The organism is Citricoccus alkalitolerans (assembly GCF_039528175.1).
Classification (GTDB): domain Bacteria; phylum Actinomycetota; class Actinomycetes; order Actinomycetales; family Micrococcaceae; genus Citricoccus; species Citricoccus alkalitolerans.
In genome coordinates this window covers 1116499-1172504 of sequence record NZ_BAAALH010000001.1, presented here as the reverse complement: position 1 = coordinate 1172504, position 56006 = coordinate 1116499, and the positions used below count along the sequence as shown (strand labels likewise).

At 65.7% G+C, this 56006-nt stretch carries 58 protein-coding genes (1 of these 58 running past the window's edge); 35 read left to right on the top strand and 23 right to left on the bottom strand.

What is annotated here, in order from left to right; all coding sequences use genetic code 11:
- Positions 1 to 398: the 5' portion of a VOC family protein gene (locus tag ABD134_RS05275; protein ID WP_344227310.1), read on the bottom strand. Its footprint begins 40 nt before the window's first position; only the first 398 of its 438 coding nucleotides appear in the window; the start codon lies at positions 396 to 398; its stop codon lies off the left edge, out of view.
- Between the two features lie 239 nt (positions 399 to 637).
- On the opposite strand from ABD134_RS05275, the gene ABD134_RS05270 reads away from it, so the two are divergent.
- The gene (locus ABD134_RS05270) at positions 638 to 892 is read left to right on the top strand and encodes a DUF6458 family protein (protein ID WP_344227309.1); all 255 of its coding nucleotides are present in this window, start codon (positions 638 to 640) and stop codon (positions 890 to 892) included.
- Here the strand turns inward: ABD134_RS05270 and ABD134_RS05265 are convergent.
- Positions 886 to 1659, bottom strand: a complete 774-nt coding sequence (locus tag ABD134_RS05265) for a DUF899 domain-containing protein (RefSeq protein ID WP_344227307.1) — start codon at positions 1657 to 1659, stop codon at positions 886 to 888. The genes ABD134_RS05270 and ABD134_RS05265 overlap by 7 nt on opposite strands.
- Positions 1660 to 2027: 368 nt before the next feature.
- Here ABD134_RS05265 and ABD134_RS05260 point away from each other — a divergent pair, with 368 nt between their 5' ends.
- Positions 2028 to 2453 carry a potassium channel family protein gene (locus ABD134_RS05260; RefSeq protein WP_344227305.1) on the top strand — a complete coding sequence of 142 codons (426 nt, stop codon included), beginning with the start codon at positions 2028 to 2030 and terminating at the stop codon, positions 2451 to 2453.
- Between the two features lie 104 nt (positions 2454 to 2557).
- Here ABD134_RS05260 and ABD134_RS05255 read toward each other — a convergent pair whose 3' ends face one another.
- The 3 genes from ABD134_RS05255 to ABD134_RS05245 all read right to left on the bottom strand — a co-directional run bounded on the left by ABD134_RS05255 (position 2558) and on the right by ABD134_RS05245 (position 5200).
- Entirely contained in the window at positions 2558 to 3733 is a 1176-nt protein-coding gene (locus ABD134_RS05255) for a M14 family zinc carboxypeptidase (RefSeq protein WP_344227303.1), read from the bottom strand.
- Between the two features lie 256 nt (positions 3734 to 3989).
- Complete coding sequence (locus ABD134_RS05250) at positions 3990 to 4409, bottom strand: GntR family transcriptional regulator (protein ID WP_344227717.1); 420 nt, start codon at positions 4407 to 4409, stop codon at positions 3990 to 3992.
- Positions 4409 to 5200, bottom strand: a complete 792-nt coding sequence (locus tag ABD134_RS05245) for a hypothetical protein (protein ID WP_344227301.1) — start codon at positions 5198 to 5200, stop codon at positions 4409 to 4411. The genes ABD134_RS05250 and ABD134_RS05245 overlap by 1 nt, the downstream gene beginning before the upstream one ends.
- Positions 5201 to 5521: 321 nt before the next feature.
- On the opposite strand from ABD134_RS05245, the gene ABD134_RS05240 reads away from it, so the two are divergent.
- Together ABD134_RS05240 and ABD134_RS05235 are read left to right on the top strand one after the other, a co-directional pair.
- Positions 5522 to 5938: a hypothetical protein gene (locus ABD134_RS05240; RefSeq protein ID WP_344227299.1), complete on the top strand. Its 417-nt coding sequence runs from the start codon at positions 5522 to 5524 to the stop codon at positions 5936 to 5938.
- Between the two features lie 455 nt (positions 5939 to 6393).
- Positions 6394 to 6768, top strand: a complete 375-nt coding sequence (locus ABD134_RS05235) for a hypothetical protein (RefSeq protein WP_344227297.1) — start codon at positions 6394 to 6396, stop codon at positions 6766 to 6768.
- Positions 6769 to 6999: 231 nt separating this feature from the next.
- Here ABD134_RS05235 and ABD134_RS05230 read toward each other — a convergent pair whose 3' ends face one another.
- The 3 genes from ABD134_RS05230 to ABD134_RS05220 form a co-directional block, all read right to left on the bottom strand.
- Positions 7000 to 7518, bottom strand: coding sequence for a hypothetical protein (locus tag ABD134_RS05230; RefSeq protein ID WP_344227295.1), 519 nt, complete (start codon positions 7516 to 7518; stop codon positions 7000 to 7002).
- Between the two features lie 163 nt (positions 7519 to 7681).
- Positions 7682 to 8290 carry a recombinase family protein gene (locus tag ABD134_RS05225; RefSeq protein WP_344227293.1) on the bottom strand — a complete coding sequence of 203 codons (609 nt, stop codon included), beginning with the start codon at positions 8288 to 8290 and terminating at the stop codon, positions 7682 to 7684.
- A 526-nt stretch (positions 8291 to 8816) separates the two neighbouring features.
- Complete coding sequence (locus tag ABD134_RS05220) at positions 8817 to 9737, bottom strand: DMT family transporter (protein WP_344227715.1); 921 nt, start codon at positions 9735 to 9737, stop codon at positions 8817 to 8819.
- On the opposite strand from ABD134_RS05220, the gene ABD134_RS05215 reads away from it, so the two are divergent.
- The gene (locus ABD134_RS05215; RefSeq protein WP_344227291.1) at positions 9736 to 11142 is read left to right on the top strand and encodes an aminotransferase-like domain-containing protein; all 1407 of its coding nucleotides are present in this window, start codon (positions 9736 to 9738) and stop codon (positions 11140 to 11142) included. The two genes, ABD134_RS05220 and ABD134_RS05215, sit on opposite strands and share 2 nt — an antisense overlap.
- Before the next feature lie 190 nt (positions 11143 to 11332).
- Here the strand turns inward: ABD134_RS05215 and ABD134_RS05210 are convergent, their stop codons facing one another.
- The 6 genes from ABD134_RS05210 to ABD134_RS05185 all read right to left on the bottom strand — a co-directional run bounded on the left by ABD134_RS05210 (position 11333) and on the right by ABD134_RS05185 (position 18728).
- Positions 11333 to 11779: a hypothetical protein gene (locus ABD134_RS05210; protein WP_344227289.1), complete on the bottom strand. Its 447-nt coding sequence runs from the start codon at positions 11777 to 11779 to the stop codon at positions 11333 to 11335.
- Between the two features lie 136 nt (positions 11780 to 11915).
- Entirely contained in the window at positions 11916 to 12599 is a 684-nt protein-coding gene (locus ABD134_RS05205; RefSeq protein WP_344227287.1) for a leucine-rich repeat domain-containing protein, read from the bottom strand.
- 38 nt (positions 12600 to 12637) lie between these two features.
- Complete coding sequence (locus tag ABD134_RS05200; protein ID WP_344227285.1) at positions 12638 to 13027, bottom strand: hypothetical protein; 390 nt, start codon at positions 13025 to 13027, stop codon at positions 12638 to 12640.
- 491 nt (positions 13028 to 13518) lie between these two features.
- Positions 13519 to 17055, bottom strand: coding sequence for a 2Fe-2S iron-sulfur cluster-binding protein (locus tag ABD134_RS05195; protein ID WP_344227283.1), 3537 nt, complete (start codon positions 17053 to 17055; stop codon positions 13519 to 13521).
- On the bottom strand, positions 17052 to 17333 hold the full coding sequence (locus ABD134_RS05190) for a sarcosine oxidase subunit delta (protein WP_344227281.1): 282 nt from the start codon (positions 17331 to 17333) through the stop codon (positions 17052 to 17054). The genes ABD134_RS05195 and ABD134_RS05190 overlap by 4 nt, the downstream gene beginning before the upstream one ends.
- A gap of 102 nt (positions 17334 to 17435) precedes the next feature.
- Positions 17436 to 18728 carry an FAD-dependent oxidoreductase gene (locus ABD134_RS05185; RefSeq protein WP_344227280.1) on the bottom strand — a complete coding sequence of 431 codons (1293 nt, stop codon included), beginning with the start codon at positions 18726 to 18728 and terminating at the stop codon, positions 17436 to 17438.
- Positions 18729 to 19046: 318 nt separating this feature from the next.
- Between ABD134_RS05185 and glnT the strand changes: the two genes are divergently transcribed.
- From glnT to ABD134_RS05160, 5 genes are read left to right on the top strand one after another with little or no spacing between them, the layout of a single operon-like run.
- Positions 19047 to 20444: a type III glutamate--ammonia ligase gene (gene glnT / locus ABD134_RS05180; RefSeq protein ID WP_344227278.1), complete on the top strand. Its 1398-nt coding sequence runs from the start codon at positions 19047 to 19049 to the stop codon at positions 20442 to 20444.
- Positions 20413 to 21540, top strand: a complete 1128-nt coding sequence (locus ABD134_RS05175) for an ammonium transporter family protein (RefSeq protein ID WP_344227277.1) — start codon at positions 20413 to 20415, stop codon at positions 21538 to 21540. Before glnT ends, ABD134_RS05175 begins: the two co-directional genes overlap by 32 nt.
- Before the next feature lie 57 nt (positions 21541 to 21597).
- The gene (locus ABD134_RS05170) at positions 21598 to 22527 is read left to right on the top strand and encodes a class II glutamine amidotransferase domain-containing protein (protein ID WP_344227276.1); all 930 of its coding nucleotides are present in this window, start codon (positions 21598 to 21600) and stop codon (positions 22525 to 22527) included.
- An 11-nt stretch (positions 22528 to 22538) separates the two neighbouring features.
- On the top strand, positions 22539 to 23276 hold the full coding sequence (locus ABD134_RS05165; RefSeq protein ID WP_344227274.1) for a GltB/FmdC/FwdC-like GXGXG domain-containing protein: 738 nt from the start codon (positions 22539 to 22541) through the stop codon (positions 23274 to 23276).
- Positions 23276 to 24610 carry an FMN-binding glutamate synthase family protein gene (locus ABD134_RS05160; protein WP_344227272.1) on the top strand — a complete coding sequence of 445 codons (1335 nt, stop codon included), beginning with the start codon at positions 23276 to 23278 and terminating at the stop codon, positions 24608 to 24610. Before ABD134_RS05165 ends, ABD134_RS05160 begins: the two co-directional genes overlap by 1 nt.
- Before the next feature lie 21 nt (positions 24611 to 24631).
- Here ABD134_RS05160 and ABD134_RS05155 read toward each other — a convergent pair whose 3' ends face one another.
- Positions 24632 to 24781 (bottom strand): hypothetical protein, encoded by a 150-nt coding sequence (locus ABD134_RS05155; RefSeq protein WP_344227270.1) that lies wholly within the window; start codon positions 24779 to 24781, stop codon positions 24632 to 24634.
- Between the two features lie 851 nt (positions 24782 to 25632).
- Positions 25633 to 25827, bottom strand: coding sequence for a hypothetical protein (locus tag ABD134_RS05150; protein ID WP_344227269.1), 195 nt, complete (start codon positions 25825 to 25827; stop codon positions 25633 to 25635).
- A 1060-nt stretch (positions 25828 to 26887) separates the two neighbouring features.
- On the opposite strand from ABD134_RS05150, the gene ABD134_RS05145 reads away from it, so the two are divergent.
- The 4 genes from ABD134_RS05145 (at position 26888) to ABD134_RS05130 (ending at position 29202) form a co-directional block, all read left to right on the top strand.
- Positions 26888 to 27286, top strand: a complete 399-nt coding sequence (locus ABD134_RS05145) for a hypothetical protein (protein ID WP_344227267.1) — start codon at positions 26888 to 26890, stop codon at positions 27284 to 27286.
- Between the two features lie 233 nt (positions 27287 to 27519).
- A complete protein-coding gene (locus ABD134_RS05140; protein WP_344227265.1) occupies positions 27520 to 28230 on the top strand; it encodes a hypothetical protein in 711 nt (236 codons plus the stop codon).
- A 176-nt stretch (positions 28231 to 28406) separates the two neighbouring features.
- Positions 28407 to 28883 carry a hypothetical protein gene (locus ABD134_RS05135; protein ID WP_344227263.1) on the top strand — a complete coding sequence of 159 codons (477 nt, stop codon included), beginning with the start codon at positions 28407 to 28409 and terminating at the stop codon, positions 28881 to 28883.
- The gene (locus ABD134_RS05130; RefSeq protein ID WP_344227261.1) at positions 28873 to 29202 is read left to right on the top strand and encodes a transcriptional regulator; all 330 of its coding nucleotides are present in this window, start codon (positions 28873 to 28875) and stop codon (positions 29200 to 29202) included. Before ABD134_RS05135 ends, ABD134_RS05130 begins: the two co-directional genes overlap by 11 nt.
- Before the next feature lie 249 nt (positions 29203 to 29451).
- Here the strand turns inward: ABD134_RS05130 and ABD134_RS05125 are convergent, their stop codons facing one another.
- Positions 29452 to 29664, bottom strand: coding sequence for a glycine zipper domain-containing protein (locus ABD134_RS05125; protein WP_344227259.1), 213 nt, complete (start codon positions 29662 to 29664; stop codon positions 29452 to 29454).
- 278 nt (positions 29665 to 29942) lie between these two features.
- Here ABD134_RS05125 and ABD134_RS05120 point away from each other — a divergent pair, with 278 nt between their 5' ends.
- Together ABD134_RS05120 and ABD134_RS05115 are read left to right on the top strand one after the other, a co-directional pair.
- The gene (locus ABD134_RS05120; protein ID WP_344227257.1) at positions 29943 to 30239 is read left to right on the top strand and encodes a hypothetical protein; all 297 of its coding nucleotides are present in this window, start codon (positions 29943 to 29945) and stop codon (positions 30237 to 30239) included.
- 298 nt (positions 30240 to 30537) lie between these two features.
- Positions 30538 to 30915: a hypothetical protein gene (locus ABD134_RS05115; RefSeq protein ID WP_344227255.1), complete on the top strand. Its 378-nt coding sequence runs from the start codon at positions 30538 to 30540 to the stop codon at positions 30913 to 30915.
- Positions 30916 to 31154: 239 nt separating this feature from the next.
- Here the strand turns inward: ABD134_RS05115 and ABD134_RS05110 are convergent, their stop codons facing one another.
- Positions 31155 to 31877, bottom strand: a complete 723-nt coding sequence (locus ABD134_RS05110; RefSeq protein WP_344227713.1) for a CPBP family intramembrane glutamic endopeptidase — start codon at positions 31875 to 31877, stop codon at positions 31155 to 31157.
- Positions 31878 to 31944: 67 nt separating this feature from the next.
- On the opposite strand from ABD134_RS05110, the gene ABD134_RS05105 reads away from it, so the two are divergent.
- The 3 genes from ABD134_RS05105 (at position 31945) to ABD134_RS05095 (ending at position 35152) form a co-directional block, all read left to right on the top strand.
- Positions 31945 to 32586 (top strand): TetR/AcrR family transcriptional regulator, encoded by a 642-nt coding sequence (locus tag ABD134_RS05105; RefSeq protein WP_344227253.1) that lies wholly within the window; start codon positions 31945 to 31947, stop codon positions 32584 to 32586.
- A gap of 416 nt (positions 32587 to 33002) precedes the next feature.
- Complete coding sequence (locus tag ABD134_RS05100) at positions 33003 to 33209, top strand: hypothetical protein (RefSeq protein ID WP_344227251.1); 207 nt, start codon at positions 33003 to 33005, stop codon at positions 33207 to 33209.
- 986 nt (positions 33210 to 34195) lie between these two features.
- The gene (locus ABD134_RS05095; RefSeq protein ID WP_344227249.1) at positions 34196 to 35152 is read left to right on the top strand and encodes an alpha/beta hydrolase; all 957 of its coding nucleotides are present in this window, start codon (positions 34196 to 34198) and stop codon (positions 35150 to 35152) included.
- 269 nt (positions 35153 to 35421) lie between these two features.
- On the opposite strand, the gene ABD134_RS05090 is transcribed toward ABD134_RS05095, so the two are convergent.
- Both ABD134_RS05090 and ABD134_RS05085 read right to left on the bottom strand, forming a co-directional pair.
- Positions 35422 to 35619, bottom strand: coding sequence for a hypothetical protein (locus tag ABD134_RS05090; protein WP_344227247.1), 198 nt, complete (start codon positions 35617 to 35619; stop codon positions 35422 to 35424).
- Between the two features lie 176 nt (positions 35620 to 35795).
- Positions 35796 to 36122: a hypothetical protein gene (locus ABD134_RS05085; RefSeq protein WP_344227246.1), complete on the bottom strand. Its 327-nt coding sequence runs from the start codon at positions 36120 to 36122 to the stop codon at positions 35796 to 35798.
- Between the two features lie 764 nt (positions 36123 to 36886).
- Between ABD134_RS05085 and ABD134_RS05080 the strand changes: the two genes are divergently transcribed.
- From ABD134_RS05080 to ABD134_RS05055, 6 genes are all read left to right on the top strand, one after another.
- On the top strand, positions 36887 to 37264 hold the full coding sequence (locus ABD134_RS05080) for a TM2 domain-containing protein (protein ID WP_344227244.1): 378 nt from the start codon (positions 36887 to 36889) through the stop codon (positions 37262 to 37264).
- A 1-nt stretch (position 37265) separates the two neighbouring features.
- Positions 37266 to 37658 (top strand): hypothetical protein, encoded by a 393-nt coding sequence (locus ABD134_RS05075; protein ID WP_344227242.1) that lies wholly within the window; start codon positions 37266 to 37268, stop codon positions 37656 to 37658.
- Between the two features lie 208 nt (positions 37659 to 37866).
- Positions 37867 to 38151: an RNA polymerase sigma factor gene (locus ABD134_RS05070; protein WP_344227240.1), complete on the top strand. Its 285-nt coding sequence runs from the start codon at positions 37867 to 37869 to the stop codon at positions 38149 to 38151.
- Entirely contained in the window at positions 38148 to 39311 is a 1164-nt protein-coding gene (locus ABD134_RS05065) for a hypothetical protein (protein WP_344227238.1), read from the top strand. The genes ABD134_RS05070 and ABD134_RS05065 overlap by 4 nt, the downstream gene beginning before the upstream one ends.
- A 262-nt stretch (positions 39312 to 39573) precedes the next feature.
- Positions 39574 to 40083 carry a hypothetical protein gene (locus ABD134_RS05060; protein WP_344227237.1) on the top strand — a complete coding sequence of 170 codons (510 nt, stop codon included), beginning with the start codon at positions 39574 to 39576 and terminating at the stop codon, positions 40081 to 40083.
- A 274-nt stretch (positions 40084 to 40357) separates the two neighbouring features.
- Entirely contained in the window at positions 40358 to 41110 is a 753-nt protein-coding gene (locus ABD134_RS05055; RefSeq protein WP_344227236.1) for a hypothetical protein, read from the top strand.
- A 176-nt stretch (positions 41111 to 41286) separates the two neighbouring features.
- On the opposite strand, the gene ABD134_RS05050 is transcribed toward ABD134_RS05055, so the two are convergent.
- Entirely contained in the window at positions 41287 to 41574 is a 288-nt protein-coding gene (locus tag ABD134_RS05050) for a hypothetical protein (RefSeq protein WP_344227235.1), read from the bottom strand.
- A 1525-nt stretch (positions 41575 to 43099) separates the two neighbouring features.
- Positions 43100 to 44380, bottom strand: a complete 1281-nt coding sequence (locus ABD134_RS05045) for an APC family permease (RefSeq protein ID WP_344227233.1) — start codon at positions 44378 to 44380, stop codon at positions 43100 to 43102.
- Positions 44381 to 44512: 132 nt separating this feature from the next.
- On the opposite strand from ABD134_RS05045, the gene aspS reads away from it, so the two are divergent.
- Positions 44513 to 46363 (top strand): aspartate--tRNA ligase, encoded by a 1851-nt coding sequence (gene aspS, locus ABD134_RS05040; RefSeq protein ID WP_344227231.1) that lies wholly within the window; start codon positions 44513 to 44515, stop codon positions 46361 to 46363.
- 1 nt (position 46364) lies between these two features.
- Complete coding sequence (locus ABD134_RS05035) at positions 46365 to 46577, top strand: hypothetical protein (RefSeq protein ID WP_344227229.1); 213 nt, start codon at positions 46365 to 46367, stop codon at positions 46575 to 46577.
- A gap of 39 nt (positions 46578 to 46616) precedes the next feature.
- Here the strand turns inward: ABD134_RS05035 and dtd are convergent, their stop codons facing one another.
- The gene (gene dtd / locus ABD134_RS05030) at positions 46617 to 47069 is read right to left on the bottom strand and encodes a D-aminoacyl-tRNA deacylase (RefSeq protein WP_344227228.1); all 453 of its coding nucleotides are present in this window, start codon (positions 47067 to 47069) and stop codon (positions 46617 to 46619) included.
- 61 nt (positions 47070 to 47130) lie between these two features.
- Between dtd and ABD134_RS05025 the strand changes: the two genes are divergently transcribed.
- From ABD134_RS05025 to ABD134_RS04990, 8 genes are all read left to right on the top strand, one after another.
- Complete coding sequence (locus tag ABD134_RS05025; protein WP_344227227.1) at positions 47131 to 48639, top strand: replication-associated recombination protein A; 1509 nt, start codon at positions 47131 to 47133, stop codon at positions 48637 to 48639.
- Between the two features lie 102 nt (positions 48640 to 48741).
- Positions 48742 to 49257 (top strand): general stress protein, encoded by a 516-nt coding sequence (locus tag ABD134_RS05020; protein WP_344227226.1) that lies wholly within the window; start codon positions 48742 to 48744, stop codon positions 49255 to 49257.
- A gap of 356 nt (positions 49258 to 49613) precedes the next feature.
- Entirely contained in the window at positions 49614 to 50240 is a 627-nt protein-coding gene (gene rpsD, locus ABD134_RS05015) for a 30S ribosomal protein S4 (RefSeq protein WP_115931360.1), read from the top strand.
- A 200-nt stretch (positions 50241 to 50440) separates the two neighbouring features.
- Positions 50441 to 50848 (top strand): hypothetical protein, encoded by a 408-nt coding sequence (locus ABD134_RS05010; protein WP_344227224.1) that lies wholly within the window; start codon positions 50441 to 50443, stop codon positions 50846 to 50848.
- A gap of 7 nt (positions 50849 to 50855) precedes the next feature.
- The gene (alaS, locus tag ABD134_RS05005; RefSeq protein ID WP_344227222.1) at positions 50856 to 53615 is read left to right on the top strand and encodes an alanine--tRNA ligase; all 2760 of its coding nucleotides are present in this window, start codon (positions 50856 to 50858) and stop codon (positions 53613 to 53615) included.
- Positions 53612 to 54151 carry a Holliday junction resolvase RuvX gene (ruvX, locus tag ABD134_RS05000; RefSeq protein ID WP_344227220.1) on the top strand — a complete coding sequence of 180 codons (540 nt, stop codon included), beginning with the start codon at positions 53612 to 53614 and terminating at the stop codon, positions 54149 to 54151. Before alaS ends, ruvX begins: the two co-directional genes overlap by 4 nt.
- Positions 54132 to 55622 carry an endolytic transglycosylase MltG gene (gene mltG / locus ABD134_RS04995; protein WP_344227218.1) on the top strand — a complete coding sequence of 497 codons (1491 nt, stop codon included), beginning with the start codon at positions 54132 to 54134 and terminating at the stop codon, positions 55620 to 55622. The genes ruvX and mltG overlap by 20 nt, the downstream gene beginning before the upstream one ends.
- Positions 55615 to 56006, top strand: a 392-nt coding sequence (locus ABD134_RS04990) for a shikimate dehydrogenase family protein (RefSeq protein ID WP_425549739.1), incomplete at its 3' end; no start/stop codon positions are given. The genes mltG and ABD134_RS04990, both read left to right, overlap by 8 nt.

Genomic DNA, 56006 nt, shown 5'->3' with positions numbered 1-56006 from the left:
CCGCTGGGGCCTCGGACGTACGTGAGCCTGTACACGTCCTCGTAGGTCGCCACGCCGCGGAGCGGGTGGCAACCGTGCCGCGCGGCGATCTCGAGGGCCTCGTCGAGGTCGTCCACGGAGAAGGCGACGCGGTGCATCCCGATCTCGTGCGGCTGGGTGGGTTCGGTCTCGATGGCTTCGGGGTGGAGGTACTCGAAGAGTTCGAGGCGGCCGTTGCCGTCCGGCGTCTGGAGCATGGCGATGCTGGCATGGTTGCCGTCGAGGCCCACCGCGGTGTCCGCCCACTGACCACTGACCGTGTCCCGTCCCAGGACGGTCAGTCCCAGGTCGGCGAAGAAGGCGATCGTCGCCTCCAGGTCCCGCACGGCGATGCCGACGTTCTCGAATCTGATGGACATGCGTTGAATCCTGGAGTTGAAGGGACGGTGAGCCGGTTCTGAACCGTCATGGTCTCACCCGCAGTCGCCCACGTACAGGCGTGAGCAGGTTCCGGGACGCGGCGTCAGGCCATCTGGATCCCGCGGGCCCAAAGAGCCTTGAGAGCGTGCGACTCTGCCCGTAGGGTGGCGCGGACGACGGCCGTGACGACCTGCCGAGACGGCCGGAAGAACTGCCGAGACCGGCGAGAAGGAGACCCATGAAATTCGGTTCTGCCATTGTCCTCATGGCCTTGGGGGCCATCCTGAGCTTCGCGGTCCAGGATGCCATCGCCGGGTTCGACCTGACGGTGGCCGGTTACATCCTCATGGCCGCCGGTGCCCTGTTGTTCATCGTGTCCCTGATTCAGATGGGGGTCGCCAGCTCGGCGAACCGCCGAATCAGCGAGTCCAGAACCGTACAGGACCCGCACACCGGAGAGTCGATTCGCCGGGACGAGACGCGCGACTATTGAGATGTCGTTATGTCTCGCCCTGAGGGCATCGGTGGGGTTTGATCTGCGGTGTGGTGCTGGCAAGCGGTGCTGGTCGAGTTCTCGTAGCGGTCACTCAGGCGCATCCATGAATAGGTCGGTTCCTGGGGCCAGCCGGGCGGGGAGTTCTCCCACGTCTCCTGCCGTCCGAACGGGGTGAGGTCGAGTAGATCGAACACCACCATGAAGGGTTCCTCACCACGGTCGTAGGTTGACCAGGTATGGAAGATGCGGCCGTCGGTGCGGAAGAAGACGCTGACGGCTTGGTGCTCTTCGCCGTCGGAGGTGGCACCGAAGTCCTCGTTGAAGGAGCTCCCCCTCGTGGAGTACCAAGGCAACTGCCACCCCATGCGCGTCTGGAACGACTGAAGTTTCGCCAGGGGAGCCCTCGAAGTCAACGCGAAGGATGTCCGGCGGGCGTGCAGGTGCGACAGTGGGCCGATGTGCTCAGCCATCATCGAGCACCCGTCACAGCCCTCATCCCAGTCGGGGCCGAACATGAAGTGTTGCACGATCAACTGTGGCCGGCCCTCGAACAGATCGAGCAGACCGACGCGGCCCTGAAGTCCTTCGAAGGCATAGTCGGAGTGCACCTCCACCATGGGCATCCTGCGACGTGCCGCGCTGACCGCATCCTTCATCCGGGTCAACGCCTTTTCCTGATGGAGCAACACCGCTCTCGCGTCTGTCCAGGTGGCGCGGTCGACGATCTGGGGCATCGGCTCCGCGGCCGTCTTGGCATCCGTCATGCCCGGTCACCGTCCTCGCTGTCAGGTCTAACGGTAGGGAGCCGAGCCCCTCCGGGAAGACTCCTATCCTGCTCTGCTGCCCGTCCTCGCATCCCCATTGAGCCTTGGAAGCGGACATCCGCAGGGGAGGTCCAATCCGTTCGCCATCATCGGGGGACTGGTTCCATGGTCGAGTCCGCTGGCCTCGAAGGAGTCTTGCGAGCGGCATTCCTGGAACACGTGACGCACGTTTCGAATCTCTCGCTAGTCAACACGGTTCGAGCAGGAGTAGCTTGTTCCCTCGTAACCTTGCCCCAGTCCCGGCCCCGGCGGAATCTTCTCCGTGCGGCACGTCGGCCGGCCTTTCGGCTAGTGCCTCGCCGGCCGCATTGGAAGCCGGCCCAGGTGATAGTCCTGGGGTTTCTGGCCGCGATCGCTTCGGCATCGAGAACATCTGGGCCAAGGCCAACGACGATGCTCACGAGACGATCCTGCGTCAGCTCGGTATCCAGCACGTCGTCCATCCCGAACGGGACATGGGCCGCCGACTGGCCCACCTGGTCCGGATATCCATGGAGGACTACGTGGAGGTCGAGCCGGGCTTCTCTATCGTCCGCACCGGCGTCCCACAGCGCTATGTCGGTCGTGAACTGGCAGAGTTCCGGCTCCGAGCCGAACGGGGCGTCTCCGTCGTCGCCGTGAAGGACCAGGGCGAATGGATCTATCCGGACCGTGACTACATCCTCCAAGCCGACGACACTCTCCTGGTGGCCGGGCCGACCCGCAAAGCCGAGGCTTTCGCCCAGTTAGGTTGAACGCCGCCCGCGCAGCGGAGGACATGTGCGCCTTCGCGGCAGGGAAGGGAACACCAGGGCAGGGGTCCTCCTGCCGCATGACAGGAGGACCCCCGGTGTTTCCCCTACTGGGCCGGGATGACCCCGGCGTAGTCCGTCTGGTATCCGGTCACTGGCTGGTGCGGGATGTCCTCCCACCGTTCCGGATCCTCTTGCTGTACCTCTCCCGTGGCCATCCCGAGCAGGAGCTCCTTCAGTGCCAACTCGTTCTGTCGGACTGACTTTCCGCGGGCCTTCTGGCCCAGGCTGCCATCGGAGGTGTTTCCACTCGTCTCAAAGAACACGACCGGGTTGCTGTGGCCTTCCGGGTTCAGCCCTTGATAGTTCAGGCCCAGCATCATGGCTGAGACGACGCCGCCCTTGATGTCGATCTCCAGTCCGTCGCCTACCTGATACCGATCTATGTTGATGGATCCGTACTTCGATAGTTCGTCGTAGACATGCACGAGCATCTGACGGGTCAACACGTCATAGGCGCCGTCTTCAAGACCGGGCAAGGTGGGCCCACCAGGTGCCAAGGAAATGCCGAGAGACAACGTCACATCGTCACCTGTTCCCCATTCCTTCTTCAGGCCCTGGTGGTGGATGTCCACCCCGAAGTCCGGATCCACCATGGTCCAGTACTCGTAAAAGGCCAAGGATTCCTTGGCTGCGAAGCCGTTCTCTGTCCAGTCCCGGTTGAGATCGATGCGCTGTTCACCTCCGTTCCCACCGAGCTGAGGGGTTCCGGTCACGTCGTCCCACAGGATCGTGTGGCGGATGTTCTCCTCGGCACCGTCTGGGTTGTACATCGGGATGATGTGGAAGGTGTACTTCTCACGCAGCAGGTCGTAATCCGATGATCCGTTCGTCCCCAGGTCCTTGAGCAGGGTCAGTAGAGAATCCGTGCCATAGGGTTCGTTGCCGTGGATTCGTCCTTGAAGCCAGACGTCCTCCGGCCCTGTCCCAACGGTGGCTACGTAGAGGTCACGGCCCTGTTCTGAAGTACTCACCGATGTGCCGGCCTCGGCGAGGGTGAAGACGTCGACGTTGAAGCGAGAGGTCTTCTCCAGCTTCTTCAGTTCCTTCTCCACGTCGGCATAGGTCAGGATACTGGAGATGTTGGTCTGGCCGTTGGGGGACGGGAAGTTCGCGTCCGCCATGGCGGGTGCGACCCCAGCCGGAACGGCGAGCATCAGTGAAGCGGCGGTCACGACGGCTGCGAGGCGCCGACGCCGGTTGGTCGATGTGGTGGACTTCATGATTCTCCTGGAGGTTCTCCCGTGTTGCCACGGCGGCATAGGTGCTGGTGGAAACCCCAATCGTCGGTGACCGAGGCCTCCCCGAAGTCTAAATGTGATGTACGACACTTCAAGGCAACGGCTTAAACGATGGACAAACTGCTCGGCAAACTACAGAAACGGTCGAGGTGGTCCATCTCGGCAAATGCACACCTGATGACCCATCCTTCATCGGGATGCTATTTGTGGGGCCGAGCATCGCTAATTCTGCAGGGCTTCAGATGAGGTTGTCTGGTCTGTGGTCAGTCACCGAGTCGGCGTGCGTGTTTGGCTCTTCTGAGTTTGTGCGTGGTGGGGGCCAGATGGCGCGGAGGATGCGGACGGCGTCGTCCAGGCTGGTGCCGGCTTGGGTGCTGGTGTCGGCGAGCTGCCGGGCGGCGGCCAGGACTGGTCGCGGTGTTGTGGTGGCGCTGCGGCTGACTCGGGTGCCTTCGCTGGTGCGGGTGGTGAGGAATCCTTCGCTCTCGAGTGCTTTGTAGGCCTTGGCCACGGTGCCGGCGGCAACGTCGAGGTCTTTGGCGAGCTGGCGGACGGAGGGGAGTCGTTGATCGGCTGCCAGCTGCCCCGAGACAATCAGCCCGCGGATCTGGTCTCGGATTTGCTCCGTGGGTGGGGTGGCCCCTGACAGGGTGATCATCACGACGTGACCGTGGACTTTGCTGGTTGCCGCATCGGGATCGCGGATAGGAGCACGGTGGCCCAATAAGCGACTCCGAGGGCCAGCAGCGCGAAACTTGCGCCGTGGAGCACCGGTTCCAGTGCAGCGAAGGTGGTCCACGAGTTCACCGTTCCGCCTGCTGCGGTGAACTGGCCCCGCATCGACGCGGTCCCGGCGAGGGGCTGGAGGATGAAGGCGAAATGCACCAGGAGCGCACCGGTTGCCACGGCGAGAATATTGCGAGTGCGGGCAGTCCTGATAAGCGCGTCTCGAGCATAGTCGTGGTCCAGGGCTGGCCGGGAGATGAGGAAAAGGTCGAGGTAGGTAGCCGCGAGCATGAGAACCAGCAGGAACAGGCAGGGCACGGAGTAAAACCACCCGTAGATGCTGGCGCCCATGCTGTATTCCCCACCGATGTCGACGTTGTACATCATGTAGCGGCCCGTGGTCGGATCGGGACTCGAAGGAGATCCGGCGAGGACCGTCACCAGGAGGATGAGTGCGACCAGCACGGTGGGGGTGGCGAACCAACGCCGACGCCCGAAGCTGATCGGCGTCCTGGGTGAGAGTGCTGCCGCGCCTTGACCGGCCCGAGGATGTGCCGGGAACGCCAAGACGACCAGAGCGAGTATCCCGACGAGCAGGGGGAAGGCGAACCAGTAGTGGGCATGCCAGCCCGTGAGCACCATCGGGACATCGAAGGACAAGACCAAAGGCACCCCGGCCAACCGTTCGAAGGCCACAGCGAGGAGCAGAACCAGGCCAACCACCCCCGGGATCGACCGAACCGAACCGTCTGGCAGACCCGCCCTGCGGCCACGCAACAGCCACCAGACCAGAGCGAGAACAAGACCTGTAAGCACAGGGCCCCAGACTAGGAACATCAACCACGCCATGCCCACACCCTTCGTTGTTGTGTCATTTCGACACTACACGTTTGTTTCATCCGAGTGGTACGGTCGATATGAAGCAGGTCACCACTGGCCATTCGGTTCCCGATGCTGTGAACCGGTCGAGTTGGCATGAAGGTGAAGTGGCTCTGTAGCCCCTGGGGCGATTGAAGATCCCAACGACCATGGTCAGGAGCTCCGATGCAGCGCAAGGGTCTCGTACTAGCCGGAGCGTTTTCGCTTCTTCTGTTTTCAGGATGCAGCCAAGGCAGCGGCGGTGTCGGTCTCCTGGACGAACCGGCGACCGCAGACCAGACCTTGCCTGCGGACCTTTACGGGGGCGATGTGGAGCCGGACAGTGCCCGGTGGGTCGCCAAGCATGAGGGCATATCTTACTTTCTCGCGAAGCCAGCTGAACCTGGCCTGGCCCATGGCGTGTGCCTTGTGGCCATGGAGGCCGAATCGATTGCCTGCGGTGGCCCCTCGAGTAACGCAACCCAGCTGGTGTCGCTCGACACCGCCGGAACTGAAGCCAGGGTGGTCCGCGACGGGACCGACACCACCGAACTCACCGACGAGGGGTGGACGCAGATCCACGAGAACTTGCTCGTGCGGTGACTCGGGCGAAGGACTTCAATGGGGTGCACACCATGGTAGAGATCGCCGAATATCTAGGCCATGGCCTCAGCAACGGTAGTGCCGAACTAGGCAGAGTGTACGTTTGCCGATTCTCCGGGGTGGGCGCAGGTTCGGTGCTTCGTTGACCAGATGACGGTTTGGCTGCGAGCCCTCGAACTGCAGGCCCTTGCGAATCAATGTTCTTGTTGCGGCCGGTCCCGGCAAGACGCGTGCGCCAGTAGTGTGAAGGAACCTGACGGCGAGCGAAGGGGTTCCGAATCTTGGTGAAGTTGCAGTCGTTTCCGGCCGTTGGCGCAGTGGTGGTTTTGACGGCTGGAATCGTCCTGACGGGATGTGGCAGCGAGGCGGAACAAAGTACGACTGAGACTCCGCCTCCGGCCACCACTCCGAGTGAGACGACGTCGCCCAACCCCGAATCGACGCAACCCTCCGCGATGGCCGATTCCGTGGGCAGTCTGGACGAGCTGTTCGAGGCAGTCGACGAGCGTTTCGACTGCCCGGGACCCTCGGACGGCTTCTTCGGGGAGGACCACTTTTTCATGATCGAGGACGGTCAACAACTCGTGGGGCGGAAGTGCGGAGAGACCATCGTCCTGGCGTGGTCCGAGGACGAATCACTGATCCAGGGCGCCCGCGAGCTGCTGAATTCAGCCATCGCACCCGTACCCGTGGTGGGCACGGCGGGGTGGTTCGTCGCCGACGTTGCCGAGGCCGGTGAGGGCGGTACAGGTGCGCCGGAACACCAGGCGACGGCTAAGGACTTGGACAGGCTCGCTACCGAGCTGGGCGCCGATATAACCGAAGGCTGAGCAGTCCGGCCTCCCGCGGCCAAGTCGCGCATATCCAGCAGCTGGCTGCGATGAGCGACATCAAGATTTCGGTGGCCAACTCCAGATGGGGATCGCGCACCGGGCGCCCAATTGGGTCGACGGTCGATCAAGTAGCTAAGGCGCAGGACGGGCGGTCGGCCTTCCCGCAGAACCATCAGTTGATCGGGTGGTCAGCCCAGAAGGCCATGCGCTCTGGCCGATGCTGGGAAGTCAGGTCCACACCGTCCGTCCGACATCACCGTGGAGTGTGATGAACAGGTCCCGCACGGTGTACAGCCAATCCAGGTACTGCAGTTCGACGGCGACGTGGTTCTCCAGATCAATGATGGCCTGGCCGCTTCCGATGGAGCCGGCGAACTCTAGCCGGACGCTGTCCCCGTCGGACCAGGCATCCACGACCTCGTAATTGTGGTTGTAATCCCAGATCGGAAGGTCGAGGGGGCTGAACATGGCTAGCACCGGAAAGGCCAAAGGAAACTCGTCTCGAGTTATTCGCAACGGCGGGTCGTTCGCCGGCTCGAAGACCAGCTCATGAGTGTGAGGGTTGTAGCTGACGGACTCGTCGTCGGTGGTGCTGCGGTACTCGCCGGTGGGGGATCTGGCGATCACCTGGTGAATGCGGGTGGATTTTCCGTCTGTGGCCTGGACGGTGGCCTCGATCTGTTCAGGAGCGGAGAGCCTGCTCTTGGACGTGATCAGAGCCGAGAGGCTCGTGGCGGCATCATTCATGGTTACTCCATTCTGGGGGCGTTCCATCATGCCCCCCAGATGCCCATGCTTGCGGGGGATCCCATCAAGGGAATCCATAGGAGGGTTCGCACTGATGCATAGTGTCAGGGCGCCGGCGCCCTTCAGAAGGTTCGAATCGGGGTAGCCGGGGCCCTGACGTCGTTCAGTGTTTAGTTTCCACGAGGCCGGCTCTGGTTTCGACTCGTTGCCGTTCGATAGCGCGGTAGACCGTCGATCGACCAACACCGAAGAGCTCGGCGACCTCGGAAGTGCTGTACTCACCGCTGTGCACCAGTGACACGAGGTGAGCTTCCTGACGACGGTTGAGCTTGGGCTGCTTGCCACGCAGACGGCCCTTGGCTTTGGCCACCTTCATCCCCTCCCGGGTACGGAGCCGGATCAGGTCGGATTCGAACTCCGCAACCATGGCCAAGACGTTGAATAGTAGTCGGCCAACCGCGTCGGTGGGGTCATAGACAGACCCGCCCAAACTCAAGCTGATCTGACGGGCTGTGAGTTCGTCAGCGATTGCTCGGGCATCGGGAAGTGACCTGGCCAGGCGATCGAGCTTGGTGACCACCAAGGTGTCCCCGGCCCGACAGGCGGCGAGTGCCTCTCGCAAACCAGGTCGCTCACGATTGGTCCCGGTCAGGCCATGATCAACATAGATCCGATCAGCCTCGACGCCCATGCCGAGCAGGGCGTCGCGTTGGGCGGTCAGGTCTTGCTGATCGGTGGAGCATCGGGCGTACCCGACAAGCAGCGCGCTCATGGCGCACCTCCAGAAGCTAGGCCCGTCCCGACTGCGGGATGCGGCCGACTCGAGCATCGGGGAACGCCCGACTCCAACAGTAAGACGCTCCCCACGACCGACTGCAAGAAACAAGTCGGCCCCTCGGCCGCTTTTCCTGCGACGCGACCCTCCCTATAGAACTCGCCCGAGCCTGTCGAACGGGTGCCACAAACCCTTCCCTCTCCGGACACTCTGATGGTTGTTGTGACTGCTGAACTATTTCTTAGCAGCACCGCTCACTGCGACCGCCGCATCCTCCGAAAGGGCGGAAGGTTCTTCAACCATCTGACGAGGTCCCATGGGGCCCGGGATTCTCTGAAGACGGACCCGGGTAGGGTCGCACCATGTGGGAACTCAATGTGCTGGTGTTGTATGTAGTCTTCACCGCTATCTTCTTCTACCTTCTCTACGGAGTCATTCGCGCGGGCGTCCGTGATGGGATTCGAGCTGCAGACAAGCGTCGGGCTTCAGAAGCTGCGCGAGATTCCACGTCACGCACAGCTCGCTAGGAGTTGCGGGCCCTGACGGCCAGGAGTGTGCAACCGATGACGGCGACGCTGCCGAGGACCGTGGGCCAGGCGATGTCCTCGTGGAGGAACAGACCGGCCCAGCAGATGCTCATCACCGGCTGGGTGAGCTGCACCTGGCTTACCTTTGCCATCGGGCCGATTGCGAGGCCGTGATACCAAGCGAAGAAGCCCAGGAACATGCTGACCACGGCGAGGTAGGCGAAAGCGCCCCACTCGATCAGGGCCCCTGTCGGCGGTTGCTGCGCCACGGTGATGCCGGTGAGCACGATCGTCAGCGGAGAGGCCAACACGAGCGCCCAGGAGATGGTCTGCCACGACCCCAGCTCGCGGGAGAGCAGGCCGCCCTCGGCGTAGCCGATGGCGCAGACGACGACGGCGGCGAACAGCAGCAGGTCCGACCGGTGCAGCCCGGCGAGGCCGCCGCCCTGGATCGCGGCAAACACCACGGCAGCGATCGCGCCGATCACCGCGGCGACCCAGAACGCACGCCCGGGCCGCTCGTGGCCACGGATCACGGCCATGATAGCGGTCCCGGCAGGCAACAGGCCGATCACGACAGCCCCGTGGCTCGCGGGAGCGGTGGTGAGCGCGAAGGAGGTGAGCAGCGGGAAGCCGATGACCGCGCCACCGGCAACGACAGCGACCTGCACCCATTGCTTGCCTCGCGGCAGGTTCTGCCGGGTCAGCCACAGCGCAGCAGCCGCGAGCAGCGCCGCGATGACTGCGCGGCCCGAACCGACGAACAGCGGCGACATTTGCCCGTTCTCGACCGTGACACTGGTGAACGGCACGGTGAACGAGAACGCGGTGACACCGAGCAGTCCCCACCACAGACCGGCCTGAGACTTTGGTAGCGGTTTCGCAGGGATCAGAGTAGCGCTATTATGTGGCTTCATGTCCAATAGTAGCAGTGACCGAATTGTTGGCGCGCTGCGTGAATGGGTGGCGTCGGCTCCCGCCGGTGCGCGGCTTCCGTCCACGCGCACCCTCGTCGCGCAGTTCGAGGCAAGTCCGGTGACTGTGCAGAAGGCGCTGCGAACGTTGATCGGGCAGGGAGTCATCGAATCGCGGCCAGGGGTCGGCACGTTCGTGCGGACGATTCGCGCGGTCCGGCCGAAAGATCACGGGTGGCAGACCGCCGCGCTCGGTTCGCCGCAGCATCGGATACCGCCTGTGTCGGCCGCGCTGCGTACGACGCCGAATGACGTGATCGCGCTGCACTCGGGGTACCCGGACAAGGAGCTGTTGCCCGAACGCCTCGTGAGGGCGGCGTTCACACGCACTGCACGCAGCGAGGCGACTGTCAGCCGCCCGCCGACCACGGGACTGCCGGAGCTGCAGTCGTGGTTCGCGGCCGAACTCGGTGCCGTCACCGCCGCAGGGCTCACGCCCCCGGCCGCAAGTGACGTGGTGGTCCTCCCCGGTAGTCAGAGCGGCCTGAGCACCCTCTTTCGCACGCTGGTAGGCGCGGGGCGGCCGCTGCTGATCGAGTCACCGACCTACTGGGGTGCGATCCTCGCGGCAGCGCAGGTCGGCGTGCAGCTCATCCCGATCCCGAGCGGGCCGCACGGCCCCAACCCTGACGACCTTGACCGCGCGTTCGCGCAGACCGGCGCACGCGCGTTCTACGCGCAACCGAACTTCGCCAATCCCACCGGCGGGCAGTGGTCGGCCGATCTCGCTGACCAGGTACTCAGCGTCGTGAGGGAGCGGGGCGCATTCCTGATCGAAGACGATTGGGCGCACGACTTCGGCATCACGACCGAGTCGGCACCCCTCGCCGCCCGTGACGACAGCGGCCACGTCGTTTACCTCCGCTCAATCACCAAGAGTGTTTCCCCATCCGTTCGGGTGGCCGGACTGATCGCACGCGGCCCCGTTCGTGACCGCATCCTCGCCGATACCCAGGCGCACACGATGTACGTCAGCGGGGCGCTGCAAACGGTTGCGCTCGATGTAGTCACCCAACCGGCTTGGCACACGCATCTCCGCGCGCTCCGCGGGGAACTCGCTGCCCGCCGGGATCTCCTCATCGAGGCGATGCGCGAACACGCTCCGGGCGCACACCTCGAAGCGGTGCCCCGCGGCGGACTGAACCTTTGGCTCCGCCTGGCAGACGAAACGGATCTGACTCATCTCTCCCGCGACTGCGAAGCACAAGGCGTCACCATCGCCGCCGGCGACGACTGGTTCCCAGCAGAACCACCCGGCCGCTATCTGCGCCTAAACTACTCCGGCCCCAACCCCGGAGCATTCCCCGACGCGGCACGCATCATCGGACGAGCAATAGCCACCCCGTAGGCTAAACGGCGCGATACCTAACCACCGGAGACCTCCGTCTGGAATCCAGTGCAGACGATGTGGGCACCCACCGCGGGGTCCGTCCGCTTGCGGATCCACCTGTGGGACACTCGGCGTTGCTCCATTGGAGTGGCTGTCGCGACAGCATTCGTTGTCCTCAGTGGCATTCCGGTGGCAGTTCACTGCTCGATCACGCTTGCAGGGAGCTAGCTGAAAAGAATACGGCGAGGAACGCTACGGGCAGGGCGGCCACCCACCAAGCGAAGTACCGGCGGAAGGGGCGGCCCCGGGCCACCAACTGGAGGAACTCGGTGCGATCTTCACCGCGTCGGAATAACGTCCGGCGAGCCGCTACCGCTTCGAGCCAACGACTCAGCAGGTGCGGGCGCCCCCAGGTCGCCAGCTCGATGACGCCAACCGCGCAGGGAACCCACGCGAATGCCGCTGTCCAAAAACTGACTGCACCGTCCGCGGCCAGGGCCAGGGACACGAAGAAGCCGGGCAGAACGACGCAGAACCCGAGCAGCTCAACGACCCCTACTCGGTCTTCCTCGCCCAGCCCGCGTTCGGCACGGGTGACTTGGCGGGCCATGAAGACCACGGCCGCTATGGCTACCAGCGCGTACAACACCGTCATGACTTCAAAGTCCCGTCCTGCGGAATCTCAGTTGTCCAGTACCGATCACGCGTGGAGGGTCTGGCCGGGGCGACGCCACTGGTCGAACGATCCTGTCCGATTATGCGCGCGTCCCAACAGCGGATTTCCTCTGAGGTTAGAACTCGTTCCAGCCGAGGACCTGTGCGGCGAGTTCGCGGACCGGCGGGAGCATGCCGCGGCATTCCATGGCCCAGGCGTCGGTGAGGTTCGGCAGGGACATCATCGGGGTGTAGTTCTTGCTGTCCACGATGAGGCAGCCCAGGAACAGCCGCTCCAGCTGTGGCAGCCCGGTCAGGAAGTCGAGGGAGTCGATGTGGGCGATGCGGATCGAGTTCATGTCCCCGCCCAATGACAGGTCCCGCAAGGCGGGCAGGGTGCCCAACGCGGTCATGTCGCGTGCGTCGTGCAACCCGTGCAGCTGCAGGATGTGAAGGGAGGGGTGGCTCGCCAGGGGGTCCACGCTCGTAACCGATGGTATGGACTGGAACTTGAGGGTGTGCAGACGGGGCATGGCTGCGATGGGCGACAGGTCGTTGTAGTCGCCCCACTTAACCTCGAGCTGCTCGAGCTGGGTCTGATGGGCCAAGGTTTCGAAGAGGCGACGGGGCGTCCGGGTGAGGAACTCCAGGCTCGTGAACGGTTGCGGTCCACTGGCGAAGAACTCCATCCACTCGGCCACGAGCTTGCGGGCCTGTGTGGCCGTCAGGTCGTCATTCTGGGTCGCAGCGACACGGATGGCCTCTTCATCCTGATAGTCCGTGGGTCGCTCAAGATCGCCCGGCCCAGCCCAGTAGTTCATGGCCCCATCATGGCCCATCGCGGCCGGCAGTATGCAGATCAGGCCTGGGCGCCACTGGAGGAGTAATCGGCGGAGTCGCCGTCGAACCAGGCTCGACCGTGGCGGTAACGGACGGCCTCGCCGGCCAGCCCAGCCGGGCGCAGGTCGATGCGATCGAGCACGCCCTTGGTGGGCCACCGTGGAACGTCCCAATCCGTGTCCTCGGCCTCCTGGTCGGCGCTAGTTTCTTCCTCGAGGAGGAAGCCGCCGGCAGGATCGAGTTCGACGTGGTCATGCTTGAAGCGTGAGGGAAACCCTAGGTGGCCGTGCCCCGTAAAGCCCACCAAAAACGTCCGGTTCTCCTCGGGTAGGGCTCGGGTCCCTGGAGTCTGGATCCCATAACCACGGCTCTGCGGCTCGGGCTGGGAAGTGCTCCGGGGAGAGAGCATTGATCTGGTCGATCCCGTGGACGGGGCAGTATTCGGCTACCGGCACGCCGTAGTCCTCCATGGACTCCTTGTCCGCGTCGGGGTCGGTACGGCGCCAGTCCTCGACGCAGCTGCACCCGGGGGTGGATCGTGCTTCCTCGAATGCGAGCATCCCCACCTGCCCTTCCCGTGGTGAGGGCAACCCCCAAACCGGTCCCGGGCCAGCGGGGACCTGCCAGATCACCTTCCCCACGACGGCGTGGGCGATCACCCGCCACGCACAGCGAACCCATTGACCAATGGACAGGATGGCGGCTGCCGCGGCGCCGGTAGCCAACACATCCGAGACCGACGCATCCCCCACCACGTTCGTCAGGGCTGCGCCTATTCTCCTGGATGCAACACCGGGAGAGGGGTTGAGATTTCAGTGCAGACCCTAGCCAAACGGCATTGACGCTAGATCCGCCCCGCTCCCGGTGTCCATGTCCGAAACGCGCCGTCATGGCGGTCCGTCACACGGTGTACCCGCCCGCCGGTGCGCCGGCATCCACCAGGCCGGCGCCACGGCCGGTGTCCATCAGCGTCTGGTGTAGGTAGACCCCGCTCGACCGCTCACAGTGCAGCAGGTAACTGGGCTCGTCGTCCTGGTCCACGCGAACCAGATCCGTGACCAGTCCGGCCACTGTGGTCCGCAGGGCGGCGCCGTCCGGGACCAGGTCGCCGGAGAGGTCCAGGGCGCACAGGCTCACCAACAGGCTCGCCGCCCCCCGTCCGGTCAGTCGGAGCATCGCCCGCCCGTGGGTGAGGTCCACCACCGAGGCATGCTCGTCGGCCTCGGCGGTGAGTCGATCCAGGTCCCCGATCATGCCGGGCTGGCTGCCGGGCGCGCCCAGGACTAGCCACTCACCCGGTCCTGATCCGATCACGAGGGTGCCGTCACCCCGGTGCACCCGGCTGAACCGGGCCTGCAGGGCCTGCGCGACGGGGCCCGCCGGCCCCGCGCGCACGCCAATCTTCGCGAGGGGCGAGTAGTCGGTCAGCGTCAGCGCGGCCGCCCGCCGTTCGGCCGGGACGTGCCAGCCATCCACCTCAACCGCGGGGCAGGTGATCGGCACCGGTCCGCGGGCGGACGGCGTGGAGTACTGGCCGGGGCCCTCTGGCACGGAATCGTTGTCCAGGAGGGTTCCCTCGGGATCGAGGTGGGCCAATCGGCTCATGACGGTGGCCTCGACGGTGCGGCCATCCGGCAGGCGGACTGCCACGATCGTCCCGGGCCGGGCCAGCGCCGGCTCGAGCTGGCCGAGGCAGATCGACCGGCCCAGGGTGGGGGAGTGCCGACTGGAGGTGATGCGGCCGGCAATCCGGCCACCGGGACGCAGGACCTGACTGGCCTCCGCCGGCACGATTTCCGGATCAACGGGCTGGAGGGCCACCAGCCGGGTCCCGGTTCGGCCCGCTCGTTGCCAGGCCAATTCGGCCTTGCCGGCAAAGTCGGGCTTGTCATCCTTGATCGCCCAGTCCAGTCCCGCGCTGTAGGCCTGGGTCAGCCCGTCGGTGTCCTGTCCCACGATCAGGTGACCCTTCTCCAGGCGCAGCACGCGCTGGGCCTCGACCCCGAACGGGGCGACGCTCAGGTCCTGGCCGGCCTCGAGTAGGGCCTCCCACACGTGCAGGCCGTAGGAGGCCGGAACGTGCAGTTCGTAGGAGAGCTCGCCGGTGAAGCCAATCCGCCAGAGGATGCAGTCCTCCACGCCGGCCACCCGTCCGGTCCGGACATGCATGTACCCGAATGCCTCGGCCGAGAGATCGACACCCTCGGCCAGGCGGGACACCAGCCGGCGGGCCTGCGGGCCGGCCACGTTGATGGACGTGTACGCGGTGGTCATCGGGGTGACGTGCACCTGCCATTCGGGGTGTTCCGTCTGCAGCCAGGTCTCGAGCCACTCCCAGACCGCCGCCGCGCCCGAGGAAGTGGTGCTCATCAGGTAGTGGTCCTCGCCCAGACGGGCGGTGACACCGTCGTCGAAGACGACCCCGTCCTCGCGGCACATTGCGCCGTACCGGACCCGGCCGACGTCAAGCTTGGACCACTTGTTGGTGTACACCAACTCGAGCAACCTGGTCACGTCCGGGCCGCGCAGGTCCAACTTGCCGATCGGCGAGACGTCGATGATCCCCACGCCCTCCCGCACCCCGCGGACCTCGGCCTCGGGGTCACCGTAGTGCTCGGGCCGGATCCACTGGCCGGCGACGAGCGGCACCGCCCCGTGGGCCTCATGCCAGGGCTGGATCGACGAATAGCGCACCGGATCATGGGCCGGGCCGGCGAGTGCGCCCAGGGTCACCGGCGCATACATCGGCCGCCACGTGGTGGTGCCGGTCTCGGCGATCGTCCTGCCCGTGGCATCGGCGATCACGGCGATCGCGTTCATCAACTCGTGCTTGCCCTGGGTAGGACCCATCGTGACCGTGGTGAAGCGCTTAGCCAGCTCCACGGAGTCATAGCCCTCGGCCACCGCCGAGTACAGGTCCTTCGAGGAGACATCCTCGGAGAAGTCGACCATCCCGTGCGTCGAGGAGCGGAACAGCTCGGGATGATCTTGGATCCCCAGCTCGGGCACGGCCGCCAGGGTCCCGGCCTCCTCATCAGAACCCGAGCCGTCCGGGACGCCCGCCGTGGTCGGCACGGCCCGCGAATGCGCGCGGCGGGTGCCCAGCGCGTGGGCGGCGGCACGGGCCCCGGTGGCTTCCCCGTGGTCCATCAGCTGGTTCGCCGTCCCGTCCCCGGTGAGGCCGCCGGTAGCGTAGACACCGTCGCTAGCCTGCCCTCCCGGCAGGAAGCGCGCGGCGCGTGGTTCGTAGACCGGCACGTCACCGGCCATGTTCAACAATGACGTCGGCGCGGTCCAGCCGGTCGCGGTGACCAGCAGGTCGGCCTCGAGGCGCGTCCCGTCTGCCAGCTCCACGGATTCCACCGAGGCGCGGCCGCGCACCCGGACCACGTCCTCACCGGCCCGCGCATCGACCACCCGCGCGACCTCCACGCCGGCCCGCTGAAGGTCCGCGGCGGCCGCATCGCCCTCGGGATTGGCGGAGAAGACCACGGCGCGCTCGCCCGGGGCCACTCCGTAGAGGTTCACCAGGCTGCGGGCGGCGGAGGAGAGCAGGACGCCGGGTGTGTCGTTGCCGTCGAAGACATAGGGGCGCTCCAGCAAGCCCGTGGCCACCACCAGGCTGTGGGCGCGGGTCTTGTGCAGGCGCTCGGCGACGCCGGGCTCGGGGTGTCGTTCCACCACCGCGCACCAGTTGTCGTCGTACCGGGCGGCCACGGTGGCATTGGTCAACACCTGGATGCGCTCGCTGGCCCGTACCCGGTCCACGAGTATGGCCGCCGCCGTCGGGTCGGCCCAGCGCAGGTGACCACCGAGCTGGTGCCCCTCCTCGACGAGCATGACCCGGGCTCCGCGCTCCGCTGCGGCCAACGCGGCGGTGACGCCGGAGGGCCCGCCGCCGGCCACCAGCACGTCCGCGTGGGCGTACCGCTTGTCATAGACCTCGGGACCGGGGGCACTGTTGATCTTCCCGCCGTGGGCGAATTGGCGCAGCACGGTCTCGTAGACCGGCCATAAGCGCTGGGGCTTCATGAACGTCTTGTAGTAAAAGCCCGGTCCGAGGACGCGGCCGGCCAACTGGTTGATCCCGCGCACGTCCACCTCGAGCGAGGGCCACGTGTTCTGGGAGCGGACCGTCATGCCATCCTCGATCAAGCGGTGCGCCCCGCGGACGTTCGGATCCCCATCCACCTGGACCATGCACCCGGGATCGTGCAGGGTGGCCGAGAGCAGTCCGCGGGGCCGGTGGTACTTCATGCTCCGCGAGTACACGCGGATGCCGGCGGCGGACAGTGCGGAGACGATCGTGTCTCCACGGAAGCCCACGTGAGGCCTGCCGTTCCAGGTGAAACTGACCGGTGCGGAGCGGTCGATTACCTCGCCGGGCTGGAGAGCGATGCGGCGATCCAAGGTGGTGCGGGTCCTGGACAGGTTCATCGGTGTTCTCCCTCAGTGGTGCCGACGTCGGCGGCGTCACCGACGTCGATGATGGTGTTCGTGCGGGTATCTCGGTGTACCAGGAGGAACGTCCGGCACCCGGCGGAGTGGTACCAGCGCTCCTGGACCACACCGTCGGGGTTGTCCCGGACGTAGAGGTAGTTCCGCCACTCCTCCACGGTGGTGTCCACCGGGTCCGGGCGGCGGTGCAGGGGACCGAAGTGGTGGAACTCGCTGACATTGCGGGGGCCGCACCACGGGCAGCTCAGCTGCATCATGTGAACCATCCTCCTGGAGTGGGTTTATGGGGTGTCGTGACGATTGAGGCGGGTCGGACATCGGCCGGCCGGGGTGAAGATATGGATGGCACTGGCACGGGATCAGTGGCCGACCGCCGCCGCGCCCTTCTCACCCACGAGCCGCCCCGAGGCAAACCGATCCAGGCCGAAGTCGGCGATGATCTCCGGCATCTTCCCGGTCGCCACGCACTCGGCCATCGCCTCGCCGGCCACCGGGCCGGCCTTGAAACCATAGGTGCCCCAGCCGACGTCGACCAGGAACCCCTCCACGGGTGTGGTGCCCATGATCGGTGAGTAGTCCGGAGTCATGTCACAGAGCCCGGCCCACTGGCGCAGCAGGCGCATCCCGGACAGGGCGGGCATCAACCTCAGGACGTTGCCGGCCAGCCCCTCGGCGAAGGCGAGGGATCCGCGCGTGGAGTAGGAGGTGAACGGGTCCACGCTGGCGCCGAACACCAGCTCGCCGCGGTCGGTCTGACTGACGTAGACGTGTAGCGTGCCCGAGACCACCACGGTGTGCAGGAATGGCTTGACCGGCTCGGTCACGGCGGCCTGCAGCGGTGAGGTAGTCACCGGCATGAATACCCCGGCCATCTCGGAGATGGTCGTGGACCACCCGGCCGTGCAGTTGATGACGGTTCCGGCGGAGATGTCGCCGCGGTGGGTGCGCACCCCGGTGACCCGGCCGTTGTCCACGTCGATCCCGGTCACCTCCGTGTGCTGATGAATTTGAACGCCGAGGTGGTCCGCGGCGCGGGCATAACCCCAGACCACCGCGTCGTGGCGGATGGTGCCCCCGGGTGGGTGGTAGAGGGCGCCCAGGATCGGGTACCGGGTATCGGTGGAGGTGTCGAGGTGGGGCACAAGCTCCTTGACTTGCCTCGGGTCGATCACCTCGGAGTCCACGCCCTGCACCTTGTTGACCTCCGCGCGCCACCGCATGGTTCGGAGGGCGGAGTCGTTGTGGGCCAGCGTGAGGTGTCCCTGCCGGGAGAACATCACGTTGTAGTTCAGCTCGTTGGCGAGGCCCTCGTAGAGCTTCAGGGACCGGTCGTAGAACCGCACGCCCTCCGGGGTCAGGTAGTTCGAGCGCAGGATGGCGGTGTTGCGGCCCGAGCCACCACCACCCATGTAGCCCTTGTCCAGAACGGCCACGTTGGTGATCCCGTGGTTCGCTGCCAGGTAGTAGGCGGTGGCCAGGCCGTGCAGGCCCCCGCCGATGATGACCACGTCATAGTGACGCTTCAGGTCGTGGTCCCGCCACGAACGGGGCCAGCCACGCTGGGTGAAGCCCCGGACAGCGAGGTGCGCTGCCGAGAAACGATGTTGTAGGGGAGGGCGGAAAGAGGAGGGCGAGGGGTCTGGACGAGTCAATTATTCCTCCATCGGCTGCATCGCAGAACGGAATTGGCCGACTGCTTCAGAAGGGGAAACACCCACCGTATATACACTGCAAATGTGAGTGTTCTCACAGAATAGTGTGATCGAATCACGGATACATAGGGGTGTCAATGGACCCGTGGAAGATAGCGGAGCGGATGTCATGGGCAGCTTGATGGCCCGGCCATGAAGGATTGACAGAGGAGGTTGTGACACACCTAACATCTCAACAGACAAAGGATTTGCTGGAGGGTCAAAAAGGAAATCACCCATTTTCCGAGTTCCCCCGCGGAGAAGAAGAGAGACACCCGAATGGTAGAGATCCCGAAAACAGCCGACGATGTCCGCAGGATCGCCGAAGAGAACAATATTGAATTCATCTTCGCGTCTTTCACAGAAGTCAGAGGGAAATCGAGCGCCAAGCTGATCCCGGTCTCCGAGCTGGACTCCCTGTTCGAGAACGGTGCGGGCTTCGCCGGCTTTGCGGCCGGGGAGATCGGCCAGGGGCCGCACAGCCCGGACATCGGGGTGATCCCGGACCCCTCCACTCTGAGGATTGTGCCCTTCCAGCCCGGACTGGCCCACCTGATCGGTGATGCCCGGGTCGAGGGTGAGGTATGGCCGTTCTGCCCGCGGACCATCCTGAGGCGTCAGCTCGAGCGAGCACGGGAGATGGGTTATGTCTTCAAGATCGGCTTCGAGGCAGAGTTCATGCTGGTTGACTTCGACGACGACGGCCAGCTCGTAGTCTCGGATCGACAGGATAATTGGCCGAAGCCCTGCTACGACGTCAAGGGCCTGACAAGGAAATATGACTTCGTCACGGAGATGTCCAAGTCCATCTCCCAGCTCGGCTGGGAGAACTACGCCGTGGACCACGAGGACGCCAACGGTCAGTTCGAGTGCAACGTGACGTTCGCCGACGCCATGGAGACCGCAGACCGGGCGGTTTTCTTCCGGTACATGACCGAGACGGTAGCCCAGCAGCACGGGGCGATCGCCACGTTCATGCCCAAGCCGTTCACGGACAACACCGGCAACGGCTTCCACTACACGATGAGCCTCTGGGACGCCGAGAAGGACGAGAACCTGTTCGAGGACGTCGACGATCCGCGGGGCCTGGGCTTGTCCGAGGTCGGCTATCAGTTTGCGGCCGGCATTTTGGACCACGCCCGCGGGTACATGGCCCTGGTGGCGCCCACCGTCAACTCGTACAAGCGGATGAAGGCCGGCACGGAGTCGGTGCGTACCTGGGTCCCGGCGGCCATCACCTACGGTGGCAACAACCGTACTCAGATGCTTCGGGTCGCCCGGGTGGGCGCCATCGAGGACCGCACGCCGGACTTTTCCGGCAGCCCCTACCTGGGTTTCGCGGCCGCCCTGGCCGCCGGACTGGACGGAATCGAGCGGAAGTTGGATCCGGGTGAGGCGAACCAGAGCAACCTCTATGACATGTCCACCCGGGAGATGCACCAGCGGGGAATTCACACCCTGCCGCACTCCCTGCTCGAGTCGATCCACTACCTGGGACGTGACGACGTGCTCCGCAAGGCGTTCGGCAAGGTCCCTCAGGAGGGTCAGTATGGAGAGCCGTCCGACGAGACCGAGGACTTCGTCGACTACTACACCCGGCTCAAGCTGGATGAATACCACGAGACCACGGACAGGGTGACGGACTATGAGGTTCAGCACTATCTCCAGTTCCCCTGAGTTGATCGCTGCGGCTGCAGAGCCCACCGGGGTCAGCGGGGAGACCGCGCAGTTGTTCCAGTTCCACCGTGGACAAGATGTTTTCTTCATGCTCATGCTTGTCGCGTTTCTGATGATGTTCATCAGGCGCTTTGAGTGGGGCGTGGCCCTGACCACGCTGCTGGTCCTGGCTGTCAGCTGGCCGCTCTATCTCATCGGTTACACCGAAATCCTGGGCAACGAACTGGACATCGACGCGGTGATCTTGGGAGTCTTTGCCTCGATCACCCTGGTGATCGCAATCGGCGTGTTCCTCGGCCACCTCTCCACAATCCACTTCATTTTGGCCTCCGTCCTGTTTGTCCCGGCGTACATGGCCAATGAGTGGTTCCTCTTCGGATTCCTGGACGGGGTGCTTGACTCGGGCGGGTCGATCCTGGTGCATATGTTCGCCGCGTACTGGGGCTGGGGGGTCATCCTGGGTCTGCGGAACCGGCGGGTATCCGAGGTCCCACAGGCCACGAGCGTGCACAGCGTCTCTTTCGTGTGGCTGGCCAGCATGCTGCTGTTCGTGCTCTGGCCGTCCTTCGTCACCGCGCTGCTGCCGCCGGAGGCCATCATCCCGGGGATGATCAACACCTACCTGGCGCTCACGGCTTCGGTGCTCATCACCTACGTGTTGCTGTGGGCGCTGAAGCGGACCATCGACCCGCTCGTGTACACCTATGCGATCCTCGCAGGCGGCGTGGCCATCGGTGCGTCCGTGGACCTGGCCTCGCCCCTACAATCCTGGATAATCGGCCTGTTGGGCGGGGCAGCCTCCACGCTGTGCTTCGTCTACGTCCACGACTGGCTCTGCCGGAAGACCGGCGTCCTGGACACCATGGGCGTGCACAACCTGCACGGCGTCCCTGGCATCCTCGGCGGGTTGGTCCCACTCGTGCTCTTCGGGGCGCCCCTGGACCAGCTATGGGCCGTCCTGGGCACCCTGGTCATCGGGCTCGTCACCGGAGTGGTGGCCGGACTGATCTTGCGTCTGTTCCCGAAGCCAGACAGGATGCTGGACGATGCCGAGTCCTTCCCGCTCGATGACGTGCGCGCGACCGAGGTGCCATGACCGTCCAAGACACACGGCACCACATCGTCCACCTCCAGAAGTGAAAGGGCAAGGCCCATGTGCGGAATCATCGGTCTCCACCTAAGGGACCCGGAACTGCAGGACCAGCTGGGGTCACTCATGACGGTGATGTTGCAGGGGATCATCGTCCGCGGACCTGACTCGGCCGGCGTCGCCCTCTACGGCGACACCCAGCGGGTGCCGGACGGGTACGCCGCCGTTTCCATGCTCCACGCCCCGGAGGGCCTGGCCGAGGCGGTGGCCGGCCAGGCGCCGGACCTGACGGACCTGACGGTCGAGCAGGCGGGCGAGACCACGGTGGTCGCCGCGGCCACGGACCCGGATCAGCTGGCCAAGGCCGTCGAGGCGGCGGCACCCGGGGCGATGGTCATCGGGCAGGGGGATGACAGCGTGGTCTACAAGGGAGTTGGCCACCCGCTGGAGCTGGCCAAGGACTTCCGCTTGGAGGAGGCCACCGGGTGGCAGGGCGTAGCGCACACCCGCATGGCGACCGAGTCCGCCATCAACGCCGAGGGTTCACACCCCTATGCGGTGGGCACCGGGCTGAGCCTGGTGCACAACGGATCCTTCTCCAACCACGCCTCCATCCGACGGGAGCTGCAGTTAGATGGCGCAACCTTCGACTCGCAGAACGACACCGAGGTGGCCGCCCGGTTCGTCTCCGCGCGACTGGACGCCGGGGACGACCTGGAGGACGCGCTGGTGGCACTGGGCAAGCGGTTCGATGGTTTCTACACCTTGCTCGTCGCCACGAATAAGGGCTTCGCCGTGGTCCGGGACGAGATCGCCTGCAAGCCTGCGATCATCGCCGAACACCCCCGCTACGTGGCCATGGCCTCGGAGTTCCAGGCGCTAGCTTACCTGCCCGGCATCGACGAGGCTCGCGTGTTCGAGCCAGAGCCGGGCAGGGTCTACGCGTGGAGACGCGAGGGCGCGTTGACGGGTGCGTCTGAATGCCGGACATAACGGGAGAGTTCATGAACAGCACGGCGGACAAGACAACGGAAGCGACGACTGACACCGAGCCCCGTATCTTCGACCTGGCGGACAGTGATGTGCGGGAGCTCAACAGCGAGCTGCACGCCCCCACGTCGAACAGCTATGTGGTGCGCAACCCCCGCGGTGCCCACGCCGTGGCAGCCGGAGTGCACGACGACATCGAGGTGCGGATCGAGGACGACGTCGGCTACTTCTGCGCAGGTATGAACCAGCGGGCCCATATCAGGGTCGAGGGCTCGGCCGGGCCCGGCGTGGCCGAGAACATGATGTCCGGCTCCGTATGGGTCACCGACGACGCCTCTCAGTCCGCCGGTGCCACCGCGCACGGTGGGCTGCTGGTGATCGAGGGCAACGCCTCCACCCGGTGTGGGATTTCGCTCAAGGGAGCGGACATCGTGGTGCACGGGAACATCGGAGCCATGAGCGCGTTCATGGCTCAGGCCGGCCGGATCGTGGTCTGCGGCAACGCCGCCGATGGGCTCGGCGACTCGATCTACGAGGCACGGATCTACATCCGCGGCACCGTGGGCGAACTCGGCGCGGACTGCATCGAGAAGGAGATGCGCTCGGAGCACCGGGACGAACTGGCCGAACTGCTGCGCCAGTCGGGCAAGGCGGACGAGGCGGGGGACGAGGCGTACTTGAGCGGCTTCCGGCGCTACGGTTCGGGCCGGACCCTGTACCACTTCAATAGCGACCAGTCGGGGAGTTACTGATGCGCAGCCCAGAGGACCGTGGCCTCCGTGAATCCGCCACGTACGACCGTTTCCACATCGCGGCGATCCAACACGCCGCTGAGACCGGGGTCTACGACATTCGCGGCTGGGGAGCAAAGCGGAAGGTCCCGCACTTCGACGACCTACTCTTCCTCGGTTCGTCGATGTCCCGCTACCCGCTGGAGGGCTACCGCGAGCGGTGCGACACGGACGTGCCCCTGGGCGGGCACCACGGGGCGAAGCCTGTGCACCTGTCCACCCCCATCACGATCGCAGGGATGAGCTTCGGCGCACTGTCCGGCCAGGCCAAGGAGGCCCTGGGCCGTGGGGCCAGCGAGGTCGGCACCTCCACCACCACCGGTGACGGCGGAATGACGGAGGAGGAGCGCGGCCACTCGGACAAGCTCGTCTACCAGCTGCTGCCGAGCCGGTATGGGGTCAACCCGGACCACCTGCGTTCGGCGGACGCAGTCGAGGTGGTCCTGGGCCAGGGCGCCAAGCCGGGCGGCGGGGGCATGCTGCTGGGCCAGAAGATCTCCGAGCGGGTGGCCGGCATGCGTACCCTTCCGGCGGGCATCGACCAGCGCAGTGCATGCCGTCATCCGGACTGGACCGGCCCAGATGACCTGACCATCAAAATCCACGAGCTGCGAGAGATCACGGACTGGAAGGTACCGGTCTACGTCAAGATCGGCGCCTCGCGGCCGTACTACGACACCAAGCTGGCGGTGGCTGCCGGCGCGGACGTGATCGTCCTGGACGGCATGCAGGGCGGGACCGCCGCCACGCAGGAGGTGTTCATTGAGCACGTCGGCATCCCGATCCTCGCCGCCCTGCCCCAAGCGGTGCAGGCGCTGCAAGAACTCGGGCTGCACCGGAAGGTGCAACTGACGGCCTCGGGCGGCATCCGCAACGGAGCGGACGTGGCCAAGGCGCTGGCCCTAGGTGCGGACGCCGTGTCGATCGGCACTGCGGCCCTGATCGCCCTGGGGGACAACGACCCGAAGTATGCCGACGAATACGAGGAGATCGGCTCCGCCGCCGGCTACTACGATGATTTCCAGGACGGACGTGACCCCACCGGCATCAGCACGCAGGACCCGAAGCTGTCCGCGCGGCTGGATCCCGTGGCGGCGGGCAAGCGGCTGGCGAACTACTTGCGCGTGCTCACGCTCGAGGCTCAGACCCTCGCGCGTGCCTGCGGCAAGTCGCACCTGCTGCACCTAGAGCCGGAAGACATGGTGGCACTGACCATCGAGGCCTCGGCGATGTCCCGGATCCCGCTGGCAGGCACGTCCTGGGTGCCCGGGGCCGGGAACCACCAGTTCGACTGAAGTCACAGGCGGCCGAGCAGGTCAGGCGATCAGGTCCGCCACAAGGTCGTCCGAACGGCGCTGCCCGGCCACATTTCTTATGCCGCCGGTGGCCAGCAACTCGTCCGCGCCGGTGAAGCGGGGCGCGGACCTCCGCGGGCGCGCGGTGGACCGACTGGGCCAGGTTCTCATCCACTCGCTGCCGGTCGCGCCCGGTCGCATCCGCTCTGTTCAGGCGCGTCTCGACGGCGTCTGCGGCCAGCAGGTGTTGGAACTTGCCCTGGGGGCGGGGCAGGGCCCAAGCCTCGAGCGGCAGTAGCCATCGGACCTCGGCGCGTGTCCGCCGCGGCCACAGTGTTCGAGGCGACCACGTAGAGCTCGTCGTACTAGTCCAAGGACACGAAGTCTGACCGGTAACGGCTAGGCCCGGGTGGGCATCGTTCCCTTCCCGGTCGAACAGGGAGGGTCCTCCCACGACGACGGCCCGCCCGGCCCGCGCGGCCGTGACTAATCACTGCCCGGCCGCCAGGACGAAGAGCGGCGTGGCGGCGTGGTTGCGAGGCCGGCCGGTGAACGGGGCACTGCCGCGCAGGATGTCCGTCAGTTGGGCCAGGTCGTCGGGGGAGCGCTGGGCAGCGCCCTGGTCGGTGCGCAGTGCCTGGCGGACGCCCGACTTGACTCATTCCTACTGCCCGGATTTTCGGGCAAGGTTCTGATGATTTCCTTGGCTTCGGCTGCGGAGATGATGGCGATGGGGCCGCTGATCTCGACCAACCCCTTCCGGAGAGGGTGGAGCGTCTTGATGATCCGCCACAGGCTCCCGGTGGCCAGTTGGAGGTGCCGGGCCACGGACATTGATTTGCGACCTGCTCAGGCGCCCAACCTCGCGCGTCAATACCTGGCGTCGACAGATGCTTGTTCTCGGCCCGCGCGTAGACCTGAACTCGGTCATCACGCCCGCGTCGAGCGCGACGCTGGCGTATCTCAGAACCCCTGACCAAGGCGTCGTCCGGGCAGCAACGATCTGAGCGGGGACGGAACGATCAGGATGGACGGCGAAGGCCGCCGAGGAGCAGATCGGCAGCAGAGTGCAGCGCGGCCGGCGGCACGCCGTCGAGCAGATGCGTGGAGACTCCGAGAACGAAGGAGTGCACCAGAACTGCCGACACCGCGGGGTCGAGGTCCGCGCGAAGGGCGCCGGCGTCCACACCTCGACGGATGCATGCCTCGACGCCCACCCGGTCCTGCGCACGACGTGCCGAGACGACGCGACGGGCGGCGATGTCATCGTCACCGCCCGCGCCGACGGTCCCGCCCGGGCGCCCCGGTTGGTGCCGTCCCCGAAGCTCAACAGCAATTCGTCCCTAGCCAGGCAGACCATGGCAAGCTGGGATTCGCTCCCGTCGGCGGGCCGGAAGTCGGCATCGGCAAACACCGGGTCATCGGCCTCGGTGGATCGATAGGTCTCCACGACAGTTGCCTCCCCGCCCAGGCCGGAGCGGAGGCGCTCAAGGAAGGACTCCCAGGGGACGACCAGATTATCCACGGCACACCCCAGAGTGCCCTCTGGCCATCGTCTTGCTGTTCATGAGGTCCCGTTACCTTTACGGGTTCCCTGCACATTTCCTGCAGTCGAGGGTCCGCCGTGTCGACTCAGGCGCCAACCCATGCCGCGCGCTTGCTTCACAAGGACGCGACCGCTTGTCTCCGCTCTCAGGCCCAGCGGGCGACGGCGCGATGTCAGGAGTGGCCTGCAGGGAACATGGTGACAGCAGCCCTGTCCGTGAGGGGCCCCCTTGCGGCAGGCATCAGCAACTGGCTGGCGCTTCCTCGTCATGCCACCCACTCGCGTCTCGCATGACTGGTCCGTCCCCAGGAACCGATTGATTCTCAGTAGTCAGCGTGCGGCGGGTCGTCCCGAGTATTCCGTTCGTTCGTGAACAACAGGGCCCCCAGGCATACTGCCGCGATGGCTGCCAGAAGGATGAGTAACCAATCCTGAACGGCCAAGGCGAAGATCAACATCCCCAACACCCCGGCAGCGCCAAGGCTGCAGACCAGGCGGGATCTTTCCCGCACCGTCATGTCCTAAATCTTCTTCATCCTGCACATCGTCCCATACGAGTAGTCCCACCCACAGGACGCGACCGGGCAGATCGCAGCATGAGCCCGAGCCCGTCCGCGAGGGGATCCACTTGCAGACGGCCCCAGCGCAGCGTGCTCATCCTCTCTTGTGTATCTGTGCATCAGGAGGGATGTGGGACACGCTTCCCAGTACGGTGCTGGCAGAATCGGCTCATGCCGTGGAACCCTCCTGCGATGTCCGAGGCCGAAGAAGTTCCGCACCCGCACCTAGGCCCGTATCGCCGTCGGGCGGGGCGCATTACGGCCCCCGATGGATCCACCGGGCTGATCTATATCAATGTCAGTGTGATCTGCACCCGGCTCGGCGGCCACCTGTGGTGGCGACGCTGGTCGGCACCCCAGGAGTTCGTGATGCTCTTCGTGGACTGCCCCGACGGACTGTTCGATGATGCCTGGCTGGATGGGGAAGATCTGATGTCGGAGATCGACACGTGGCAGCGCGGGGAGTTCCACGGGCACCCCTACCGAGATGACGAGCCGACGTGGTACCGGCTGGAATGGCTCAACGACGAGGAGTCGGCCCGTGTTCGCGCCGAATTCGACAGTGAATGAGCCGGAGCTGCTTGGGCACAGCGCGACTCCTTGCTCGACAGGGTGGGCCGCCACCTAGCTTCAGAGGAATATGGCCGTTCGCGCCCGGGCGTGTCCGTTTGGTTATCCGCACTAGCACAGGGCAGGGCGCCCGGTGGTTGACTAACTCGGCCCCAAACCGACCTGACCAAGAAGCAGTTATGCCAGTCTTGGGGTGAGCCCCCCGATCAAGGAGTCCGAGGATGTTTGAGGGTATGAGCGCGTTTCCTCTCACCCCCTTTGTCGCACGTCATGTTGGTACGGCACTGGCCGGCGCGGCAGGTCTGGTCCTGGGCGTCGGTCTCGGGGCGATCGGTGCCGTACGTCGAAACCGTCCCGTGCATTCGGTGGGCGCGGTCGTCCCCGGCGCCCTCGTCATCAACACCCCTGGCACCACCGGCTCCGACCTCTTCGACACCGCGGCGCACACACCCCTGATCGCCCGGCTGTCCCGGTCCGCGTCCTGGCCCGTGGCGCTGCCCGACGTCATCGGGCTCGCGCTGCGGATCCCCGGCGGCGGATCTAGTGGGAGGCCGGCAGATCTGCTGTTCTCCTCCACCGGCACTGGCCGGCATACGCGGTACGTCTTACGGTTCCACACCGCCGCGACCGACGGCCCGTTGACCACCATGTTCCCCCTGACCGGACCCGCAGGGAACATCGTCTTCCGACTGGATCCCGAGGCGGGGGACTGCTACCGACTGTCCTACTCCCGAAACTCGGGACCATGGCAGGGCCTGGGCCGAGTATCGCTGGAGTCACCTCCCGAGCCACCCCAACGCTCGAGCCACCCTGCCGGCGCCGACGACCCCGGGCTGAGATTCCGGCCCATCGCACACCCACCGATCGGACTGGCCATGCCCACATGGCAACGTGCGGCCCGCGCCCCCGCCTACAGCATCGCCCGATACGTCTGGCACTCCTGATTCGAGTCCAGCGGCCGGGCGCCGTAAGCCGTTCCCTTATCGGGAGATTTCGGCTGAGCCTCGATCCGCGCGAGCCAGGGCAGTAGCCCGATCGGGCCCAGCCTGGGCCTAGGAGCCGCGCCGTACCCACACCCCGTCATTGACTTTCCAGTATGGTAACTGATTCACTTGTTGCTATGGAAAATGACTTTGACTCCGGACCAGCTGTTCGACCCTCCAGCACGCAGGCGCAACAGCTCCTACGTGACCTGGAGTCCGACCGGGCGGCCTTGGCCGAGCGGCTCACAGCTCCCGGGTGGCTCTACCCGCTCTTCGCACTGATCGTCGCCGGCTACGTGGCCACACCCGCCCTTCGATCCAGCGAGCCACGCAATGCGGTCGTGGGAATCCTCATCGCCGGCACCATCGTCTTGCTGCTCGCCTATCATCGACTGTCCGGAGTGCGCGTTCGACGAATAGGTGTCCGGGGTGGCGCGCTCCTCGCAGGCCTGCTCGTGATGACTCTCTTGTTGCTGAGCACGTCCTACGGCCTGGTGGCGTCACTTAGTGCGTGGTGGGTGCTGGCGCCAGCGGCAGTGTGTTTCGTGGTGGTGCTGATCGGCGGCCGATGGTTCGACCGCCTGTACCGAGAGGACCTAGGTCATGGTCGCTGAGGCTGCCTTCGACGACACCATTCATGCCCCCCTCCGGCTACGCATCTGCGGGGTTCTTCGCCACCTCGACGAGATCGACTTCGCGGTACTGCGCGACACCCTCGGCGCCACCGACGCCACTTTGTCCAAGCACCTGAGAGTGCTCCTCGACGCCGGTTACATAGCGATGACCAAGAGCCCGTCACCGACCCGCCCCGATGCGCGCCGACTCACCTGGATCAGACAGACACGGACCGGCAGGCAAGCCTTCGACGCTCACATGGAAGAACTCCGGCGCATCGCGGTCGGGCTTTCCGATACATCAGCCGACCCCCAGTGAAGCCGGCCTGCCGTCTGGAGATGGCCCGGGCAAGGAAGGGACAGCCCGTTAGGAACCTGCCGGCTGGTGAACTCGACCGCGGCAGGCGCACCGGGTTTCTGCGCGAGAGCCGCGTCCGGTCCTGCCTGGCTACGCAGAGTTGATCCTCACCTCAACGACAACGCGTATATCGATGATTCATCGGCTACTGGGACACCAGCTACGGCGCGCCGATAGCCGACCCTCAAGCGGTATGGAGCGGATGCATCGTCACTCGTCGCCACCCTCAATGCTGCGGAAGTGGAAGATGATTGCGCCAACAGCGGCTCCGAATGGGAGCCCGATGCCGATACCCAGCCCGATGTTGTCCAGCAGAAGAAGCCCCACAACGATACCGGCCAAGAGCCCGAAGGGTATCCCGAGAGCCACGCTCGCCGCCAAACGGCTGTCCGCCGATTCGTCGTTCTCCTCGTCTCTGCCCACCTGGCAGAGGTTATCTGCGAGCAGCCACGGACATGAAATTACGTGCCGCAGGGCCTCGGCTGTGCCAGCAGCGTTACTCCACCCACCGCTGAAGGCGACATCCCCGCCGTTCCGGTTGAGGGTCCTGCAGCGGGACGCGTCAGCCAGCCGCCGGCCCTTGCGAATACCCGCGTCAACGCAAAGGTCAACCCATCTCTTGCCATCGGTGGCACCTCGAATCCAGCAACGGTCGAATCGTGCCCACGATGGGAACGACATCCCGCATCTAATCTTGTTGGATGGACGACCTGAAGTTCTCGATCGATGACGAGCTGTTCCGCGTGAGTCAGAGGCGGCAACCCACCGGAATGATGAGCTATGAATTCGCTTGGCTGAACGGACCGGACAACGGCAATTACTGCTTCACCGTGGGCTTCTCGGTCGCTTGGTCGGACCCCAGGGCACAAAGGACACCGGAGCAGCTGATGGATTCAGCACGTGGTTTTATCGAAGGGTTCTATGTACCTGGTGGCATCGGGGAGGAGGACTTTCCCGACCACATTCCAGCTCGCACCCGCGGGATGGGCGATAAATAGACGATCCCCCTACGAGCCGTGGGGCACTGTTCCGTTGACTGCACCTTGTGTTGGTCCGCGTGAGGCACTGGAGCGGCGGCGGTAAACTCCGGTCATGGGGGACGCTCGAGTATCTGAAGCACATCACCGACGCCCGTCTGGAACACCGCGCGTGGTCGGAGAGATGCGGCGTTGGCATGCTTGCCTGCTGCTGACCTGTTCGGCGGTGGGGTGCCTGGCCGGGGTTCTGTCCCCCACGCTGTGGGTCAACTGGTCGGGCGTGCCTTGGGCAGTCGTAGCGGCCTTTCCAGTTGTGACCTTGGCGGGTTCGGTGATCCTGGCCAGCCTGACCGGTCAGCTTGGTTCCGGCCTGCTACTCCTGGTCGGAGCCGTTGGGGTGAGCGTGCCGTTGCTGATGCTGAGTTGGTTCACCGTGGGGCCCAGCGCCCTGGTGGGGTTGTGGCTGCTCGGGGCCAGCCTATTGCCCTGGTCCGATCGGCGATCGCGCGCTGCGGTGGTGCGATCCGGTGCTCTCGTTCTGGTCGCCGGCTTGGGCCAGATAGCGGCGTGGTGGTTCGTCCCCGCCGCCCCGGAAACCGCAGCGGTCGTCCTCAACGTCCTGATTGTCGGCTTCCTCGTGTGGCAGGCCCTGCGCTGGGCCCCGGGGGCTGGGACGGCAGCTCACCACAGCATCTAGCCGATCCATACCCAGCTCACCGAGTCAAAGCCGTTCACGAGTCCGAGGTGTGAGCGTCAATCCGCGTCGCGCAGAACGATCCCTGCGGCACGCCAGTCCATGGAAGAACGAAGGACCGCTGGCGTCACCGGATGTCGCTCGTCTTGCGGGAGGGGTGAATATACCCCTCGACGTACGCCGTCGAGAAGCGATCCGGCACCGTCCGACGATGACGTTGCGCCCTGTCTCCGGGAGGCCTCTCAGGGTGCCTGGTTGAGGATGAAAAGGAGAATCGGGAGGTCCAGCATGAAGTGAATCGTGAACGCCCAAAAGAACCCTCTAGTTTCCAGGATGGACTTCGAGAGGACGAACCCCAGGATCGTCGACATGATGGCGCCCAAGAGCCCGTTCGGTGCAGCTCCCCAGTAGTGGACTACGCCGAACACCAACGACCCCATAACCAGCCCGTAGACGCAGGAGTTCGTCTCGTTGGCACCCATCGTGACGTAGGGAAGCCTGAAGATCGCCTCCTCCGTGAACGCGTTCATCGCCGCGAACGGGATGACCAGCAGCACGTGAATCCACGTGAAGGTGAACCCGCCCGGGAGGAACTGGAATAAGGTCACCAGCCCGACGATCGCGACCATGATGAGCCCGAGGAACCACCCGTCGGACTCCCACCTTCCTCCCGCCGAGTTCGCGAAGAAGGGGCGCATCGCACCGGTGCGATTCATATTGAGGTAACGGAGGCGTACATTCTGGGCGAACACGAAGGTGAGCAACAGGGCTAGGCCGGCCACGAGGAGGGCGCTGAGCTGATAGTTCAGCATCCCGTTCACAAAGGCGCTCTCGAACAGGCTGAACCCGAACAGCGGCGTGTCCACAACGGCGGACAGCAGGGCGATGGGGGCGAACATGGCGATGGAGAAGACGGTCAGCTTCACGACTTGCTTGATCCGACCGGCAGGCTCCTGCTCCTGCATGGCTTCCACCGCATCCTCCGCTCCGGCGCGCTCTCTTCGACTGAGTCGAACGTACTAGAATCAGTACATGCGTACAAACCACCAGCTCGATGGCAGACGACCAGAAACCCTCGGAGGCCGCGCCAGGCGCGAACAGATCGAGCACGCAGCCGCCGAAGTCCTCGCCGACGTCGGCTACGCCGCCGCGACCGTCGCGCAGATCGCGCAACGGGCCGGGGTGAGCAAAGGAGTCATCACCTACCACTTCGCGAGCAAGGACGAGATCCTGCGACGGGTCGCGCTCCGCCTGTTCCAGGAATGCGCGGCGCACGTCGCCGCATGCACCACGGCAGCGGCGACGCCGGCCGCCCGGCTGCGCGCGAGGATCACCGGCGAGTTGGACTTCTTCTCCTCACGCCGTGTCGAGTTCCGCGCGATGACGGAAGTCATGGCCAACCACCGCGACGCAACCTTCGTCCGAGCCTTCACCGATGCCTCCGCCGTGGAGATCGAGGCCCTCGAGGACCTCCTGGCGCAGGGTCAAGCGGTGGGCCAGTTCCGGGCGTTCGACACCGAGGAGGTCGCCCATGCGATCAGTGCCGCGACGTACGGCGTCCTGGACAGATGGGCGGACGACGAGACATTCGATCTCATATCGGCGTCGGCGACGTTGTGGGACTTCGTCGAGAGCGCCGTGTCCGCCCGCGCTGAGGAACCGCCTCGTGAGTGACGTCTAGATCGCAGGCCGACGCTGCGACGCGCTGGCCCGCACGGGCGTTGACACCGCCCAGCGAGTCCTCGTCCAGGTACCCAGTGCCGCCTGAGCAGCTACTACTACCGGCACGTCGGTCGGCCACCTTGGCCCGCGCCGACTTCCCTCGGCGCCCACACTGTCCGGCCTGGGATCCACTTGTGACACAGCCGCTGCGGCAGTTATGAGCACCAAGCCCCACCCTGGTCATGGTTCCTCTAGCGGTACACCCCGAGTCAGCTCGTTAGCCCCCATCCAACACAGGGCGAACGGGTCCTTGACGTCAAAGTGGTGCCCTGATCTCGTTCTAAGCGCGACTGCGCACTATGGGTTCAGGGTAAATGAACACCTCCTGGACCTCTCTACGTGCGGAAACAACGCGTTACTCTTCGGGCATGTCCCGATTCGCCAAAGGCCTCATCGTTTTCTGGGTTATCTACGCCCTGCTCGCGGCAATTGGCTGGGTGACGGGAGTAATCGACGGCGTCCTCGCCGTCCTGTTTATTGGCTCGGCCGCCTGCGGCATCATGGTAGGAATCTCCAACGCACGTGCCAAGAAACGATCCAGGAGCGCGAGAACGGTGACCGAAGCCCCCGAGTGACTCATCTTTCCCGCCTCAGTCACTCACGGTGGTGTGTCTCGCTTCGTATTGCCATGCCCACAAGCGATTCGTATGGCCATCCCCAGCCGGTGATATGAGGCAGGATGGCGTGATGACGAGCGATGAAGCCGACCGGAGTAGACCAACCGACGGGCAAGGTAGCCGGGACGGAGGCTCGCGTTGGCGCAGTCCTGGCAGGGTCGCTCTCGTCGCAGCCCTGGCCGTGACCGTCCTGTTCTTCCTGCTCCAGCTTGGATGGTCGTACCTCGGGGACGGGAGTATCGCCGCCGACAGCCTCCTCAGCAGAGCGGTCGGAGCCATCATCTTCGGGGTGCTGGGTTTCCTGTCCCTCTTGACGACGGCTACTAAGCACTTGCATAGTTGTGTGCGTTGAACGGTCGTGAACTATGACACAGTTTGGGCCGTTGATCCGACTGTTTTTTGTCCGGCATCGCGTTGTGGGATCAAGTAGTCAAAGTACGGCCATCTCTCAATTCGTTGGCGGCGGCCGACCTGTCGTGGGGAGTGTATGGCACCCTCTTCTTCACGAAGCGCTTGCCAAGGAGGAACACATGCTCGAGCTTTCCCGCCCAACACGACGGCTCACTGTTCGAGCCTTTTACTGGAGGTATCGGCCCGTCGTTTCACCTGGCGGATGATGGGAAATGAGGTCCTCCGCCGGTTACGCGGTGGACCATCGTAGATCCCAGTATCGAGTTCTTTATCAATAGTTGAGGACACGCCTATGCAACCGTCAGACGTCCTTGTGATCGCCGCCAACTTCGCCGGTCGCGACGCCGCCCGAGAAGACTCTGGCGAGCTTCGACAACTCACTTCGAATCCGCCCAACCACCGCGGACCAACCGGAGGTCTCTCCTGAGCATCGGTATTCAGGGTCAGCCATTACGGACACCCTCGAACTCCGGGCCCATGCCACTTGCCACCGACATCCGTTCCAACAACAAGCATCCATGCATTAACTGACCATGAAATGGGACAAAATCATGACTGTTGCGCAACCCATCGACCCAGAAATCCTTCCCTTCGCCAGCGAGTTCGCCGCGCAGATGAGCGAACCAGGCCTGTCGGTCCATGAATCACGTGCACGCTACGCTGAACTGCTCACGCAACAGGGAGATCCCGAAACCCCTGTCGCTACCAAAGACATGGAGATCCCGACCCGACACGGGTCCGTAGGGGCACGCCTCTACACTCCGAAGGACCCCCGTCCCGCCCTGCTCGTGTACATGCACGGGGGCGGATTCGTGGTGGGCGGCCTCGACAGTCTCGAGGTTCCACTCCACGCCTTGAGTCACGATGCGGGCGTCTCCGTTCTCTCGCTTGACTACGCCCTCGCCCCCGAGAACATGTACCCCATCGCCTTGGAACAATGCCAGGATGCTCTTTTGTGGGTGGAGCAGAACCGGAAGGAGTTGGGTGGAACCAGGCACCTGGCAGTAGGGGGCGATTCCGCCGGGGGAAACATCGCCGCCATGCTTGCACACTGGGCCCGGGACAACAACGCCGCCCAGCTGGACTGGCAAGTGTTGATCAACCCCGTGCTCGACTTCCCAGCAGTGGATGCAGCGGGCACAGAGTCACATGGGCTCTACGGGGACAGTCCCATGCTCAATACGGAAGCCATGAAGGGCTTTAACCAGTTGTACTTCAAAGACGAGAAAGCCAAGATCGGCGCCAGCCCGCTGCTGAGTGATGACCTCTCAGGCCTGCCTCCGGCCTTCATTGCCGCAGCCGAATGCGACGCCCTCAGAGACGATTCGATCGCCTACGCCAAGAAACTCGCCGACCACGGTACTCCCGCAGACCTGACCGTCTATGAAGGCATGACCCATAACTTCCTCGTTCTCACCCACGCCAGCCGTACATCGCGGAAGTTCCTCTCCGACTTGATCGAAGCCACGACCGCTTGGGCTCGGACGTAGTTCCTGCCCGTGCCCACGCAGTTCGCCGAAGCGATCAAGGACGACGGTCCCGGGATGTGATCATCGCGAAGCACCCCTCTTGTCTACAAGTACACTGATGGATCGGCGGGGTTTTCCGATTTCACATAACCTTCGTGCATCGGACGCCCGAGTGGGTCAACGGTCGGCCAAGTAGCCAGGGCGGGGGACCGGCGGCCGTCATTCCCGCAGAACCACCAGTTGGTCGGGTGGGGCAGCCCAGATCCCCCTGCGCTGCCCAGGCCGGGAGGTCAGGTCCAAGTCGTCCTGCCGACGTCACCGTGGAGTGTGGTGGACAGTTCGCTCACTGTGTACAGCCAGTCCTGGTACCGCAGGTCCACGGCGACGTGGTTCTCCAGATCAACGATCGCGTGGCCGCTCCCGATGGGGCCGACGAATTCTAGCCGGACGGTGGCCTCGATTTGCTCGGGGGCCGAAAGCCTGTTCATGGACGTAGTATGAGCCGAGATGCTCGGGGCGGTATCATTCATGGTCACTCCATTCCGGTCGTCGTCGCCATCATGCCCCGGATGCCTGCGCCGGAGAGGTGTCCCCCTACGGAATCGCACCGGAGGTCCCTGTCTATGTCTTGGAGTCGCACCGGTGGGGCCCCTTGGGCCTGCTGTTACTTTTTTACGGCGCGAAGCTGAGCGGTGACGGAACCTTCTGCGTTGGGATTGCTTCCGAGTAGGCGGACCAATCCGGTTTTTCGAGGTGTTTGGAAGGAGCCCTCCGGCTCGTCATTCATCTCCGCAAACACTTCAACCCGGCGTCCGTGGGCGTGCTCATCCACCCACCGGAGCACTTCGGCGACATCCTTGGCGTCCGTCAGCGCGTAGGCGTCGAGGCTCCACGCCCGGCCACGCGCTGGCTTCTGCCAGAAGTTCACCCTATAGAGAGGCGAGTCGACGGATTCTCGCGGCTCAGCATGAACTGTTGGGATTTCGCGCATTCCCCGACGCTACTCCGCTCGGCCCAGGTGCCGCCTCTTTGCGCTAGAAACGTCCGGACAAGGATCCCTTATCGACACAGGCTTCGATGCGCCCGGCTGTTGTTTCGCGGGTTGGGTTCTGGCGTTCCGTTGGGTGATGCGATGACGCCTCCAAGGAGCGTTGTTTCTCAAGAGAGTCGGCGCGTGAGTGTCAGGATCGGGGATCTTCCCAAACAAGATGGATGAAGGGTGGACAATGGGTCCGCTCGCATCGAGGGGGATCACGTGGCGATGGGCATCCGGGCGCGGGAAACGCATCCATGAGAGCGAGTGAGGGACCGAGCGCCCAGCCGTCATCGTCTGAATCCGACCATGCCGTCTTCACCCGGTTCTATCGGGAGACGTATTGGCGGGCCTATGCCTTTACGCGGCGTCGCGTCGATGGTGACGACGCCGCCCGGGATGTGGTGGCCGATGCCTATCGTGTGGTGTGGCAAAAGCGAGAGGTAGCGCTTAAGCGTGGGCTTCCTCACATGCGGACAATGGAGCAAGTTTGAGTCGGTCGTGGGCCTAGCTCAGCGAGACGGTACCAAGAAGACTCTTCCTGGCACTGCACCTTGCGAACAGCTCTCAATCACAGGCGGGCGGCCCTGAAGTATCGGCAGTCGTGCTGGTGAAAGCGGCCGCCGGAGCAACGGGGCTGGCATAGGGAACCGGAGGGGCAGGGGGCCTTGGTGGACTCCATCCCCTCACTCCCTCGCACCGTCTCGAAAGGACACTCCGCCATGAATACCACTCCCACTAACCCGGACGCCACTACCCCGGACGCCACCACGTCGGCTCGGCCGCCGATCGTGCATCCCTCGGGTCACTACAACATGCCGGCCGTGCATGACCAGGGTGCAGTGCACTCCGCGCAGGTGGCATACGACAACGAGAAGAAGAATCCGACCATTGCCTACTTGCTGTGGTGGTTCACAGGGATATTTGGAGGCCACCGCTTCTACACCGGAGACATCGGCATGGCGCTGGGCATGTTGTTCACCCTCGGTGGGCTGGGCATCTGGGCAGTGATCGACGTGTTCCTCATCGGCAACCGGGTAAAGGAACTCAACCGGGCTGAATGGTCTCGCATAGCCGCCCACTACGGCGTCCGTGCCTGACGTGTCCGAAGCCATACCTCTCGTTCCCGAAGCTCAGCCCACGCGGCGCAGACAGATCCACTGGCTGGCCTACTCGATTGTGGGAGTCCTATTCCTGATCATCGGAATCGGCATCGGATCCACCAGCAGCGGCGGGACCGACGAGGAGGCTCCTCAGGCATGCCTGGATTACATCGACACCTCCACCGAATTGATCGGCGTGACCGGTGACGTCATCTCCACCCAGAGCGAAGTCATCGGCATCGCCTCTGACGTTATGAGCAACCCCTTCGGCAGTCACCAGGGCAGTATCTCCCGTGTGACGACCCTGACGTCCGAGATCGAGGACAGCACCCGAGATCTCGAGGCGCTAGCTCCGGAGATTCTCATCCAAACCGTAGGGTGTCAGGGCTAATTGCCTCACAATTTAGTTTGGGCAGGGAGGCCGCTACCGGTTGCCCTGCCCAAACGCTGTGCAGTGCTCTCATAGCCCCCTGGGCAGCGAGAGTCGGTCCCCGGATCTTTTAGATTGTGCGTGGACTGTTTCCGGCCTGGCGTTTGTTTATGCGACCTGCAGGAATCTGCTGGGCAACGAGTACCAACGTCATGCACGGGAGTCCGCCTTGCTGGACCGTCTTGCCCTGGCTTCAGCCCGATCCGGAGACCACGGGCAGATGGACCTGATCCACGAGCTGCGCCGGCTCCCACCGGACCAGCGCGAGGTGCTGTACCTGACCTATTGGGAAGACCTATCCGCCGGGGAGATCGCCCAGGTTCTGGAAATCAGTGTCGAGGCCGTCTGGAAGCGACTGTCCCGGGCACGGACCCTACTGCGTGACCTGCTCGACCAAAGTGAATCCACGTCCGCCGCTGCTGCGCCCACGCCGACGACCCAAGGACTGTCATGACTCTTGACGACCGCCTCCGGACCCTCAACCCCGTCCCGATGGCACCAGAGGATCGCCCCCTGGATGACCGGGCAGAAGCAGACCTGGCCGCCTTGCTGGCCGGCGAGACCGCCACCGAATCCAATGATCGACCCGTAGAAACCCATCCCGGTGGCGCACCCCGCCGGTTGCGCCGCCCCTCGATCGGCCGTCCGGGGTCGGGGCGGCCCCGGTGGGTGCTTCCGGCCGCCGCCGCGGCAGTGGCCGTGGCGATCAGCCTCGGCGTAGGGGTCTACGCATCCCATCAGGCCTACGAGAGGGCTGTGCTGGTCTCGACCCAGAGCCTGGCCCGACCCCTGACCATGGACCGCCCGGGTCAAGCCGATGACGAGCCGACCGGATCAGCCGATGCCACCTCGACGGCTGACGTTCCCGAGACCAAGGCCGACGTGGTGGCCCTGGCCCGCCAGGCAGGACACTCCGCCGAGCCACCTCGGTCGCTGCGCGATCTGGAGGTGACGCACTGGGAGCTGGGGACGATGTGGGATGGCTCTGAACGGGAGATCACCCCGGACATCACCCTGCCGAAGACCTACCGGACCAGCGCCGAACCCGGGGACATTGTCCGCCAGGTCATCACCGCCGGCACCCCAATTGACGCCGACGGCCGGCCCCTGGACCCCGAGGCACGGAACCTGAAGGGCGAGGACCTCAAGCCCGGTGAGACCGTGACCCACGAATACTCGGAAGCGGACTACGCCGGGATGTTCCCCGAACCGCCGCCGGTCACCGGCGACGCAATGCGCACGTACCTGACTGCCCTCCGGGACACCAACCTGGCAGCCGTCGCCGACGGTGACCGGGGCCTCTTGCAGATTGCCGGGATGATGCTCATGCACTGGAGTCTGACACCGGAGGCCAACGACGCCCTGCTGGAAGCCCTAACCACCGAACCTGGCATCGAATACCTCGGACAGACCACCGACCGGCGCGGCAACCATTCCTACGCGCTCGGACTTGAGACCGAGGATGACGGAACCTACCGCACCAGCCTTCTCGTGCACGCAAACACCGGCCAGATCACCGGCTACGAAGAGGCCTACCTCGCCGGTCCTCAGCATGGTGAACCGCATTTCCCGGTCCCTTCAGCCCTCCGCTACATCCAACTCCACGACCGCTGAACCCCGACCACCTGGGACCTACCACTGAGGTGAGGCCATCGAACTAGCTGCCGAGCCGTTCGGGCGACGGTCGCGGCGCCATCAGCAGCCGAAGCCGCCAGGTCCTCTGGCTGGTTTCACGACCAACTCGCGAAGACTGCCCGGCTAGGGATCTCCTCACGGGCCGGGACAAGGGCGGCGGTAGGCTCCAGCCATGGGGGACGCTCGAGTATCTGAAACGCATCACCGACTCCCGCCGACAACGGCGCGCGCAGTGGAAGTGATGCGGCGTTGGCATGCCTGCCTGCTGCTGGCCTGTTCCGCGGTGGGGAGCCTGGCCGGGGTGCTCGCCCCGACGTTATGGGTCAACTGGACGGGGTGGCCCTGGCCGGTTGTGACGATCTGTCTAATGGTGGCGTTACTGGGTTCGGTGATCCTGGCCGGGTTGACTGGTCAACTCGCTTCTGGCCTGCTGCTCTTGGTTGGGGCCGTCGGGGTGAGCGTGCCGTTGCTGATGTTGACGTGGTTTGTCGTGGGGCCCAGCACCTTGGTCGGGTTGTGGCTGCTCGGGGCCGGCCTGTTGTCCTGGCCCGAGCGGAGATCGCGCGCTGCGGTGGTGCGATCCGGTGTTCTCGTGCTGGTGGTCGGCCTGGGTCAGTTGTCGACATGGTGGCTGGTGCCCGACGCCCCGGAGGTCGCAGCGGTCGCCCTCAACGTCCTCATTGTCTGCTTCCTCGTGTGGCAGGCCCTGCGCTCGGCTCCGGCACTGAAGGGGCAGCTCGCGGCGACCTGATCCGGCCATTCCATATCCGGCTCAATGGGACAGGGCCGGCCGCGACGGTCCGAGGTCAGCACACCGGTCCGTGGCCCGCATGATGATCCCCTCACGGACAGAGCTGATGCCACCTTGAGGAAACGCGTAGGGAATCCGTAAAGGTAGCGTGGCCTCATGAACAGCAGGACGGTGGCCAGGCGGGACTCCGGGGTATGCCGTGGATGAGCTGGCCGTCCGCTGGGAGTCCCTCCTTACGCGCCTACGCTCCGACCTGGACGGTAGGGCAACAGTCGTGGAGACCTATCGCTCCACCGAAGCCGACCACCCAGTGTTTGCCGATGCCGACTTCCGACCTGCCGACGGGAGCGAACCCCGGCTTGCGCTGGTCTGCCTCATTGGGGACGAATTGCTGCTGAGCTTCGGGGACGGCGCCAACCAGTGGGAACTGGACTGGGACGAAGACTCCCTCGCGATGATCGAACGAATCGCCGAGGCGGTCTGTGCCGGTAGATGGACGCAGTACAACGCCCTAGGACGCACGCGCCTGGACGTCGAACTCGACGACGGCACGGTGCTCGATACAACCACCTTGTGGGGTGCAGCCGGACTGATCCCCATGCCCGGTTGGGTCCATCGCGCCCGAAAGCGCCGGCAGGGAACAGAGGACGCCGAGCAGTACCACCAGTTCGTCGCCGACACGTTCCGAACCGCCGCCGTGGCCGAGCTCGGCGACCTGCCCTTCGACATCACCGTCGTCCCGCCGGAGGTCATCCTGGAGACGGCTTCCCCCGGCGGTAACCACTTCCGGATGCGCTCCCGAGGAGACGTCTTTGAGCTGTTCTACCGGCATGACTTCGTCCACATGGACTTCATCATGGACGTTCACGAGGAACTCGCCGAATTCGCCACAGAGGCACTGCGGGAAGTTCGGCGCCTCTGCGACGGGCAAGCGACCATGACGCCAACCCGGACCCGCATCCGCCGTCGCCCCATGTACGAACTCACCACAGCCAGTGGCGATATATGGCCTTTCATCCCCGCGTAGCCGGTCACCGCACCACAGCAAGAGAATGAGCAGCCCCTGGAGCCGGTGAGCTTCCGAGATGGGGGGGGAAGGAAGATCGCGAAGCGATACGCGGCTCCCATCATCCACACGGCCACGCCCGGGTGCGGATCCTCAGCCGACGCAACCTCGGTGATGCCACAGTCCTCTGACCTGAACTACCGGACCAGTTGATTCAGGCGCGATACGAGGTTCTCTGCGGCCTCGGCACCGGTGACTTTGCTGAGTGATTCGTCGAAACAATCGTGCCAAATAGCATCGACTTGATCGACGTCGACCGTCCCGTGGGAAAGGAGGTGCCGTGTGATGGCGTTGGCCTCCGGAGCGTACTCGTCCTCCGGTGCCCCTTCGGGCATGCCAGGATCGAGTCGATAGGGGTCCACCTCACTGAGCAAGGCCAGCACTCCTGCAGTCACCTGCTTCCATGACCGGGTTCCGGGTTCCATGCAGCCATGATCCCTCATGGCGAGAGCAGCCTTCCACACGTCTCGGTCAACCATCCCACTGTGAAATTCTCCTAATGGGAGAGTACGACTTCTGGACTCAGACAGTCGACCAGTTCAGCATTTGACAAGGGGCATATTCACCCCGGATGCCTCTAAGCTCTTGGCATGACAACCGCGAATCAGTCGAGGTTTTGGCCCTGGTGGCCATGGGGCATCATTGCGTGCCTCAGCTTGGGAGCGGTGAATGTTGTGCTCATTCTTCTGTCTGCCCCCGTGTGGGCACGGCTGATTCCGAATGTGCTTGGATTGCTCATCCTTGTTGTCGCAATAGTGTTACTGCTGCGGCGTCGCGCCGCATTCAGAAGAGACAGCCCGCTATAACCAACGAGTCGGGACGGGCACTGGACTGGTCGCCCACGCTTCTCTGGAAACGCCAAAGTGCTCAACTTACAAAGATCATCCTCTGGGCTCTCGCCCTCCAGCCACACAGTCTCGACCGTCCCGCAATAGAAACCCCCACGGGATTGTCCAGCAGGCCGGTGCCTTGCCTGTGTCTGTGGTCGTCTCGCGGGACCCAAGCCCTATACATCCACGACGGGACCGGTGAATCTGAGTCAATGCTCACGAACCTCAACACCACAACCGTCGCCGACTACAACGATCTTTTTGAGCCCTCGCCCTCCCTGCCGGCTTCAGTGGCCAAGGCGATGCAATCAACCCGTCCCAGTCTGTTGTGGAGGCCGGATTCCCGCGCGCTCCGGCATTTCACAGCCAGTAGGTGACTGACAGGAGAAGCAGTTGAGGATGAACCGCTCGAGCACTAGGCAGTATGTCGGGATTGGAGGTTTTGTACTGGCTGCCACTATGTCGCTGTTTCTGCACTTGAACACTAATTCAGAAGAAGTTCGTGTGTTAAGTCTATGCGCATCTATATTGTGGTTTGTTTGCGCCATCTGAGTTTTCATTGGCCTTCGGCGGCGGTCGTTGCCTCCGAAGGAACATGACTAGTGCATCTGGATTCGGCATCGCAGCGCTCGTAGCGACATACTTTTGGACCTGCCGGACTAGGTCCGAGTAACTGATTGGTTCGGAGCCGGAGTCTAGGAACGATTCCGACGTGGACTGCACCAACCCCGGGCCATGTCGGTAAAGCTCATTCCTACGCCGTCGGGACTGCCCAAAGCAGGCCCCAGGCATGCGCGAGTCGGCGACTAGGAACGGAACACCGGAAACTGTGTTCTGGTGGTGCACGACGACCCCTTGCTGGCACGGTCGCGTTGAGATGTACGGAGTCTCGTCCGTCCATAGCTGCTAAGTCTGTCCGTAAGAGTTCCCCTAATGAACTCAGCTGGTCCGTCCCGCAGGGGGAACCCCTACCGCCCACACTGACCGCTGAAGTGGCCGGACGGCATCATGTCTCATCAGGTGTCCCGCAAGACCCGTCCGGTGATCTACCCGGTACGGGGGCGCTATCTGACACGCTCAAGAACGCCCCGGCAGGATGGATTCGTCCAGCTCACCCACCTCATCCAACCCGCTGGGACCGAATACGGAGCACCACCAGGCGGCCGAGCAGTCCCACGGCGAACACCGCGAGCATGATGACCACGGACAGCGCCGGAAGGGTGAAGGCCAACACCAGACAGAGCACGGCACCGGTGAGGTTCAGCCAGCGGGGAGAACGCACCACGCGATCGGTCAGGGTGAAGGCCGCCAGATTGGAGACGGCGTAGTACACCAGCACGCCGAAGGAGGAGAAGCCCACCACGGTCAGCACATCCGCCGTCAGCAGCAGCACGATCACCACCGTGGCGGCTGCCAGCTGGGCGGCCCACGGGACCGACGTGCGGGTGGAGACCCGGGCCAGGGGCCGCGGCAGGTCGCCCTCGCGGGACATGGCCAGCCCCGTGCGGGAGATCCCGGCCACGAGATTGAGGAGGGATCCCAGGCTGGCCAGCGCCGCCCCGCCCACGGCGAGCCAGAGCCAGTCCGGGCCGAAGAGCAGGCCCACGGCGTCCCGGACGGGTGCCTCCGAGCCCGCCAGCCCGTCCTCGCCGAGAACGTGCGTCAGGCTCCAGGCCAACAGTCCGTAGAGCACCAGCGTGAACCCCAGGGCACCCAGCACCGCGCGGGGGATCGTCCGGCGGGGATCGCGGACCTCCTCACCCATCGTCGCGATCCGGGCGTATCCGGCGAACGCGAAGAACAGCAGCCCCGATGCCTGCAGCACCCCCAGCGCTGAGGGCTCCACCGGCGCGCCCGAGCCGGCCGGGGGAGCGGCGGAGCCGGCGTCGGGCCCGAAGGTCAGGCCCACCACGATGACCAGGGCGAGGATCAGCAGCACCGGAACCAGGATGGCCACGGTGGCCTGCACCGTCCGGGTGATGCCGAGCAGGTTGACGCCGGTCAGGAGCACGACGGCGGCGATCGCCACCCAGCGTGCGGTCCAGTCGGTGCCCGGCGCCACGTAGAGGCCGACGGTGTAGGCCATGGCGGCGATGGAAGCGGACTTTCCGGTGACGAAACCCCAGCCGGCCAGGAATCCGGCCCACTCACCGAGCTGCCGGCGGCCGAAGGTATAGGCGCCGCCGGAGGTCGGGTGCACCGCTGCCAATTGGGCCGTGGAGATGGCATTGAGGCAGGCCGTCACCCCGGCCACCAGCAGGGCGGCCATCAACAGGCCGCCGGCCTGCGCAGCGGCCAGCCCGAGCGCGGAGAACACCCCGGCTCCGACCATGGAACCGACGCCGATGACCACGGCCCCGGACAGCCCCAGGCGTCGTTCGAGGGAGACACCCGTGGACATTGGTTGTGACGGTCGAAGAGGCATGCGCTCCACCCACTAGAATCATCCGGGAACCGGTCTGCCCTGATGGGCTGAACCAGTGATACCACTCCCACAGAACATCCCGGTGAACCGGGACCGGAAGGACCTGAAGTGCTGCGCACCCACCAGCTGGGCGAACTCAACGCCTCGCTCATCGGACAGACCGTCACCGTGACCGGATGGGTGGCACGCCGCCGTGACCACGGTGGGGTGGCCTTCGTGGATCTTCGCGACGCCTCCGGTTTCGCCCAGGTTGTGGTGCGGGACGAGAAGGACTTCGATCCGCTGCGCAACGAGTTCGTCCTGCAGGTCACCGGCACGGTGGAGCGCCGCCCCGAGGGAAACGAGAACCCGGCGCTGCCCTCCGGCGAGATCGAGCTCATCGCAGACACCGTGACTGTGCTCAATGCCGCCGCCCCGCTGCCGTTCCAGATCGACGAGCACGTGGAGGTCGGTGAGGAGGCCCGCCTGCGCCACCGCTACCTGGACCTGCGCCGCCCCGAGCCGGCCCGCATCATGCGCCTGCGCTCCGAGGTCAACCGTGCGGCCCGCAACCTGCTGCACGAGGAGGGATTCATCGAGGTCGAGACCCCCACCCTGACCCGCTCCACCCCCGAGGGCGCCCGCGACTTCGTGGTCCCGGCCCGCCTCGCGCCCGGATCCTGGTACGCCCTGCCCCAGTCCCCGCAGCTGTTCAAGCAGCTGCTGCAGGTCGGCGGCATCGAGAAGTACTTCCAGATCGCCCGCTGCTACCGGGACGAGGATTTCCGCGCCGACCGTCAGCCGGAGTTCACGCAGCTGGACATCGAGGCCTCTTTCGTGGAGCAGGACGACGTGATCGCCCTCGGTGAGAAGATCGTGAAATCAGTCTGGTCGCTGGTCGGCGTGGACGTCCCGACCCCGATCCGCCGCATGACCTACCGGGAGGCGATGGAGAAGTACGGCTCGGACAAGCCGGACCTGCGCTTCGGCCTCGAGCTGACGGACCTGACCGAGTACTTCGCGGACACCCCGTTCCGCGTGTTCAAGGCACCCTATGTGGGTGCCGTGGTCATGCCCGGCGGCGCTTCCCAGCCGCGCCGCACCCTGGACGCCTGGCAGGAATGGGCCAAGCAGCGCGGCGCCCGCGGCCTGGCGTACGTGCTCATCCAGGAGGACGGCTCGCTGACCGGCCCGGTCTCCAAGAACATCTCCGAGGAGGAGAAGGCCGGCCTGGCCGCCGCCACCGGCGCCAACCCGGGTGACTGCATCTTCTTCGCCGCCGGCGAGACCACCCCCTCCCGCGCCATTCTCGGTGCCGCACGCGTGGAGATCGGCCACCGCGTCGGCCTCATCAAGGACGCCGGCCCGGACGTGTCCGCAGCCGAGGCCGACTGGGCGTTCGTGTGGGTCGTGGACGCCCCCATGTTCGAGCCCGCCTCTGATGCCGTGGCCTCCGGGGACGTCGCCGTGGGGTCCGGTGCCTGGACCGCGGTGCATCACGCCTTCACCTCGCCGAAGCCCGAGTTCATGGACACCTTTGACACGGATCCGGCCAGCGCGCTGTCCTACGCCTACGACATCGTGGTCAACGGCAACGAGGTGGGCGGCGGCTCCATCCGTATCCACCAGGGAGAGGTCCAGGAGCGGGTGTTCAAGCTCATGGGCCTGGACGAGGAGTCCGCGCAGTCCAAGTTCGGCTTCCTCCTGGAGGGGTTCAAGTACGGCGCCCCGCCGCATGGCGGCATCGCCTTCGGCTGGGACCGCATCGTCGCCCTGCTGGCCGGCACCGAATCCATCCGGGACGTCATCGCGTTTCCGAAGACCGGCAACGGCTATGACCCCCTGACCGCCGCCCCGGCCCCCATCACGGACCAGCAGCGCAAGGAGGCCGGCGTGGACGCCACGCCGGAGCCGAAGGACGCCACTTCGGGTCAGGGGACGAAGGCCGCCCAGGGCTCGCCCGACACCACGGAGGCCTGACATGGCGCCCCAGGGCGGTCAGGATCAGCGCCGGGACAGTATTCCGCCCACGGCGGTGCGGCTGCTGCCGGTCCTGATCGTCACCTTCGCGCTGAACGTGCTGATCGACCAGTCCACGGAATGGCCGATGCTGCTGCGCTGGGGCATCGCCCTGGCCGGCGGCGTCGCGGTGCAATTCGTCGTGCTGCGCCTCTGGTCCTCGCGCCAGCGGTGACGTCCGCTCGGTGACGGCTGCCTGGGGACCGACGGCGGGTCAACCCCGCCGCGGTCCCGCCAGGTCTTCGGTGTCCACCCAGACGGTGAAGGGGCCCGAATTGACCAGGGTCACGTCCATAGGGGCCCCGAAGACCCCGCGCTCCACCGGCACGCCCAGCCCCTCCAGCGCGGTGATGAACAGCTCGTACAGCGGCTTGGCCCGATCGCCTTTCGCGGACCGCGTCCACGAGGGCCGGCGCCCCTTGCGGACGTCCCCGTACAGGGTGAACTGGCTGACCACGAGGGCGGCGGCACCCGTCCCGACGAGGGACTCCTCGCCGTCGAGGATGCGCAGGTGCGCCACCTTCTCGGCCAGCTGGACCGCCTCCGCCTCGGTGTCCTGGACCGAGACCCCCAGCAGGACCACGAGCCCTGGGGAGTCCAGACGGCCGGTCACTCGGCCCTCGACGGTCACGGACGCGGACGTTGCCCTCTGCAGCACAGCTCTCATGGCTCCATTCTCCCCGCCCCCGGGCGCCCAGTGCGTCCGGGACGGCGGCTAGGCTGGGCCGGTGAGTGATTTGTTCAGTGTGCTCGGCGGCGAGGACCATGATGGTGACGGCGCATCGGACACGCCGCACGACGACGGCGCCTCCTCGGGCGGTCGGGACCGCCCCAGCGCCCCCTTGGCGGTGCGCATGCGTCCGCGCACCGTCGACGAGGTGGTCGGTCAGCAGCACCTGCTCCACGTCGGCTCGCCGCTGCGCAAGCTGGCGGAGGGCGCGGCCGGAGGCCGGGGCGGCCGTGGTGCCGGGCCGTCGTCGCTAATCCTCTATGGCCCGCCCGGCACCGGCAAGACCACTTTGGCGACCGTGATTGCCCGCGGCCCGGGCCGCAAGTTCGTGGAGCTGTCCGCCATCAACGCCGGCGTCAAGGACGTGCGGGCGGTCATGGACCAGGCGCTGAACGACCGGGACCTCTACGGCCGGACCACGGTGCTGTTCCTGGACGAGATCCACCGGTTCAACAAGGCCCAGCAGGACGCCCTGCTGCCCGGGGTGGAGAACCGGTGGGTGGTCCTGGTGGCCGCGACCACCGAGAACCCGTCCTTCTCCGTGGTGGCGCCGTTGCTCTCCCGGTCCATCATGCTCACGCTCAAGCCGCTCACGGACGCGGACATCGGCGGCGTGCTGGACCGTGCGGTCGCTGACGAGCGGGGACTCAACGGCACGGTGGTGCTGGAGGACGACGCCCGCGAGTACCTGGTGCGCATGGCCCAGGGCGATGCCCGCCGGGGGCTGACCACCCTGGAGGCCAGCGCCGGCGTGGCCCTGGACCGCTGGGAGGCCGCCGAACCAGACGAGGCCGATGAGCCCGTAAAGTCTCACCGGCCCGAACTGCCCTCGATCAGCCTCCAGGACGCGGCCCAGGCCATGGACCGGGCGGTGCTGCGCTATGACAAGGCCGGGGACCAGCACTATGACGTGATCAGCGCGTTCATCAAGTCGATCCGCGGTTCGGACGTGGACGCCTCCCTGCACTACCTGGCGCGGATGCTGGAGGCGGGGGAGGACCCGAGGTTCATTTCCCGGCGCCTGATCATCTCGGCCTCCGAGGACATCGGAATGGCCGATCCCACCGCACTGCAGACGGCCGTCGCGGCAGCCCAGGCGGTGCAGCTCATCGGCATGCCGGAGGGACGGCTGGTCCTGGCCGAGGCCACGGTGCACCTCGCCACCGCACCCAAGTCCAATGCCTCCTACGCCGCCATCAACGAGGCCGTGGCGGACGTCCGTGCCGGCCTGTCAGGGGAGGTTCCGCCCCACCTGCGGGACGCCCACTACCCGGGGGCGGCCGGCCTGGGCCACGGCAAGGGGTACATCTACTCCCATGATGCGCCGCATTCGGTGGCGCGGCAGCAGTATCTGCCGGATTCGCTCCGCGGGAAGGACTACTACCGTCCCAAGCAGAACGGCGTGGAACGGAACGTGGGGGAGCGGGTGCAGCACCTGCGGTCGATCATCCGGGGCACTCCACCACCGGCGCAATCGGCATCCGACCAGAGCGATTCCAACACGTAGGCCCCTAAACTGGGGGGTGTCCGTACCTGCTAGGACCGCGGAACGGCCTCAAGGCCACCTTCGGGGGCCGGCCGGCCGGCCGCGGAGATCGGAGTATCCGCCATGTCCACTCCCGCGAACAACCCGGCCAGCCGGCTCGTGCCGAACACCGCCGAGGTCGACTACCGGATCCTCAAGTCGGTGGCCGCCTACGAACAGGCCCAGGAGCTGGTGGACCGCCTCTCCGATGGTGGCTTCCCCGTGGAGAAGACCAGGATCGTCGGGACCGGCCTGCGTTCCGTCGAGCAGATCACCGGCCGGCTGACCACGGGGCGGGCCGCCATCCAGGGCGCGTTGACCGGCCTGTGGTTCGGCCTGATGATCGGCCTGCTCTTCCTCATCCTGGCCCCGGCCGCCGGCTGGGTCGTGATCCTGTTGATGACCCTGGGCCTCGGCGCGGTGTGGGGTGCGATCTTCGGAGCGCTCGGCCATGCGGCCACCCGAGGCCGCCGTGACTTCTCCTCCGTTCAGGTCATGGAGGCCGAGTCCTACGATGTGCTCGTGGAGGCGTCCCACATCAACCAGGCCGCGCGGGTGGCCAACGGGCAGCCCATGCCGGAACAGGGGACCGAGGCCTAGCCCCGGAGTCCCGGAGTCCTGGAGTCCCGGGATCTCGCCTTCCCGGCCTCGCGGGCCCCCGGAGTCCCGGATGCGGCGGTCTGGGGCACGGTGCAGAACTGGTAGACTCTTCTGCTGTCTGGCAAGCGCCGCCAGTTCTCCCCGCCTCGTTCCGGCCTGTGCCGGTGATGTGGGGAGGCCCCGTCCGGGTCCTGCGGCGCTGTAGCAACGACGGGCAGCGGCATGCCCCTCAACTCTCCCGAAGGACGCACGGGAGGCCAGGTTCCGGTCCACCCTTGTCACACCGCGGGAGCCCCCGCCATGTGTCAGGACCGGAGACAAACCAGAACCGTGCCGCCTGACAAGAAAGGTCCCTCGTGGCTTCCAACCTCCGTACTCGCCGCACCGTGCGCCACTCGCGCGCGCTCGGCATTGCCCTGACTCCCAAGGCCGAGAAGTACATGGAGCGCCGTCCGTACGGTCCCGGCCAGCATGGCCGCGCCCGTCGCAAGGCGGACTCCGACTACTCGGTGCGCCTGAAGGAAAAGCAGCGTCTGCGCGCCCAGTACAACATCCGTGAGGCGCAGATGCGCCGCTACTTCGAAGAGGCGAAGCGCACCTCGGGCCTGACCGGTGAGAACCTGGTCGAGCTGCTCGAGATGCGCCTCGACGCCCTCGTGCTGCGCGCCGGCTTCGCCCGCACCATCCAGCAGGCCCGCCAGATGGTCGTGCACCGCCACATCGTGGTGGATGGCGCCCGCGTGGACCGCCCGTCCTTCCGCGTGAAGGAGGGCCAGCTGATCCACGTGCACGAGCGCTCGGAGAAGATGGTCCCGTTCCAGATCTCCGCCACCGGCGCACACCAGGACGTCCTGCCGGCCGTCCCGGGCTACCTGGACGTCGAGATCGACAAGCTGCAGGCCAAGCTGACCCGCCGCCCGAAGCGCTCCGAGGTCCCCGTGACCTGCGAAGAGCAGCTCGTGGTCGAGTACTACGCACGCTGATCCCTTCCGGATCTGCTGCGGCGGAAACTGCCTGAGAACCCGGTGTCCCCTCGAGGGGACGCCGGGTTTCGGCTTTAAGGACGAACAGCGGGCCTGGACCTGAATCCGGGGACGCCAGGGCCGGCGTCGGGCGCTGAAGTTCCACGCTGGGGCTGCGGCCCCGGTAGGGTGGACCAGGCACTGAAGCGAAAGGAAATCCCGTGATCAAGCGCGTAATGCTGGTGGGAGTGGGGGCAGCCGTCGGCTGGCTCGGGCACACCGTCTTCAGCAAGGGACGTGACGCCGCCGCCCTGCGGGCCGAGGAGACGATCCGCCACACGCTGAACCCGGAGAACATCGGGCGCAATGCCGGGCAGGCCGCGGCCACCGCCCTGGCCGCCAGCGCCCGTTCCTTCGCCTATCAGCTGCGCGAGGAGGTCCCGGCCTGGAAGACGATGTCGTCCTCCCTGGCCGACCCCGCGCCGCAGCAGGAGCCGACCCGGACCGCGGCTGCAGCGGCCGCCTCCGATGTCCCGGACGCGGCGCACACCACCATTACGGGTACCGCCACGGAAGGCCCTGCGGACAGGTCCACACCCCGACCCACCGACCCCCGAAAGCAGTCGTAGAGCAGTCATGAAGTCCCAGGACATCGCCAGTCGTTGGCTGGATTTCTTCGCCAAGAAGGACCACACCGTCGTTCCCTCGGCCTCGTTGGTCTCCCCGGACCCGTCGTTGCTGTTCACGATCGCCGGCATGGTCCCCTTCATCCCGTACTTCCTGGGCCAGGAGACACCGCCCTACCAGCGGGCCACCACGGTGCAGAAGTGCATCCGCACCGCGGACATCGAAGAGGTCGGCAAGACGGTCCGCCACGGCACCTTCTTCCAGATGTGCGGCAACTTCTCCTTCGGTGACTACTTCAAGGAGAAGGCCATCCCCTATGCCTGGGAGCTGCTGACCACAGGTCAGGACCAGGGTGGCTTCGGCCTGGACCCCGAGCGACTGTGGGTCACGGTGTACGAGGAGGATGACGAGGCCGAGCGCATCTGGCGCGAGGAGGTCGGCTTCCCGGCCGAACGCATTCAGCGCCTGGGCAAGGAGGACAACTACTGGCACACCGGCCAGCCCGGCCCCGGCGGCCCGGACTCGGAGATCTTCTATGACCGGGGACCGGAGTACGGCAGCGAGGGCGGCCCGTCCGCGGACGAGAACCGCTACATGGAGATCTGGAACCTGGTCTTCATGCAGTACCAGCTCTCCGAGGTGAACTCTCAGACCCACTTCACCGTGGCGGGCGAGCTGGACCACAAGAACATCGACACCGGCCTGGGCCTCGAACGTCTCGCCATGATCCTGCAGGGTGTGGAGAACATGTACGAGACGGACCAGGTCCGCCCCGTCCTGGACCGCGCCGCCGCACTGGCCGGCAAGGAGTACTCCTCCACCGAGGACGCCACGGATCCGCGCTACACGGACGACGTGCGTCTGCGGATGATCGCTGACCACATCCGCTCCGCGTTGATGCTCATCACTGACGGCGTGGTGCCCGGCAACGAGGCCGGCGGCTACGTGCTGCGCCGCCTAATCCGCCGTGCTGTGCGCGCCATGCGCCTGATGGGCGTGACCGATCCGGTGCTGCCCGAGCTGCTGCCGGTCTCCCGCGACGCCATGAAGGGCACCTACCCGGAGATCGAGCGGGATTTCGAGCGCATCGCCCGGATCGCCTACAACGAGGAGAAGGCCTTCCTGCGGACCATCGCCGCCGGTACGGCCCGGATGGACTCGGCCGTCACGGCAGCGAAGTCCGCCGCCCGCGCTGCAGGAGGGGAAGGCGCCAGGACGGCCGGCATCTCCGGTGCCGACGCCTTCGAACTGCATGACACCTACGGGTTCCCGATCGACCTCACCCTGGAGATGGCCGAAGAGGCCGGGGTGGCCGTGGACGAGGCCGGTTTCCGCGAGCTCATGACCGAGCAGCGCAACCGTGCCCGCCAGGACGCCAAGTCCAAGAAGTCCGGTCACGTGGACTCCTCGGCCTACCGCCAGCTGCAGGCCGAGGGGGACACCGTCTTCACCGGCTACACCGAGCACACCACCGAGGCCCGCATCCGCGGCCTGCTGAGCGGCGGCCAGCGGGTTGATTCGGCCACCGCCGGCCAGGAACTCGAACTGGTGCTGGATGCCACGCCCTTCTACGCCGAGGCCGGCGGTCAGGCCGCTGACACCGGTCACATCACCGGCGACGGCTTCGTCCTCGAGGTCCTCGACGTCCAGTCCCCGGTCCGGGGACTGAGCGTGCACCGGGTCAAGGTCACCGAGGGCGAGGTGCCCTCCGGGGCCTCCGCCGTTGGTGCCATCGACCTGCAGCGGCGCCTGGACGCCCAGAAGGCCCATACGGGCACGCACCTCGTGCATGCCGCCCTCCATCAGATCCTCGGGCCGGAGGCCACGCAGTCCGGTTCCTTCAACAAGGAGGGCTACCTGCGGTTCGACTTCCGCTGGGGCGAGGCCATGAGTGAGATGGCCCGGTCCGAGGTGGAGGAGGTCTCCAACCTGGCCATCCGGGACAACCACCCCGTGCTCACGCGGGAGATGGGCCTGGACGAGGCCCGCGCACTCGGGGCGATGAGCCTGTTCGGCGAGAAGTACGGAGACCGCGTGCGCGTGGTCGAGGTCAACGGGGCCTGGTCCCGCGAGCTGTGCGGAGGCACCCATGTGGGCGCCACGGCGGAGATCGGCACCCTGGCCCTGCTCGGGGAGCAGTCCGTGGGATCGGGCAACCGCCGCGTCGAGGCCCTCGTCGGCCTGGACGCCTTCCGCCACCTGGCCACCGAGCGCACGCTCGTCAACGAGCTCACCGGCCTCCTCAAGGTCCCGGCGGACCAGGTCAAGGACCGGGTTGCCGGCACCCTGGCCCGGCTCAAGGAGGTCGAGAAGGAACTCGCCGTCCTGCGCTCGGCCCAGCTGCAGGCCGAGGCCGGACGCCTCGTCGAGAACGCGGAGGCGGTGTCCGGCCCCGGCGCCACTGTCACGGTCCTGGCGCACGACGCCGGTCAGGTCGGCTCCGGCGACGAGCTGCGTCGCCTCGTGCTGGACCTGCGCTCCCGGTTGGAGAACCAGTCCGGCAATGCCGCGGGAACCCCCGTGGTGGTGGCCATGGCGGGGACCGCCAAGGGCCGTCCACTGGTGGTGGTCGGCACCAACCAGGCAGCCCGCGATTCCGGGCTGAAAGCCGGTGCACTCGTCAAGACGGCTTGCGGAGTGCTCGGCGGAGGTGGCGGTGGCAAGGACGACGTGGCCCAGGGCGGCGGCCAGGATGCCGCCCGGGTCGATGAAGCCCTGCTGGCCGTACGGACGGCGATCGAGTCGACGGTCGGGGCCGCGGGCGCGTGAACGGTGCACTGCAGCGCGGGGTCCGGCTCGGGGTCGACGTCGGCAGAGCCCGCGTCGGCCTCGCCGCCTCTGACCCGGACGGCATCCTGGCCACCCCGGTGAAGACCCTCCGGCGAGACGCCAAGAAGGGGTACGACCGGCGGCTGATCGTCCGGGAGGCCCTGGAGCGTCAGGCAGTGGTGGTCTACGTCGGGTACCCGGTGAACATGCAGGGCCGCTCCACGGAGTCCACCGAGGATGCCCACCGCTATGCCCAGGACCTGGCAGCGGAGCTGCTCGCCGCCGGAAGCCCGGCACGGGTGCACCTCGTGGACGAACGCCTCAGCACCGTCACGGCGCACCGGCAACTGCATGAAGCCGGCCGGGGGAGCCGGACCCACCGCGAGGTCGTGGACCAGGTGGCGGCCGTGCAGATCCTCGAGCAGGCCTTGAATATGCAACAATCACTCCAGCGGGACGCCGGGCGTCCCGTGCTGTTGTCTGCGCCAGAAGGACCAGAGGGAGAGGATGGGACACGTGGCCGATCTGACTCCTGACGATTCCCGGGATCCGCAGTCCCCGCTGACCCGGCGCGAAATGCGCCGCCGCGAGGAGGCACGCCGGAGCGACTCGGCCGCATCGGCCGACTCGGCTGGATCAGCCGCATCGGCGCCGTCAGCCGCAGAAGTCCCGTGGGAACCGGTGGATCCTGCACCCGGTGAACCCGTCCTGGATGAAGACCGCCGCGAATACCCCGGCCAGCACAACGAGGCCAGCGAAGGCCAGGACAGAGAGGGGCAGGGTCAGGACCGCGGTGCGGCAGGTGAGGACGCCGTCGTGGTGGGTACCGACAGCTCGGGGACGCCGGTCATCGTCCGACCGGCAGGCCGCAAGGGATACCAGACCGTCACTGTCAACCGGGACCGCTCCCTGGACGCCGAGAAGCAGGCGAAGAAGGCTGCCCGACGGAAGCGTCGTCGTCGCCGAAATATCGCCCTGACCGCGGCCTTCGCCGCATTCGTGGTGCTGGTGGCGGGCCTGTCCTTCGCGCTGAAGGGCATCCTGCCGAACCCGGTCGCCGAGGACTACCCGGGCCCCGGCGGAGTCGAGGTGGTGTTCTCCGTCAATGAGGGTGAGGGCGCCATCGCCATCGGGAACCGGCTTGAGGACGAGGACATCGTGGCCAGCAGCGCCGCCTTCATCGAGGCCGTCAACCAGTCGCGCTCGGAGAACACCATCCAACCGGGGGAGTATCCGCTGAAGAGGCAGATGAGGGCCGCTGACGCAGCGGCCATCCTCCAGCGCGACGGTCAGGGCCAGGTCCACTACGTCGCAGTGAACCGCGGCATGCGCTTGGGTGAGGCCATGAGCGCGGTCAGCGAATCCACGGGCGTCACCGTCCAGGACCTGGAGGCGGCAGCGGCGGACCCCACCGACTTCGGGCTACCCGCCGAGGCACCCAGCCTGGAGGGCTACCTGGCTCCGGGGGAGTACCGATTCCCCGTGGATGCCGAACCGGCCGAGATCTTCGCCATGATGATCGAGCCGACCATGGCCGAGCTAGAGGAGCAGGGGATCACGGACGAGGCCGAGCAGTTCCGCACGGTGACGATCGCCTCCATCCTCGAAGCCGAGGCACTGACGGACGACTACCCGATCGTCGCCGGCATCATCGAGAACCGCCTGAATCCGTCCAATGAGGAGACCGGCGGCTACCTGCAGATCGATGCCACCGTGATCTACGGGCTCGGCCAGCGCCAGCTGCAGTTCTCGGAGGAGGACAAGCAGGACGCCTCCAATGAGTACAACACCTATGCCCACCGAGGACTGCCACCCGGTCCCATCGGTGCCCCGTCCACCCAGGCCCTGGACGCGGCGGCCCATCCGGAGGACAACAGCTACTACTACTGGGTGACCACCAACATCGAAACCGGCGAGACGAAGTTCGCAGAGGACTATGCCCAGCACCGCATCTACCAACAGGAATACCGCGACTACTGCGCCGACCACGCCGACATCTGTGGTTAGGCCGTCCGCGGGGGTCCTCGGGCACCCCATCTCGCACTCGAAGTCACCGGCTCTGCACCGGGCCGCCTACCGCGCCCTGGGCCTGGACGTCACCTACGACGCCCACGACGTGACACCGGAGGCGCTGCCCGCCTTCATGGCCGGCCTGGATCGGAGTCCGGGGACGGGCTTCGACTGGCTCGGGTTCTCGGTCACCATGCCGCTGAAGTCCGCGATGATGCCGCTCGTGGACCGCTACTCACCGCGGGCCGAACGGCTCGGATTCCTCAACACCGTGGTCTGGGACGGGGACGGTGTCTCCACGGCCTACAACACGGACGTGGAGGGGATCGTCGAGTCGCTCGTGTTCGCGGGCTACCAGCGGGAGGTGACCGGCGGCCGGAT

Excerpts from the sequence above, each read along its gene's own strand:
- ABD134_RS05045 (WP_344227233.1), bottom strand. The coding sequence starts at position 44,380 with ATGTCCACGGGTGTCTCCCTCGAACGACGCCTGGGGCTGTCCGGGGCC.
- ABD134_RS05160 (WP_344227272.1), top strand. The coding sequence starts at position 23,276 with ATGCGCAGCCCAGAGGACCGTGGCCTCCGTGAATCCGCCACGTACGAC.
- ABD134_RS05130 (WP_344227261.1), top strand. The coding sequence starts at position 28,873 with ATGGTCGCTGAGGCTGCCTTCGACGACACCATTCATGCCCCCCTCCGG.
- ABD134_RS05240 (WP_344227299.1), top strand. The coding sequence starts at position 5,522 with ATGCAGCGCAAGGGTCTCGTACTAGCCGGAGCGTTTTCGCTTCTTCTG.
- ABD134_RS05085 (WP_344227246.1), bottom strand. The coding sequence starts at position 36,122 with ATGCGCGAAATCCCAACAGTTCATGCTGAGCCGCGAGAATCCGTCGAC.
- ABD134_RS05250 (WP_344227717.1), bottom strand. The coding sequence starts at position 4,409 with ATGATCACCCTGTCAGGGGCCACCCCACCCACGGAGCAAATCCGAGAC.
- ABD134_RS05035 (WP_344227229.1), top strand. The coding sequence starts at position 46,365 with ATGGCGCCCCAGGGCGGTCAGGATCAGCGCCGGGACAGTATTCCGCCC.
- glnT (WP_344227278.1), top strand. The coding sequence starts at position 19,047 with ATGGTAGAGATCCCGAAAACAGCCGACGATGTCCGCAGGATCGCCGAA.
- ABD134_RS05235 (WP_344227297.1), top strand. The coding sequence starts at position 6,394 with ATGGCCGATTCCGTGGGCAGTCTGGACGAGCTGTTCGAGGCAGTCGAC.
- alaS (WP_344227222.1), top strand. The coding sequence starts at position 50,856 with ATGAAGTCCCAGGACATCGCCAGTCGTTGGCTGGATTTCTTCGCCAAG.
- ABD134_RS05060 (WP_344227237.1), top strand. The coding sequence starts at position 39,574 with ATGCGGCGTTGGCATGCCTGCCTGCTGCTGGCCTGTTCCGCGGTGGGG.
- ABD134_RS05020 (WP_344227226.1), top strand. The coding sequence starts at position 48,742 with ATGTCCACTCCCGCGAACAACCCGGCCAGCCGGCTCGTGCCGAACACC.
- ABD134_RS05095 (WP_344227249.1), top strand. The coding sequence starts at position 34,196 with ATGAAATGGGACAAAATCATGACTGTTGCGCAACCCATCGACCCAGAA.
- ABD134_RS05195 (WP_344227283.1), bottom strand. The coding sequence starts at position 17,055 with ATGAACCTGTCCAGGACCCGCACCACCTTGGATCGCCGCATCGCTCTC.
- ABD134_RS05135 (WP_344227263.1), top strand. The coding sequence starts at position 28,407 with ATGGAAAATGACTTTGACTCCGGACCAGCTGTTCGACCCTCCAGCACG.
- ABD134_RS05210 (WP_344227289.1), bottom strand. The coding sequence starts at position 11,779 with ATGACGGTGTTGTACGCGCTGGTAGCCATAGCGGCCGTGGTCTTCATG.
- dtd (WP_344227228.1), bottom strand. The coding sequence starts at position 47,069 with ATGAGAGCTGTGCTGCAGAGGGCAACGTCCGCGTCCGTGACCGTCGAG.
- ABD134_RS05145 (WP_344227267.1), top strand. The coding sequence starts at position 26,888 with ATGCCGTGGAACCCTCCTGCGATGTCCGAGGCCGAAGAAGTTCCGCAC.
- ABD134_RS05140 (WP_344227265.1), top strand. The coding sequence starts at position 27,520 with ATGAGCGCGTTTCCTCTCACCCCCTTTGTCGCACGTCATGTTGGTACG.
- ABD134_RS05155 (WP_344227270.1), bottom strand. The coding sequence starts at position 24,781 with ATGAGAACCTGGCCCAGTCGGTCCACCGCGCGCCCGCGGAGGTCCGCG.
- ABD134_RS05175 (WP_344227277.1), top strand. The coding sequence starts at position 20,413 with ATGAGGTTCAGCACTATCTCCAGTTCCCCTGAGTTGATCGCTGCGGCT.
- ABD134_RS05080 (WP_344227244.1), top strand. The coding sequence starts at position 36,887 with ATGAATACCACTCCCACTAACCCGGACGCCACTACCCCGGACGCCACC.
- ABD134_RS05270 (WP_344227309.1), top strand. The coding sequence starts at position 638 with ATGAAATTCGGTTCTGCCATTGTCCTCATGGCCTTGGGGGCCATCCTG.
- ABD134_RS05170 (WP_344227276.1), top strand. The coding sequence starts at position 21,598 with ATGTGCGGAATCATCGGTCTCCACCTAAGGGACCCGGAACTGCAGGAC.
- ABD134_RS05220 (WP_344227715.1), bottom strand. The coding sequence starts at position 9,737 with ATGAAGCCACATAATAGCGCTACTCTGATCCCTGCGAAACCGCTACCA.
- ABD134_RS05230 (WP_344227295.1), bottom strand. The coding sequence starts at position 7,518 with ATGAATGATGCCGCCACGAGCCTCTCGGCTCTGATCACGTCCAAGAGC.
- ABD134_RS05110 (WP_344227713.1), bottom strand. The coding sequence starts at position 31,877 with ATGCAGGAGCAGGAGCCTGCCGGTCGGATCAAGCAAGTCGTGAAGCTG.
- ABD134_RS05065 (WP_344227238.1), top strand. The coding sequence starts at position 38,148 with ATGACTCTTGACGACCGCCTCCGGACCCTCAACCCCGTCCCGATGGCA.
- ABD134_RS05120 (WP_344227257.1), top strand. The coding sequence starts at position 29,943 with ATGGACGACCTGAAGTTCTCGATCGATGACGAGCTGTTCCGCGTGAGT.
- ABD134_RS05090 (WP_344227247.1), bottom strand. The coding sequence starts at position 35,619 with ATGAACAGGCTTTCGGCCCCCGAGCAAATCGAGGCCACCGTCCGGCTA.
- ABD134_RS05200 (WP_344227285.1), bottom strand. The coding sequence starts at position 13,027 with ATGCTCTCTCCCCGGAGCACTTCCCAGCCCGAGCCGCAGAGCCGTGGT.
- ABD134_RS05190 (WP_344227281.1), bottom strand. The coding sequence starts at position 17,333 with ATGATGCAGCTGAGCTGCCCGTGGTGCGGCCCCCGCAATGTCAGCGAG.
- ABD134_RS05165 (WP_344227274.1), top strand. The coding sequence starts at position 22,539 with ATGAACAGCACGGCGGACAAGACAACGGAAGCGACGACTGACACCGAG.
- ABD134_RS05265 (WP_344227307.1), bottom strand. The coding sequence starts at position 1,659 with ATGACGGATGCCAAGACGGCCGCGGAGCCGATGCCCCAGATCGTCGAC.
- ABD134_RS05205 (WP_344227287.1), bottom strand. The coding sequence starts at position 12,599 with ATGAACTACTGGGCTGGGCCGGGCGATCTTGAGCGACCCACGGACTAT.
- ABD134_RS05100 (WP_344227251.1), top strand. The coding sequence starts at position 33,003 with ATGTCCCGATTCGCCAAAGGCCTCATCGTTTTCTGGGTTATCTACGCC.
- ABD134_RS05225 (WP_344227293.1), bottom strand. The coding sequence starts at position 8,290 with ATGAGCGCGCTGCTTGTCGGGTACGCCCGATGCTCCACCGATCAGCAA.
- ABD134_RS05215 (WP_344227291.1), top strand. The coding sequence starts at position 9,736 with ATGTCCAATAGTAGCAGTGACCGAATTGTTGGCGCGCTGCGTGAATGG.
- ABD134_RS05255 (WP_344227303.1), bottom strand. The coding sequence starts at position 3,733 with ATGAAGTCCACCACATCGACCAACCGGCGTCGGCGCCTCGCAGCCGTC.
- ABD134_RS05050 (WP_344227235.1), bottom strand. The coding sequence starts at position 41,574 with ATGGAACCCGGAACCCGGTCATGGAAGCAGGTGACTGCAGGAGTGCTG.
- ABD134_RS05105 (WP_344227253.1), top strand. The coding sequence starts at position 31,945 with ATGCGTACAAACCACCAGCTCGATGGCAGACGACCAGAAACCCTCGGA.